Annotated in this window: 40 protein-coding genes and 1 tRNA gene (2 of these 41 only partly in view); 21 read left to right on the forward strand and 20 right to left on the reverse strand. The window is 65.9% G+C overall.

Going from position 1 to position 57,671, the window contains the following annotated elements; translation table 11 throughout:
- From FKZ61_RS04225 to FKZ61_RS04250, 6 genes are all read left to right on the forward strand, one after another.
- A protein-coding gene (locus tag FKZ61_RS04225; RefSeq protein ID WP_141608820.1) for a GH36-type glycosyl hydrolase domain-containing protein crosses the window boundary here: on the forward strand, window positions 1-5,869 show its 3' portion. 2,771 nt of this gene lie to the left of the window's left edge; the window shows 5,869 of its 8,640 coding nt (coding positions 2,772-8,640); its start codon lies beyond the left edge, outside the window; it ends in the stop codon at window positions 5,867-5,869.
- Between the two features lie 660 nt (window positions 5,870-6,529).
- Entirely contained in the window at window positions 6,530-6,973 is a 444-nt protein-coding gene (locus tag FKZ61_RS04230; RefSeq protein ID WP_141608821.1) for an Hsp20/alpha crystallin family protein, read from the forward strand.
- A gap of 87 nt (window positions 6,974-7,060) precedes the next feature.
- Window positions 7,061-7,474, forward strand: coding sequence for an Hsp20/alpha crystallin family protein (locus FKZ61_RS04235; protein ID WP_211358399.1), 414 nt, complete (start codon window positions 7,061-7,063; stop codon window positions 7,472-7,474).
- 121 nt (window positions 7,475-7,595) lie between these two features.
- On the forward strand, window positions 7,596-8,126 hold the full coding sequence (locus FKZ61_RS04240) for an Hsp20/alpha crystallin family protein (protein ID WP_141608822.1): 531 nt from the start codon (window positions 7,596-7,598) through the stop codon (window positions 8,124-8,126).
- A gap of 568 nt (window positions 8,127-8,694) precedes the next feature.
- Window positions 8,695-11,307 carry a penicillin-binding protein 1C gene (locus tag FKZ61_RS04245; protein ID WP_170199222.1) on the forward strand — a complete coding sequence of 871 codons (2,613 nt, stop codon included), beginning with the start codon at window positions 8,695-8,697 and terminating at the stop codon, window positions 11,305-11,307.
- 41 nt (window positions 11,308-11,348) lie between these two features.
- On the forward strand, window positions 11,349-17,333 hold the full coding sequence (locus tag FKZ61_RS04250) for an Ig-like domain-containing alpha-2-macroglobulin family protein (RefSeq protein ID WP_170199224.1): 5,985 nt from the start codon (window positions 11,349-11,351) through the stop codon (window positions 17,331-17,333).
- A gap of 168 nt (window positions 17,334-17,501) precedes the next feature.
- Here FKZ61_RS04250 and FKZ61_RS04255 read toward each other — a convergent pair whose 3' ends face one another.
- Complete coding sequence (locus FKZ61_RS04255; protein WP_141608825.1) at window positions 17,502-18,260, reverse strand: hypothetical protein; 759 nt, start codon at window positions 18,258-18,260, stop codon at window positions 17,502-17,504.
- 153 nt (window positions 18,261-18,413) lie between these two features.
- A tRNA-Gly gene (locus FKZ61_RS04260) sits at window positions 18,414-18,485 on the reverse strand.
- Window positions 18,486-18,697: 212 nt separating this feature from the next.
- On the opposite strand from FKZ61_RS04260, the gene FKZ61_RS04265 reads away from it, so the two are divergent.
- Complete coding sequence (locus FKZ61_RS04265; protein ID WP_141608826.1) at window positions 18,698-21,043, forward strand: VIT domain-containing protein; 2,346 nt, start codon at window positions 18,698-18,700, stop codon at window positions 21,041-21,043.
- 69 nt (window positions 21,044-21,112) lie between these two features.
- Here FKZ61_RS04265 and FKZ61_RS04270 read toward each other — a convergent pair whose 3' ends face one another.
- From FKZ61_RS04270 to FKZ61_RS04290, 5 genes are read right to left on the reverse strand one after another with little or no spacing between them, the layout of a single operon-like run.
- Complete coding sequence (locus FKZ61_RS04270) at window positions 21,113-23,401, reverse strand: glycoside hydrolase family 3 C-terminal domain-containing protein (protein ID WP_229964134.1); 2,289 nt, start codon at window positions 23,399-23,401, stop codon at window positions 21,113-21,115.
- A gap of 42 nt (window positions 23,402-23,443) precedes the next feature.
- Window positions 23,444-24,349, reverse strand: coding sequence for a phytanoyl-CoA dioxygenase family protein (locus tag FKZ61_RS04275; protein WP_141608827.1), 906 nt, complete (start codon window positions 24,347-24,349; stop codon window positions 23,444-23,446).
- A 25-nt stretch (window positions 24,350-24,374) separates the two neighbouring features.
- Window positions 24,375-25,202 (reverse strand): carbohydrate ABC transporter permease, encoded by an 828-nt coding sequence (locus FKZ61_RS04280; RefSeq protein ID WP_141608828.1) that lies wholly within the window; start codon window positions 25,200-25,202, stop codon window positions 24,375-24,377.
- A complete protein-coding gene (locus FKZ61_RS04285) occupies window positions 25,199-26,149 on the reverse strand; it encodes a carbohydrate ABC transporter permease (RefSeq protein ID WP_211358400.1) in 951 nt (316 codons plus the stop codon). The genes FKZ61_RS04280 and FKZ61_RS04285 overlap by 4 nt, the downstream gene beginning before the upstream one ends.
- Window positions 26,139-27,485 carry an ABC transporter substrate-binding protein gene (locus tag FKZ61_RS04290; RefSeq protein WP_211358401.1) on the reverse strand — a complete coding sequence of 449 codons (1,347 nt, stop codon included), beginning with the start codon at window positions 27,483-27,485 and terminating at the stop codon, window positions 26,139-26,141. Before FKZ61_RS04290 ends, FKZ61_RS04285 begins: the two co-directional genes overlap by 11 nt.
- A gap of 688 nt (window positions 27,486-28,173) precedes the next feature.
- Between FKZ61_RS04290 and FKZ61_RS04295 the strand changes: the two genes are divergently transcribed.
- From FKZ61_RS04295 to FKZ61_RS04305, 3 genes are all read left to right on the forward strand, one after another.
- Window positions 28,174-29,076: an NAD(P)-dependent oxidoreductase gene (locus FKZ61_RS04295; protein WP_141608830.1), complete on the forward strand. Its 903-nt coding sequence runs from the start codon at window positions 28,174-28,176 to the stop codon at window positions 29,074-29,076.
- A 65-nt stretch (window positions 29,077-29,141) separates the two neighbouring features.
- A complete protein-coding gene (locus tag FKZ61_RS04300) occupies window positions 29,142-29,969 on the forward strand; it encodes an alpha/beta fold hydrolase (protein ID WP_141608831.1) in 828 nt (275 codons plus the stop codon).
- A gap of 27 nt (window positions 29,970-29,996) precedes the next feature.
- Window positions 29,997-31,598 carry a phytoene desaturase family protein gene (locus FKZ61_RS04305; protein ID WP_141608832.1) on the forward strand — a complete coding sequence of 534 codons (1,602 nt, stop codon included), beginning with the start codon at window positions 29,997-29,999 and terminating at the stop codon, window positions 31,596-31,598.
- Here the strand turns inward: FKZ61_RS04305 and FKZ61_RS04310 are convergent.
- Window positions 31,593-32,588, reverse strand: a complete 996-nt coding sequence (locus FKZ61_RS04310; RefSeq protein ID WP_141608833.1) for an FAD-dependent oxidoreductase — start codon at window positions 32,586-32,588, stop codon at window positions 31,593-31,595. The genes FKZ61_RS04305 and FKZ61_RS04310 overlap by 6 nt on opposite strands.
- 132 nt (window positions 32,589-32,720) lie before the next feature.
- Here FKZ61_RS04310 and FKZ61_RS04315 point away from each other — a divergent pair, with 132 nt between their 5' ends.
- Window positions 32,721-33,212, forward strand: coding sequence for a VOC family protein (locus tag FKZ61_RS04315; protein WP_170199226.1), 492 nt, complete (start codon window positions 32,721-32,723; stop codon window positions 33,210-33,212).
- 256 nt (window positions 33,213-33,468) lie between these two features.
- Here FKZ61_RS04315 and FKZ61_RS04320 read toward each other — a convergent pair whose 3' ends face one another.
- From FKZ61_RS04320 to FKZ61_RS23865, 3 genes are read right to left on the reverse strand one after another with little or no spacing between them, the layout of a single operon-like run.
- Window positions 33,469-34,365: a GNAT family N-acetyltransferase gene (locus FKZ61_RS04320; protein ID WP_229964135.1), complete on the reverse strand. Its 897-nt coding sequence runs from the start codon at window positions 34,363-34,365 to the stop codon at window positions 33,469-33,471.
- Window positions 34,362-35,978, reverse strand: a complete 1,617-nt coding sequence (locus FKZ61_RS04325; RefSeq protein WP_141608836.1) for an SDR family NAD(P)-dependent oxidoreductase — start codon at window positions 35,976-35,978, stop codon at window positions 34,362-34,364. The genes FKZ61_RS04320 and FKZ61_RS04325 overlap by 4 nt, the downstream gene beginning before the upstream one ends.
- Window positions 35,979-36,033: 55 nt before the next feature.
- On the reverse strand, window positions 36,034-37,248 hold the full coding sequence (locus tag FKZ61_RS23865; protein WP_141608837.1) for a hypothetical protein: 1,215 nt from the start codon (window positions 37,246-37,248) through the stop codon (window positions 36,034-36,036).
- A 253-nt stretch (window positions 37,249-37,501) separates the two neighbouring features.
- Here FKZ61_RS23865 and FKZ61_RS04335 point away from each other — a divergent pair, with 253 nt between their 5' ends.
- Window positions 37,502-38,170, forward strand: a complete 669-nt coding sequence (locus FKZ61_RS04335; protein ID WP_170199228.1) for a PHP domain-containing protein — start codon at window positions 37,502-37,504, stop codon at window positions 38,168-38,170.
- A 113-nt stretch (window positions 38,171-38,283) separates the two neighbouring features.
- Here FKZ61_RS04335 and FKZ61_RS04340 read toward each other — a convergent pair whose 3' ends face one another.
- From FKZ61_RS04340 to FKZ61_RS04355, 4 genes are all read right to left on the reverse strand, one after another.
- The gene (locus FKZ61_RS04340; RefSeq protein WP_141608839.1) at window positions 38,284-39,483 is read right to left on the reverse strand and encodes a pyridoxal phosphate-dependent aminotransferase; all 1,200 of its coding nucleotides are present in this window, start codon (window positions 39,481-39,483) and stop codon (window positions 38,284-38,286) included.
- Window positions 39,484-39,564: 81 nt separating this feature from the next.
- The gene (gene dgoD, locus FKZ61_RS04345; RefSeq protein ID WP_141608840.1) at window positions 39,565-40,704 is read right to left on the reverse strand and encodes a galactonate dehydratase; all 1,140 of its coding nucleotides are present in this window, start codon (window positions 40,702-40,704) and stop codon (window positions 39,565-39,567) included.
- A 12-nt stretch (window positions 40,705-40,716) separates the two neighbouring features.
- Window positions 40,717-41,139 carry a HEPN domain-containing protein gene (locus tag FKZ61_RS04350; RefSeq protein ID WP_141608841.1) on the reverse strand — a complete coding sequence of 141 codons (423 nt, stop codon included), beginning with the start codon at window positions 41,137-41,139 and terminating at the stop codon, window positions 40,717-40,719.
- Complete coding sequence (locus FKZ61_RS04355; RefSeq protein ID WP_141608842.1) at window positions 41,123-41,473, reverse strand: nucleotidyltransferase domain-containing protein; 351 nt, start codon at window positions 41,471-41,473, stop codon at window positions 41,123-41,125. The genes FKZ61_RS04350 and FKZ61_RS04355 overlap by 17 nt, the downstream gene beginning before the upstream one ends.
- Before the next feature lie 301 nt (window positions 41,474-41,774).
- On the opposite strand from FKZ61_RS04355, the gene FKZ61_RS04360 reads away from it, so the two are divergent.
- The 3 genes from FKZ61_RS04360 (at window position 41,775) to FKZ61_RS04370 (ending at window position 44,927) form a co-directional block, all read left to right on the forward strand.
- The gene (locus FKZ61_RS04360) at window positions 41,775-43,154 is read left to right on the forward strand and encodes an MATE family efflux transporter (RefSeq protein WP_141608843.1); all 1,380 of its coding nucleotides are present in this window, start codon (window positions 41,775-41,777) and stop codon (window positions 43,152-43,154) included.
- A 6-nt stretch (window positions 43,155-43,160) separates the two neighbouring features.
- Window positions 43,161-44,012 (forward strand): metallophosphoesterase family protein, encoded by an 852-nt coding sequence (locus tag FKZ61_RS04365; protein WP_141608844.1) that lies wholly within the window; start codon window positions 43,161-43,163, stop codon window positions 44,010-44,012.
- A gap of 114 nt (window positions 44,013-44,126) precedes the next feature.
- Window positions 44,127-44,927 (forward strand): GNAT family N-acetyltransferase, encoded by an 801-nt coding sequence (locus FKZ61_RS04370; protein WP_170199231.1) that lies wholly within the window; start codon window positions 44,127-44,129, stop codon window positions 44,925-44,927.
- 27 nt (window positions 44,928-44,954) lie between these two features.
- On the opposite strand, the gene FKZ61_RS04375 is transcribed toward FKZ61_RS04370, so the two are convergent.
- Together FKZ61_RS04375 and FKZ61_RS04380 are read right to left on the reverse strand one after the other, a co-directional pair.
- Entirely contained in the window at window positions 44,955-45,632 is a 678-nt protein-coding gene (locus FKZ61_RS04375) for an RNA polymerase sigma factor (RefSeq protein ID WP_170199233.1), read from the reverse strand.
- A 253-nt stretch (window positions 45,633-45,885) separates the two neighbouring features.
- Window positions 45,886-46,530 (reverse strand): FHA domain-containing protein, encoded by a 645-nt coding sequence (locus FKZ61_RS04380; protein ID WP_141608847.1) that lies wholly within the window; start codon window positions 46,528-46,530, stop codon window positions 45,886-45,888.
- 261 nt (window positions 46,531-46,791) lie between these two features.
- Between FKZ61_RS04380 and FKZ61_RS04385 the strand changes: the two genes are divergently transcribed.
- From FKZ61_RS04385 to FKZ61_RS04400, 4 genes are all read left to right on the forward strand, one after another.
- Window positions 46,792-49,701, forward strand: coding sequence for a protein kinase domain-containing protein (locus FKZ61_RS04385; RefSeq protein ID WP_170199235.1), 2,910 nt, complete (start codon window positions 46,792-46,794; stop codon window positions 49,699-49,701).
- Window positions 49,689-51,719 carry a serine/threonine-protein kinase gene (locus FKZ61_RS04390; protein WP_229964136.1) on the forward strand — a complete coding sequence of 677 codons (2,031 nt, stop codon included), beginning with the start codon at window positions 49,689-49,691 and terminating at the stop codon, window positions 51,717-51,719. The genes FKZ61_RS04385 and FKZ61_RS04390 overlap by 13 nt, the downstream gene beginning before the upstream one ends.
- 155 nt (window positions 51,720-51,874) lie before the next feature.
- Window positions 51,875-52,717, forward strand: coding sequence for a hypothetical protein (locus FKZ61_RS04395; RefSeq protein WP_211358403.1), 843 nt, complete (start codon window positions 51,875-51,877; stop codon window positions 52,715-52,717).
- Window positions 52,718-52,999: 282 nt separating this feature from the next.
- Window positions 53,000-53,836, forward strand: coding sequence for a beta/alpha barrel domain-containing protein (locus FKZ61_RS04400; RefSeq protein WP_141608850.1), 837 nt, complete (start codon window positions 53,000-53,002; stop codon window positions 53,834-53,836).
- A 39-nt stretch (window positions 53,837-53,875) separates the two neighbouring features.
- Here the strand turns inward: FKZ61_RS04400 and FKZ61_RS04405 are convergent, their stop codons facing one another.
- Complete coding sequence (locus FKZ61_RS04405) at window positions 53,876-55,036, reverse strand: radical SAM protein (RefSeq protein ID WP_141608851.1); 1,161 nt, start codon at window positions 55,034-55,036, stop codon at window positions 53,876-53,878.
- A gap of 59 nt (window positions 55,037-55,095) precedes the next feature.
- Between FKZ61_RS04405 and dtd the strand changes: the two genes are divergently transcribed.
- Both dtd and FKZ61_RS04415 read left to right on the forward strand, forming a co-directional pair.
- A complete protein-coding gene (dtd, locus tag FKZ61_RS04410) occupies window positions 55,096-55,557 on the forward strand; it encodes a D-aminoacyl-tRNA deacylase (RefSeq protein WP_141608852.1) in 462 nt (153 codons plus the stop codon).
- A gap of 93 nt (window positions 55,558-55,650) precedes the next feature.
- Window positions 55,651-56,247 carry a hypothetical protein gene (locus FKZ61_RS04415; protein ID WP_141608853.1) on the forward strand — a complete coding sequence of 199 codons (597 nt, stop codon included), beginning with the start codon at window positions 55,651-55,653 and terminating at the stop codon, window positions 56,245-56,247.
- A gap of 35 nt (window positions 56,248-56,282) precedes the next feature.
- Here FKZ61_RS04415 and hisN read toward each other — a convergent pair whose 3' ends face one another.
- Both hisN and FKZ61_RS04425 read right to left on the reverse strand, forming a co-directional pair.
- On the reverse strand, window positions 56,283-57,089 hold the full coding sequence (hisN, locus tag FKZ61_RS04420; RefSeq protein ID WP_229964137.1) for a histidinol-phosphatase: 807 nt from the start codon (window positions 57,087-57,089) through the stop codon (window positions 56,283-56,285).
- Window positions 57,086-57,671 carry the final stretch of a tetratricopeptide repeat protein gene (locus tag FKZ61_RS04425; protein WP_141608854.1) on the reverse strand. The gene runs 611 nt beyond the window's last position, so 586 of the gene's 1,197 nt are visible here — the last part of the coding sequence; its start codon lies off the right edge, out of view — the gene reads right to left on this strand; it ends in the stop codon at window positions 57,086-57,088. The genes hisN and FKZ61_RS04425 overlap by 4 nt, the downstream gene beginning before the upstream one ends.

Genomic DNA, 57,671 nt, shown 5'->3' on the forward strand with positions numbered 1-57,671 from the left:
GGTCCAGCAACAGGAGAGCCTGGCCCCCCAGGAGCTCCAGGAATTGCGCAAGCTGGCCCGGCGCACCTGGCTCTACTTCGAGCAGTTCGTGGGGCCAGAGGATCACTGGCTGGCGCCGGATCATTTCCAGGAGTCGCCCCGGGGGCTGGTGGCCCACCGTACCTCGCCCACCAACATCGGCCTGGCGTTGCTCTCGACCCTGGCCGCCTACGACTTCGGCTACGTGGGCATCCTGGACCTGGTGGCCCGGCTGCAGAACACCTTCGCCACCCTGGACCGGCTGGAGCGCTACCGGGGGCATCTGCTCAACTGGTACGACACCCGCAGCCTGACCCCCCTGCCGCCCCGCTACGTCTCCACCGTGGACAGCGGCAACCTGGCCGGCTGTCTCATCGCGCTGCGGGAAGGCTGCCTGGAGGTGATGAACGCCCGGGTGATGGACTGGAAGCGCTGGCAGGGCCTGCTGGACACCCTCACCGTCATCCACGATGAGGTGGCCCGCCTGGCATCGGTGGCCCCCGCCCAGGTAGAGGCCATCCAGCAGTGGATGGACGAAGCCCGCGCCGAGGTCCACGGGGTGGAAGACGACCTGGACGGCCAGGTGGCGCTGGTGGCCCGCTTCACCCAGACCTACCGCACCGAGCTGGACCGCCGGGTCCTGGCCCTGTTGGAGGCGGACCTGGAGGAGGTGGACCCGGCGCTGCTGCACCGGCTGCGCACCTGGATCGACCGGCTCCACGCCCAGCTTTCCATCATGCAGCGGGAGCTGGACGCCCTGACGCCCTGGAGCCGCCTCCTGCCCCAGGCGCCGGATGCCCTGCGCCTGGCCGCGGGCGAACTGGGCTCCCGCTGGCAGGCCCTGCAGGAGGCCCTGCCCCTTTGCCCCCGCCTGAACCAGATCCCGGCCCTGTGCGATGAGGCAGCCGCTGCGCTGGAATCTCTGCGCAGCCACCTGGCCCCGGGAGAGGATGCCCCGGCCGATGCCGAGGCGATTCGGGCCTGGTGCCAGGAGCTGGACGAAGCCCTGGACACGGCCCGGCGCAACGCCCAGATGTTCCTGGAGCAGTATCGGGAGGTGGTGGACGCGGCCGAAGAGTGGCTGCGGCGGATGGACTTTGCCTTCCTCTATGATCCCCGGCGCCGGGTTTTCCGCATCGGCTTCAACGTGGATACCGGCCGGCCCGACGCCAACTACTACGACCTGCTGGCGTCCGAGGCTCGCATCGCCAGCCTGGTGGCCATCGCCAAGGGGGACGTGCCCCAGCGCCACTGGCTCCACCTGGCCCGCCCCTTCACCCGGATCGACGGGGGCGAGGTGCTCCTCTCCTGGAGCGGCACCATGTTCGAGTACCTGATGCCCATGCTGCTCATGGAGCACCCGGCCAACACCTTGCTGGGCCAGAGCTGCATACGGGTGGTGGACTATCAGATCGCCTACGGCCAGAAGAACAACATTCCCTGGGGCATCTCCGAATCTGGCTTCTACCAGTTCGACAACGCCATGAACTACCAGTACCGGGCCTTCGGCGTGCCCGGCCTGGGCTTCAAGCGGGGCCTGGGCGAGGACCTGGTGGTGGCGCCGTATGCCTCCCTGTTGGCCCTGCCCATTCGCCCCAAGGCGGTCGTCGAGAATCTGCAGCACCTCAACGAGCTGGGCATGCTGGGCACCTACGGCTACTACGAGGCCATCGACTTTACGCCGGCCCGCATGCCCCTGGGCCAGAAGCACGCCCTGGTGCGCTCCTTCATGGTCCACCACCAGGGGATGATCTTCCTCTCCCTGGCCAACTACCTGCGGGATCAGGCCACTGTGCGGCGCTTCCACCGGGACCTGCGCATCCAGAGCGTGGCCCTGCTGCTCCACGAGCAGATCCCCCACGAAGTGCCGGTGGAAGAGCTGGCCGAAGAGGAGGCCATGGCGGCCCTGGCCGTGGAGGCGCCCGTCACCATCGCGCCCTGGTCCGCCCCGCCGCGCCATCCCTTCCCCCTGGTTCACTACCTCTCCAACGGCCGCTTCGGCACCCTGATCACCGGGGCCGGCGGTGGCTTCAGTCGCTGGCAGGGTCGGGACCTGACCCGCTGGCGCGCGGATACCACCCGGGACCACTGGGGGGTGTGGGTCTACCTGCGGGACCAGGAGAGCGGCGAGCTGTGGTCGGTGGCGGCCCAGCCCGTGGCGACTGCTGGCGGCCACCTGGAAACCCACTTCTACCCCCACATGGCGGACATTCGCCACACCTACCAGGAGGTGGCCGCCAGCCTGGAGATTACCGTGCCGCCCGAACAGGATGTGGAAGTCCGCCGCATCCGCCTGACCAACCAGAGCGACCGACCCCGGCGTCTGCTCCTCTGCAGCTACGGGGAAGTGGTCCTGGCCGACCAGAACACAGATCGGCGGCACCCGGCCTTCAACAAGCTCTTTATCAGCAGCGAGTACCATCCAGACCTCAACGCGCTGCTCTTCCAGCGGCGGCCTCGCTCGGCGGACGAGCGGCCCATCTTCCTGGCCCATGCCCTGGTGTTGTCGCCGGGGCAGGAGGCCACCGGTTGGTATGAGACCGACCGGGCCAGCTTCCTGGGCCGGGATGGCTCCCCCCGGCGGCCTGCTGCCCTGACCCGGGGCGAGTTGGGGGCGCCCGGCAAGGTGGGCAACGTGCTGGACCCGGTGATGGCCATCGCCCAGGAGATCGAGCTGGGCCCCCACGACAGCGTGGAGGTGGCCTACATCACCGCGGCCGCCGAGAGCCGGCGGGCAGCGCTGGACCTGGTCTCCTATTACCACGCCTGGTCCCGGGTGCAGCGGGCCTTCGACCTCGCCCGGGGGCAGAGCGAGCAGGAGATGCGCTACCTGGAGCTGCAGGTGGGCGACCTGGAGCGCTTCCAGAAGCTGCTCTCCCTGCTCGTCTATCCCCATGCTGCCCTGCGGGCCGAGCCGGCCGTGCTGGCCGCCAACAGTCAGGGGCAGGCCCGGCTCTGGCCCTACACCATCTCCGGCGACTATCCCATCCTGCTGGTGAGGGTGCACGACGAATCGTCATTACCCCTGGTGCGGGAACTGCTGCGGGCCCACACCTACTGGCGCAACCGGGGCCTCCAGATCGACCTGGTGATCATGAACGAGAAGGAGGCCGGCTACATCCAGGACCTCCACGACCAGCTTCACCGCCTCCTGGCGCAGACGGACAACGACGCCTGGCTCAACCGCCGGGGTGGCATCTTCCTGGTCAACGCCCAGCAGATGCCCGAAGCCGACCGGGTGCTGCTGGCCAGCGCGGCCCGGGTGCTCCTGGACGCGTCCCGGGGCTCCCTGGAGGAACAGCTGGCCGAGATGCGCCTGCCCGGCCCGCCCCTGCCGGCCCTGGTGCCCACCCGTCGCCACGACGAACCGGCGGAGGAGACGCCGCCCCTGCCTCGACCGGGGGATCTGCAGTTCGACAATGGCTGGGGCGGTTTCAGCGCCGACGGCCGGGAGTATGTCATCTACCTGCCCTCGGGCCATTGGACGCCGGCGCCCTGGATCAACGTCATCGCCAACCCAGAGCTGGGCTTCCTGGTCTCCGAAGGGGGTGGCGGCTACTCCTGGGCCGAGAACAGCGGCGAGAACCGCCTCACCCCGTGGAGCAACGATCCGGTGCTGGACGAGCCCGGCGAGGCCCTCTACCTGCGGGACGAGGAGACGGCGGCCGTCTGGTCGCCCACGCCCCGACCTGCCGGCGACGACGCACCCTACCTCATCCGCCATGGCGCCGGCTACACCATTTTCTGCCATCACAGCCACGGCCTGAAACAGGAGCTTCGGCTCTTTGCCGCGCCGGATGCGCCGGTGAAGATCGCACAACTCCGCCTGGAGAACACCTGGCAGCGGGTTCGGCGCATCACCGCCACCTACTACGCCGAGTGGGTCTTGGGCGTTCACCGGGCCGATACCCAGCAGTATGTGATCCCAGAATACGACGCCGAGCGCCATGCCCTGCTGGCCCACAACCCCTACAACGCGGAATTCGGCCGGCGCATGGCCTTCCTGGCCGCCAGCAAGGAGCCCCACGGCCTCACCGGCGACCGGGCCGAGTTCCTGGGCCGCCTGGGGGACCTGGAGCGGCCGGCTGCCCTGAGCCGGATCGGCCTGGCCGGTACCCTGGAGGCAGGCCGGGATCCCTGCGCGGCCATCCAGCTGCACATGGACCTCCAGCCGGGTGAAGTGGAGGAGATCTACTTCATCCTGGGTCAGGGCCAGGACCGGGACGAAGCCCTGGCGTTGGTAGACCGTTTCCAGCAGCCAGACGCGGTGGCAGCTGCCTGGGAAAAGGCCACCGAATTCTGGGATCAGCTCCTGGGGACCGTCCAGGTCCAGACGCCCGACCCGGCCATGGATCTGCTCCTCAACCGCTGGCTCCTCTACCAGGACCTGGCCTGTCGCATCTGGGGCCGCTCGGCCTTCTACCAGTCCAGCGGGGCCTACGGCTTCCGGGATCAGCTCCAGGATGTCATGGCCGTGCTCCACGCCGCGCCCCACGTGGCCCGGGAACACATCCTGCGGGCAGCGCGCCACCAGTTCGAAGAAGGCGACGTGCTCCACTGGTGGCATCCACCGTCTGGCCGCGGGGTGCGCACCCGCATCGCCGACAACCTGCTCTGGCTGCCCTTCGTCACGGCCCACTACGTGCGGGTCACCGGCGACCGTTCCATCCTGGCGGAAAAGGTACCCTTCCGCCACGGTGAGCCGCTGGATGCCAACGAAGAGGAGCGCTACGACCACTATCCGCTGACCGAGGAAAGCTACACCCTCTACGAGCACTGCTGCCGGGCCATCGCCCGGGGCGCCACCAGTGGTCCCCATGGCCTGCCCCTCATCGGCGCGGGCGACTGGAACGACGGCTTCAACCGGGTGGGCATCCACGGCCGGGGCGAGAGCGTCTGGCTGGGCTGGTTCCTGTACGCCACCCTGATGCAGTTCGCCGAAATCGCCGAGCAGATGGGCGACGACGGTCGGGCCGGGGAGTTCCGCCAGAGGGCTATCCGACTCCAGCAGGCGCTGGAAGAGCACGCCTGGGACGGCGCCTGGTATCGCCGGGCCTACTACGACGACGGCTCGCCCCTGGGATCCCGGCAGAATCGGGAGTGCCAGATCGACGCCATCGCCCAGTCCTGGGCGGTCCTGTCGGAGGGGGGCGATCCCCAGCGGGCCCGCCAGGCCATGGAGGCAGTGGCGGAGCGGCTGGTGCGCGAAGAGGATCGGCTGATCCTTCTCTTCACCCCGCCCCTGGACAAGACGCCCCGGGATCCCGGTTACATCAAGGGGTATCCGCCCGGCGTGCGGGAGAACGGCGGCCAATACACCCATGCCGCCACCTGGACGGTGTGGGCCTACGTGGCCCAGGGGGATGGCGACCGGGCCGGCCGGTTGTATCGGCTGCTGAACCCTGTCTACCACAGCGACCGACCGGAGAAGGCCGCCCACTACCGGGTGGAGCCCTACGTGGTGGCCGCGGATGTCTACGGCGAACCGCCCCACACGGGCCGAGGCGGCTGGACCTGGTACACGGGCTCGGGCGGCTGGATGTACCGTCTGGGCCTGGAGGGCATCCTGGGGGTGCAACGGCGGGGCGACCTTCTGCGCATCGACCCGTGCATCCCCCGGGACTGGCCGGGCTTTCAGCTTCGCTATCGGGTGGGCCGTACCTGCTATCACATCCAGGTGGAGAATCCAGACGGCGTCAACCGGGGCGTGGCCTCCGTTCTGGTGGATGGGGAGCCTGCCGCCGACGGGGCCATCCCCCTGGTGGACGACGGCCAGGAGCACCATGTCCAGGTGCGGATGGGCACGCCGGGCCCCCACGGAGATGCGGAGCGGCGAATGACAGGAAACTGACAGATCGGCCCGTCGGCGATTTGATCCTGTCAACCTGACAGGAAATTGTAAGATCCTGGCGCGCCATCTGGACATGAACGGTGCTATACTGTCTGCAGCGAGAGACAATCCATCCAGACGCCCATCCCCTATCATCATTCGGGGGGCCATGGGACAGGCATGATGAGAGGAAACAGATGTTCGAAGCAGACAGCATGCGCCAGCAGGTTCAGAATAGCAAGGTTTCCGGTCGCTTGAGCTGGAAGTTGCGTGGATTGGCCCCGTTGGGCGTTGCCATCATGGTGTACAGTGTGTTGAGCGTGGTGTCGATTTTAATGATATTGCCCATGGGATAGTTGGGCGCTCGCTGTCAAAGCTATCTCAAAAAGCCATCTCAAGCGGGGCGGAATGGTCCGGACCATTCCGCCCCGCTTTGTGTTTCGAGGGATCCGTTGTCTGGGGTGACCCCACGGCAAGGAAGCCGGATTGGCGCAAACATTCCGATAATGTTGATCTAGCAACACGATAATGTCCCTCTTGCGCTTCCACTAACATTCGCGCCCTATGCTGTAGGCGAATACAACGGTGGAGCAGCAAAACGCTGACAAAAACCATCGGACACAACGCAAGGTTCCATATTCGGATTCTTGTGGGAAGCGCTTGTGAGAAGGAGGTAGCATCATGCTCACTCGACCGTTTTGGGGCTATACCTCGCCCTGGCAGGAGATGAACCGCCTGCAGCGGGAGATCAACCGGCTCTTCTCTGACCTCAGTCAGGGCATGGTCTCCACCGCGCCGGCCTACCCGGCCGTGAACGTGTGGACCAACCAGGAAGGGGTTGTGGTGACCGCCGAGCTGCCGGGCATCAACCCGGATGACCTGAATATTTCGGTTCTGGGCAACGTCCTCACCCTGAGCGGCAAGCGGGAACCCGAAGCCATCCAGGAGGGTGGCAAGGTTCACCGGCGGGAACGGGGCTACGGCCAGTTCACCCGCTCCATCCAGCTGCCTTTCGATGTGGATGCCAACAAGGTGGAAGCTACATACAAGAACGGCGTCCTCACCGTCACCCTGCCCCGGCTGGAGGAGGAGAAGCCCAAGAAGATTGCGGTGAAGGCCGCCTGACCCCAGGCATCCATGGCCCGGCCGGTCCAGCCGGCGGGCTGGATGACAACCAGGTGGGAACGTTTGAAATTCGACAGGAGGGTTACCATGGCCATGAACGCGGAGATGCAGGCCCAACAGGCCACCAAACAGGAAGCCACGGAAAGCGGCGTGGAACAGACTCGGGATCGTCGGGTCTTCGTGCCCCGGGTGGACATCTACGAGAGCGGCGATGATCTAATCGTGGTGGCGGATATGCCCGGGGTGGATGAGAACAACGTGGACATTACCCTGGAGCAGGATCGGCTGACCATCGTCGGCCGGGTCGATCCCGTGGCGCCCAACGGCTACACCCTGGCCTACGCCGAGTACGCCGAGGGCGACTACCGGCGCACGTTTACCCTGTCCAACGAGATCGACCGGGATCACATTGAGGCGACCATGAGCAACGGCGTGCTGCGCCTGCGCCTGCCCAAGGCCGCGCCGGCCAAGGCCCGCAAGATTGCGGTCAAGGCCGCCTGACGCAGCCATGGAGGGAATGATCCACAGATTCCACAGACTTTCTCTGGAACATCTGCGTTCATCTGTGTAATCTGTGGATCAAATCAAATCGGGGAAGATCGCATAAGGAGGTGATGTTTCTATGGCTCTGACCAATCTGATTCCCTGGCGCCGTCGGGCTGACCAGGCTCGGGGTGGTCAGGTCGTGGTAAAGCGGGAGGAACAGGAACCCATCTACGAGCTGCAGCGCTCCATCAACAGCCTGTTCGACGAGTTCTTCCGCCAGTTCGCCGACTTCGGCCTCTGGCCTGGGGAGCCGCTGACCGAGTCCTTCGGCCTCTTCAACCCGCGGGTGGATGTCAGCGAGACCGACAAGGAGATCCGGGTTTCGGCCGAGTTGCCGGGCATGGAGCCCGATGATATCGAGGTCACCGTCTCCGGCAATTTGCTGACCATCAGCGGCGAAAAGCGGGCCGAGCATGAGGAACAGGGCGAACAGTACTACCGCATGGAGCGCACCTATGGGTCCTTCCAGCGCACCATCCCGCTGCCCTACGAGGTGGATGCGGACAAGGTGAACGCCCGTTACAAGAACGGCGTGCTCACCATCACCCTGCCCAAGCCTGGTGAAGCGCAAGGGCGCCGCTGGCGGATCCCCATCAAGTTGGGCTGAGGCCCAGCCTTCCGCCACCTCGTTATCCATTTGTGTTCTCCATTTGTGTTGTTCATTTGCGGAGTCGGCATCTGCGGATGCCGACTCCGCGTCGCGATGGTTGCCTATAGGTGGAATAGGCATCCGGCCCTGAAAAAATGGCTCTACTGCACAAAGGTCAAATGAGGACGCTGACCCACACAGATGAACGCTGATTCAGGCCATTCTCTCCTGCGTTTCTTTGTGTCCTTGCGCCTTTGCGTTAAAAATGCTCTTTTGCAGGGGAGTCAAAAATGGAACACGGATGGCCCCGAATGGGTAGGCCCGGTCTCCTGATCGGACATCCGCACCCAGCGGGACGGGAACCCATGTCACGCAGGGATGCGTGACCTACGGATGGTGCGGATTTTTCATCCCCCGTGGCGCAATGAAAGCGAGTGAAAGACTCAGATAGATGGTGGATTCACCCGGCCGGGTGTTTTGTTTGCCCCGATCCCGGCGTCGCTGCCAGAATTTCCCCGGAACTTTTGTTGTGTGTCCCTCGTTGTGAAAACGTATGAGACACGTAGATTTTCTCCCGGGGATGAATATGAGGAAATGGCTTGGGCGCCGCTCTTTCTGGCTGCGTCTGAGCCTGGGCCTGGCCCTCGTCCTGGTGGCCAGCGGCTATGGCCTGTACACCTGGCTCCTGGCCGACCTGCCGCCGGTCAGCGCCGTGGAGCAGCGGCTGGTCCGCCCCACCACCCAGATCCTGGATCGCCACGGCCGCGTCCTCTACGAGGTCATCGACCCGGCCGCGGGCAAGCAGATCAGCCTGGACCTCTCCACCCTACCCAGGGCCTGCATCCAGGCCACCCTGGCCACAGAAGACAGCCGCTTTTACCTCCACCCCGGCGTTGACCCCCTGGCCATCCTGCGGGCTGTGTGGCAGAACCTGCGAGGTCGGGAGGTGATCAGCGGCGGCAGCACCCTGACCCAACAGCTGGCCCGGAACCTCTTGATGGAGCCCGCCGAACGCTACCAGCAGAGCCTCCGCCGCAAGATCCGGGAGGCGTGGCTGGCCTGGCAACTGGAACGCCGGTACACCAAGGATGAGCTGCTGGCCCTCTACCTCAACCAGACCTACTACGGCAACTTTGCCTTTGGCATCGAGGCCGCGGCCCAGATTTTCTTCGCCAAACCCGCCGCCCAACTCAGCCAGGCTGAGTGTGCCCTGCTGGCCGGCCTGGTCCAGTACCCATCCGGCTACAACCCCCTCCAGCATCCCGACGCGGCCAAGGAACGCCAGTTGACCGTCTTGCGCCTCATGTGGGAGGCGGGCTATCTGACCGATGACCAGGTTCAGGAGATCGCGGCCCAACCCCTCCGCTATCGATCCCGCCTCTTCGACATCCGGGCCCCCCACTTTGTCATGTACGTCCAGGACATCCTGGCGCAACGGCTGGGGCCGGACCGGCTGCGGGATGGTGGCCTGCGGGTCTATACCACCCTGGACCTGGACCTGCAGCGCCAGGCCGAAGCGTCCATCCGCTACCGGCTGGACCTGCTCAACTGCCGCATCCCCGGCCTCTGTGACGAGCGGACCGATCCCAACCGACGGGTGGACAACGCCGCCGCGGTGGTCCTGGATGGCCAGACGGGGCAGATCCTGGCCATGGTGGGCAGCCCGGACTACTTCGACCCCCGCATCCAGGGCAATGTCAACGCCGCGTTGAGCCTGCGCCAGCCGGGCAGCGCCATCAAACCCCTGACCTACGCGGCCGCGCTGGATCCCGCGTGGAGCGCGCGCCTGGGCCTGCAGCCCCTGACGCCCGCCTCCATCCTGGCGGATCTGCCCACCACCTTCTACGTGCGGGACGAACAGGGCGGCAATGTGCCCTACCAGCCCTTGAACTACGACCGCCAGTTCCACGGGCCGGTCAGCGTGCGCACCGCCCTGGCCAACAGTTACAATGTTCCCGCAGTCAAGGTGCTCCAGCGCATCGGCGTGCCCAGCCTGGAACAGATCGCCGCCCAGGCCGGCATCAGCACCTTCACCAACGAGTACGGCCTGGCGCTCACCCTGGGTGGCGGCGAGGTGAAACTGCTGGAGTTGACCGCTGCCTACGGCATTTTCCTGGACGGCCATCGCCGGGATCCCCAGGCCATCCTGGCCATCGAGGAAGTGGTGGACGGGGTCAGCCGTCCCCTGCCCGGCTTTCAGGCACCTGAAGCCACCCTGGGTCCCCAGGTCATCCAGCCCGACACCGCCTACCTCATCACCCACATCCTGGCCGACCCGGTGGCCCGTATCCCGGCCTTCGGCGAGGGCTCCGTCCTGGAGCTCCCTTTTCCCGCGGCCGTCAAGACCGGGACCACCACCGACTGGCGGGACAACTGGACCATCGGCTATTCCACCCGGCGCATCGTGGGCGTCTGGGTGGGCAACGCCGACAACACGCCCATGCTGGACATCAGCGGGGTGGACGGCGCCGGCCCCATCTGGCATGATCTGATGCTGGCGGCCCACCCGACGCCGCCCCAGGACTTCCCCCGGCCGGAGACGATTACCCAGGTGACCATCTGCGCGCCCAGCGGCCTCTTGCCCTCCCGGGACTGCCCCCGGACCCGCCAGGAGATCTTCATCCGGGGGACTGAGCCAACCCAGGTGGACAACCAGTTCCAGCGCATCTCCGTGGACCTGGCCACCGGCCTGCGGGCCGGGCCGGATACTCCACCGGAGCGGGTGGCCGAGCGGGTCTACTGGCTGTTGCCGCCCGAATACTGGGACTGGATGCAGCGCCAGGGCATTCCCATCCCGCCGCCGGCCACGGTGGCCCAGGATTCCGCCCCGGGCCGGGACCAGCTGGTGGACGCCTCCACCAACGCCTCTCCCCTGGTCTTGAGTGCGCCCACATCCCACACCGGGTACGCCATTCATCCCGGCGTACCCCGGGAACGGCAGCGCATCCAGGTGGCGGGCCACGTGGCGGATGGTCGACCCTGGGCGGAGCTACGTCTGATGATGGACGGCATTCCCGTGGCCGAGGCCCGGCAGGCAGCCCAGCTCAGCGCCTGGTGGCCCCTGGAGCCCGGCCCCCACCACTTCTGGCTCGAAGGGCGCATGGCTGAGGATGGGCCTGTTGTCCGTTCTGAACAGGCCCTGGTGGTGGTAGACGATTTGACCCATGCCCAGCCCCTGACGGTGAGCAGGCAGCCATGAACCCAATTCGGCAAATCAACCCAAACCCCGGAGGCATTCCCATGCAGAGAACCCGTCGATATCTTCCCTTGCTTCTGCTGCTTCTCTTCACCCTGGGCCTGACCGCATCCTGCACCGGGCGCCCATCTGCGTCGACCCAGGGCGCGGCCTTCACCCCCAAGACCGAGCTTCGGATGCTTCCGGCTGCGGCGCGCCAGGCCGCCCCCGCAGCCTTGCCGCCGGTCCTGATGGAAAGCACACCGCCGGACGGCGCCTCCTGGCATGGCGGACCGGTCGTCCTGACCTTCGACCAGCCCATGGACCCCGAAAGCGCGGCCAGCGTTTCTGTGGAGCCCGCCCTGGGGGGGGATGTGGCGGTGGAAGAGAACCGCATCATCTTCACCCCCGGGGAAGATCCCATCCCGGGCCAGCGCTACACCCTGCGGGTGGACGTGGATGCCCGCTCCGCAGCCGGTACCCCTCTGACCGCGCCGGTGGAGCTCTCCCTGATGGCCGCCCTGCCCCTGCAGGTGACCGCCACCCAGCCTTCGGACGGCGCGGTGGATGTCTCCACCGACGGCCAAATCGTGGTGATCTTCAACCGGCCGGTGGTCCCCCTCACGGGTCTGGAGGAGCAGGCCAATCTGCCCCAGCCTTTGACCCTGGAACCAGCTGTGGAAGGGACCGGCACCTGGCTGAACACCAGCGTCTACGCCTTCACCCCGGCCCGGGGACTGGCCGGCGCCACCCAGTACCGGGCCACGGTGGCGGATGTGAGCGCGGTGGGCGGTGAAACCCTGGAAGCGCCCTACGTCTTCACCTTCACCACCGCCGCCCCCACGGTGGTCCAGGCGACGCCGGCCGGTGAGCTGGTTCGCCCCGACAGCGCCATCCAGGTTGTCTTCAGCCAGGCCATGGATCCTGCCAGCACCGAGGCCGCCTTCGCGGTCCATCCGCTGGATGACCCCACGCCCCTGGCTGGTGAACTGGCCTGGAACAGCGCCCACACCACCCTGACCTTCACCCCCACCGCGCCCCTGGACTTCGGCGTCACCTACGTCATCACGGTGGATGAGACTGCGCAGCCGGCCAGCCGCCAGGGGAGCCTGCGTGGCGCCTTCCGCCAGGAGTTCACCGTGGTGCCCCTCCCCGCCGTCGCGTTGACCGATCCCGTCGACGGCGAGGAGAAGGTCTCCCCCGACCGCAGCGTCTTCATCCGCTTCAACGCGCCGGTGAGCCCCACCCTGGTGCTGCAGAATGTGACGGTCACCCCGGTGCTGAGCACCACCCGGGTCTACAGCTACTATGCCGAATACAACAACGAGCTGACCCTGAGTTGGTTCAAGGAGCCCAACACCACCTACACCGTCACCGTGGGCGCGGCCATTGCCGACGAGTACGGCAATACCCTGGGCCAGGACTATGTCTTCAGCTTCACCACCGGCGACTACCCGCCCTTTGTGCGCCTGAGCCTGGACCGCTTCACCCACTTCAGCGCCTATACCCAGACCCAGGCCAGCCTGCTCTACCGCAACGTGGACGACATCCAGGTGGACCTCTACCGGCTGCCCGAAACCGAGCTCTTCAAGTTGACGGGCAGCAACCAGTGGCAGGTGTGGGACAGCTACCAGGTGCCCAACCCGGAGGCCAACCGGGTCTGGAGCCGCCACTACCAACCGGTTGAAGAACGCAACGTGACTATTCGCCAGGTCATCACCCTGACCGATGAAGCCGGCAATGTCCTGCCGCCGGGCGCGTACCTGCTGGAAGCCCGCATGCCCCGGGGGCAGTCGCCCCAGGAAGCCGCGCCCGGTCAATACCAGGCGGTGGTGCTCCTCAGCAACCACAACCTGGTGGTCAAAAAGAGTCTGGACGGCGCCAGCCTGGCCTGGCTGACCGACCTTCAGACCGGCCAGGCCGTTCCCGACACCGAGATCCGCTTCTACGCCGACGGTGAACTCCTGGGCCAGGCCGTCACCGACGAGGGAGGCGTCGCCACCGCCCAGCTCTCCTTCCCGCCGGACCGGAACTGGGTTCCCCTGCTGGCTGTGGCCGGGACGCCAGGCGAGGCCGACTACGCGGTGGTCTCCAGCGAATGGAGCAGCGGCATTGCCATCTGGGACTTCAACCTGCCCGGCGGCTATAGCCTGGAGCGCTACCAATCTTACTTCTACACCGACCGGCCCATCTACCGGCCCGGCCAGACCGTCTACTGGAAGGGCATCGTGCGGGAGCTGGTGGACGACCAGTACCGCCTGCCGCCGACGGACCTGCCCATCATCGTGACCATCCGGGATGACCGGGGCAACGCGGTGTTCACCCAGGAGTACACGCCGGACTCGGTGGGTACCCTCACCGGGGAGCTGGCCCTGGCGCCGGAAGCCACCACCGGCTACTACTACCTGGAAGCCCGCATGCAGGTCACGCCAGAGCAGTTCGTCTACGGCGCCACCAGCTTCCAGGTGGCTGCGTACGAGAAGCCAGAGTTCCAGATTTCCGTCACACCCGACCAGCCGGCGTATGTCCAGGGCGACACCGTGCGGATCACCGTCCAGGCCGACTACTTCAGCGGAGGCGCCCTGGCCAATGCGCCGGTTACCTGGCGGCTGCTCAGCGAACCGTACCACTTCTATTGGGAGCAGGCGCCCCGGGGTCGTGCCTACAGCTTCATGCCCTTTGACCCGGCGCAGGAGCGCTATGACCCCTACCAGGCCTTCTTCTACCTGGGCCTGATCCAGGAGGGGGAGGGGCACACCGACGGCAACGGCACCTTCGTCATCGAACTGCCGGCGGATATTGCCCAGGTGGCCCAGAGCCAAAACTGGACCTTCGACGTCACCGTCCAGAGCCCCACCAACCAGTGGGTCAGCGGCCGCACCACCGTGCCCGTTCACAAGGGCGAGTTCTACGTGGGCCTCAGCCCCCAGGAGTATGTGGTCACCGTGGGGCAGGACAGCACCGTGGATCTGGTCACCGTCACGCCCCAGGGGGAGCCCTACCCCGGCGCCACGCTGGAAGTGGTGGCCTATGAATTCGTCTGGAACAGCGTCTACGAACAGGCCGCCGATGGCTCGTACCGCTGGACCACCAGCGTAGAGCGCACGCTGGTCTTCACCGAGACCGTCACCACCGACCGGCGGGGAAGTGCCGCCATCACCTGGACCCCACCTCGGGGCGGCCAGTACCAGGTGGTGGCCACCGGCCAGGACGACCGGGGCAACCCGGTGAGCAGCAGCGTCTTCATCTGGGTCAGCAGCGAGGAATTTGTGGCCTGGCCCCGGGAGAACAATGACCGCATGGAGCTGGTGGCCGACCGGACCCTGTACGCGCCCGGCGACACGGCCCAGATCCTGGTGCCCAGCCCCTTCCAGGGGCCGGTCCAGGCTTTGGTGACCATCGAGCGGGGCGGCGTGCTGGAATCCCAGGTCATCACCCTGAACGGCAACAGCGAGACCCTGGAAATTCCCATCACGGCGGACTATATCCCCAACGTCTACGTGGGGGTGATCCTGGTGAAAGGGGTGGACGAGACCAACCCCACCCCGGCCATGCGGGTGGGCTATGTCCAACTGGCCGTGGACACCAGCCAGAAGGAGCTGGGCATCCAGATCACGCCCTCCGCGACCACGGTCCGCCCCGGCGACACCGTCACCTACACCCTCACCGTGACCGACAGCACAGGCCAGCCGGTGGCCGGCGTCGATCTCAGCGCCGCGGTGGTGGACAAGGCGGTGCTGAGCCTGGCCCAGGGGGACATCCGCTCCCTGTTGGACGTCTTCTACACCCAGCGGCCTCTGGCGGTCTCCACGGGCGCGTTGCTGGTCATCAACCGGGATCGGCTCAGCCAGCAGCTTTCGGAAGGCGCCAAGGGTGGCGGTGGTGGCGGCCCGGGGGGCCTGGAAATCCGCCAGGACTTCCCCGACATCGCCTACTGGCAGGCCCACCTGATCACCGATGAGAACGGCCAGGTGCAGTTCGCGGTGACCCTGCCCGACAACCTCACCACCTGGCGCCTGGCGGTAAAGGCCATCACCGCCGACACCCGGGTGGGCGACGCGGTCTACGACGTGGTGGCCACCAAGGAACTCCAGGTCCGCCCCATCCTGCCCCGCTTCTTCACCGCCGGTGACCGGGTCCAGATCGGCGCGGTGGTGCTGAACGCCACCGACCAGGCCCTGGCCGAGGGACACTTCAGCGTGGCAGTCAGCGGCGGCGTCCTGGGGACGGCGGAGACCACCCGGTCGCTGACGTTGGATGCCAACGGCCAGGCCCGCTTCGACTTCCCGCTGGAGGTGCCCTCCACCGCGGAACAGGTGGTGATCACCTTCACCGCCCAGGCCGGTTCTCTGGCCGATGGCGTGCGCGTGGCCCTGCCTGTGGTCCGCTATGAAACGCCGGAAACCGTGGCGACGGCCGGCGAAGTACCCGCCGAGTCCGGCAGCGTGCTGGAAGCCATCCGCCTGCCCGCCGGGGCCACGGACAACGGCCAGCTGGTGGTGAACGTGGAGCCCAGCCTGGCGGCCGGGCTGGTGGATGGGCTGAGCTATCTGCGCCACTTCCCGTACGAATGCAACGAGCAGACGGTGAGCCGCTTCCTGCCCAACCTGTTCACCGTGCGGGCCCTGCGGACCCTGGGCATCGAGAACGAGGCGCTCTCCAACAACCTCTCCTACCAGGTGGGGATCGCCGTTCAGCGGCTGACCAGCCGCCAGAATCCCGACGGCGGCTGGGGCTTCTGGCCGGGGGAGGCCAGTTCTCCCTTCATCACCACCTACGTGTTGTGGGGGCTCTCCAGCGCCCAGGAGATGGGCTACACCGTGCCGGCCTCGGTGCTGCAGAACGGGGTGAACTATCTGGAGAGCACCTTCCTGGCCCCGAAGGATGTCCAGGAGAACTGGCGTCTGAATGAGATGGCCTTCACCCACTTCGTGCTGTCGGAGATGGGGCAGGGCGATCCGGGGCGGGTGGCCACCCTCTACGACGTGCGGGAACGGCTGGGCCACTACGGCAAGGCGTTCCTGGCCATGGCCCTGGACAACCTGGATGAAGATGGCGGCCTGAATGTGCGCACCCAGACACTGCTGGACGATCTGGTGGGCGCGGCCCGTATCACGGCCACGGGTGCCTCCTGGCACGAGGAGACGGTGGATTGGTGGACGCTGAACAGCGATGTGCGCACCACGGCCATTGTGCTGGGCGCGCTGGCCCGCCTGGATCCGGGGCATCCGCTGTTGCCCCAGGTAGTCCGCTGGCTCATGGAACAGCGGAAGAACGGGCGTTGGGCCACCACCCAGGAAAACGCCTGGTCCATCATCGGCCTCACCGACTGGCTGGCGGCCAGCGGTGAGCTCCAGGCGGACTACAGCTGGTCGGTGCTACTCAACGGCCGGGAACTGGGCAGCGGCGCCGTCGGGCCTGAGAACCTGACCGACAAGGTGCGGCTCCAGGTGGCGGTGGCGGATCTGTTGCGCAGCGAGGCCAATGCCCTCCAGTTCAACCGGACCGGAGATACAGGACGGCTCTACTACACCACCTACCTGACCTACTACCAGGACGCCCTGGCGGTGGAAGCCCGGGATCGGGGCATCGTGGTGGATCGGCGCTTCGACCTGCCTGGCCCGTCCCCCCGGCTGGGGGTGAGCAGCGCCGCGGTGGGGGATGTCATCAGCGTGACCGTGACCATCGTGGCGCCCACCGACCTGCATCAGTTGCTGGTGGAAGTGCCCATCCCCGCCGGCACGGAGCCCATCGACACCAGCCTGGCTACCACCAGTCTGGCCAACCAGGGACCGGAATTCGGACCGGTGGAAGATGTGGGGGTGCCCCAGCCTGCCTGGCGCTACTGGCTGCCCAGCAACGTGGACATTCGCGACGACAAGGTAGCCCTCTTTGCCAGTTACGTGCAGGCTGGCACCTACCAGTACACCTTCCAGGTGCGGGCCAGCATCCCCGGCGAGTTCCGGGTGCTGCCGGCCTACGCGGAGCAGATGTACTTTAACGAAGTGTGGGGACGCAGCAGCGGGGCGCTTTTTACGGTGACAGAGTAGCGGGAGAGGGTTGTGTAAAGGTGGTTACGTGGTGGGTAGTGGGTGGCTCCACTGGGAGCCACCCACCACCCACTACTACAGTCTGGCGTAAATACCACGGCAGAAATTCCGGGTGCCCTCTGGGCGCGCTTCCTTTGGTGGAACCGATCGGCGAATTTCTGCCGGGATTTACGACGTGCCGGCATGGCGGAACGCCAGCAAATCTTGGGAGAGGTCACGTCCGATCTTCCACGCCACCCCTTTCTCCCGGGCCAGTGCGGCTGTATCTTCGGCCACCCACTCTTCGCCGATGACCACCCCCAGCGCGTTGACGCCGGCCCGGCGCAGTGTCTCCGCCCGCTGGGCCGCCCGCAACACGTCCAGGCGATCGACCCGAACGGAAACTTCCACCACAGCGTAGGTGTCGTCCTTCCACCAGATCAGGTCGGCCAGCATGGGGTCGGCCTCTTCGGGAAGATCGACGAGATCGGGAAGCCGTGCCGTCAACGCCTGGAGGCGACGATAGATATGGTCCCGTTGGAGGCGGCCTCCTTCCCCTTCGCCCAGCAGCCGGGAAGCGCGTAATTCCACGCTCCGTTCGTACTGTTCGCCCCGGCGTCGCCCCTCCTCACCGGCCTGCCAGCGCATGATGGTCTGGAGTTCTTCCTGCATCCGCAGTTGGGATTCGACGAGCTGCTCGCTGAGCCGCTCCAGGCGGGCCAGTCGCTCCTCGACCCCCTCCAGCCGCGCTTCGGCCCGGCGCTGCATCTCTGCCAACTCGGCCACGATCGCTGCCAGTCGGTCCAGCTTCTCACCCAGACCATCGACACGGCCTGGCAGTTCCCGGAGCGGTTCCAATTCCAGGGCGGCCAGGAGTTGCCGACGCGCCTCGGGGTCACGGCGGATCAGGTCGATGATCGAGCGGAGTTGTTCTGAACTGAGGGCCATCCTTCATGCCTCCAGTGAGGTGCGCTTCTGTATCGAGGCGAGTTGCCGCCTCTTCTAGGCTCTCACTTGCCACCTGTATTTTACCATGTCCGCAGGCGAAGTGGGAGGAGGAAAAAGACAAAAAAATGCGCAACCGAAGTTGCGCATTCCCTGAGCGGGCGAACGGACTCGAACCGTCGACATTCAGCTTGGGAAGCTGACGTTCTACCACTGAACTACGCCCGCAAATCCTTTCAACCCCAAGTATACAAACACACCTCTCCCTTGTCAAATTGAATCGGGGGCCTATTGGGACGCCCGGGATTTTGCCGGAACAATCCTTCCGCCCCGCCCGTCCCAAGAATACGACCACGTTGGCACGTGCCGTGGCCTGGCTGTTTGACGGTCAGAAGAAGCCTCGCCAGAGGATTTCATCCCTAGAAGAAGGTGGTGTTTCCATGAACGCTCGACCTGTCTCGGCGCCTGCCCGGCGCCTGCCCTCAGCCACCCGGGGCCGCTACCCAGGTGTGCACAGGCCCTGGCATCCATGGCTCGTGCTGTGGATGGCTCTCCTCCTGTTGCTGATATGGCCCTTGCCGGCCCACGCCCAGGACGTCATCCTGCCGCCTCCCTTCCCACCGCCGCCTGCGCCGCCCCCGCCGGTGCCCATGATCCCCACCGTGGGCGTGGACCGCTATCAGGTGGACGTGCAGATCGACGGCCGCATTGCTTCCGTCCATCTCTCCCAGGTCTTTCGCAACCAGGGGAACCAGCCTGTGGAAGGGACCTACCTCTTCCCATTGCCACCTGACGCCGCGGTGGGCGGCTTCCAGATGCGGGTGGACGGCCAGGTGATCGAAGGGGAACTGTTGCCCGCGGACCAGGCACGGCGCATCTACCAGGATGTGGTCCGGCGCTATCAAGATCCGGCCCTGCTCCAATACCTGGGACGGGGTCTCTTCCAGGCCAACCTGTTTCCCATCCCGCCGGGCGAGAGCCGCACCGTCGAACTGCGCTATACCCAGCTCATCGGGCAGCAAAATGGCCTGGCCTACTTCCGTTTTCCCCTGGCCACACCCCAACATCGGGATGGACGCCTGGGCGCTTTGGAGATTCGCGTGGATCTGGTCAACCAGCCCGGCCTGCGCATCCTCTACAGCCCCAGCCACCCCATCGACGTAAGCCGGCCCGCCGATGACCAGGCCAGGGTCACCTTCAGCCAGCAGGACGTTCGGCCGGAAAGCGACTTCGAGCTCTACTTCAGCACAGCCGAGGACGCCGTGGGGCTGAACCTTCTCAGCTACAGGCCGGCCGGCGAAGATGGCTACTTCGTCTTGCTCGCCGCGCCGGCCATCCAGGCGGCCGCGCCCGAGCTGGTCCGGCGGGATCTGGTGCTGGTGCTGGATGTCTCCGGCTCCATGGAGGGCGGCAAGCTGGAGCAGGCCAGGGCCGCCGCCCACTTCATCGTGGATCATCTCAACCCGGGCGACCGCTTCAACCTCATCAGCTTCAGCACCGGCGTGCGCCTCTGGCAGCCGGGCCTCCAGCCCGTCGCTGACGAAACCCGCCAGGGCGCCCACGCCTGGATCGATGGGCTCCAGGCCGGCGGTTCCACCGACATCAACCGGGCCCTGCTGGAGGCCCTGGCCCAAATTCAGCCCGAACCCGAAGCCGAAGGACGCCCGGCCTACATCCTCTTCCTGACCGATGGCCTGCCCACCCAGGGGGAGACCGACGCCTGGCGCATCGTGGACAACGCCATCCGGCATGCCCCGGCCCACCGCAGCGTGCGCCTCTTCACCTTCGGCGTGGGCTACGACGTGAACACCGACCTGCTGGACACGGTGAGCAGCCGGCTCCAGGGCCGCAGCAGCTACGTCCGCCCGGATCAGCGCATCGATGAAGCCGTCAGCCAGTTCTACGCCGGCATCAGTGCGCCGGTCCTGGCCGATCTGGCCCTGGATTTTGGGGAGGGAGTGGCCACCTACGACCTCTTCCCCTATCCCCTGCCCGACCTCTTTGCCGGTGAGCAGCTGGTGGTGGCCGGCCGTTACCAGCAGAGCGGCACCATCACCGTGACGCTGCAGGGGCAGGTCAACGGTGTCACCCAGATCTACCCCTTCCCGGATCAGACGCTGGTCTCCGCCGGGGGGGAACCCTTTGTGGCTCGCCTTTGGGCCACCCGCAAGATCGGCGCCCTGCTGGAGGCCATCCGCCGCAACGGTGCCAGCCAGGAGGCCATCGATGCGATCGTGACCCTCAGCCTGCGGTATGGCATCGTCACGCCGTACACCAGCTACCTGGTTCAGGAACCCTCTTCCGTGGCGGCGGCTCCCCGGCCTCTCGTGCCAGGCGGCCAGGGGGGCGCAGGCCCAGTGCCGCTCCCGGCCGATGCCATGCCCAGGGCCTATGGCCCGGTTGCCCAGGCGTCGGTGGCCGCCGAGGCCGAGGCAGTGGCCGCCCTGCCGGCTGCGGGCGAAGCGGCCGTGGTGGCCAGCCAGGCCCGCAGCCAGATCGCCGAGGCCACCGTGGTGCCGGAGCACGAGGCGGTGCGCTTTGTCAACGGCAAGACCTTCGGCCGCCAGGGCCAGGTACCCGGGCCGGATGGAGAAGGGTTGATCCTCTGGGTGGATACGGCCTACGAGGAATCCATGGCCGTGGAGACGGTGATCTTTGGCAGCCCTCGCTACTTCCAGCTGGCGGAAGATCCGGACATGGCCCAGTGGCTGGCCATCTCGCCGGAGCTGGTCGTGGTGGTGGATGCCGGCCACGCCATCCGGATCACCACCCGCATCGAGCAGTGATGGCGCTTTTGGGGTGTGCTGCGCCCCATTGCAGCGCAGCACACCCCAAGATGAAGGGCTTTCCTCCCCTCACCCTGCCCCGGCGTTCGCCTCCTGCACGCGCCTCAACAGGTCGACCACGATCTCTTCAGCCGGCGCCGGCAGCATGGCCTCCTGGAACCCCAGGATGCTGACCAGGGGCATGTCCAGGATGAAGGCGGTCATGTCCATGCCGATGGAGGCCGTGTCTTCGCCGCCCAAAGCCGCCCCGAGCTGCGCCACCATCTGCTGATACATGGGCTCGAACAGGGGGCGCCCAATGGGGTCGGCCAGCCATTCCTGCACCGTGGATTCCATGTCCAGGCGGCTGGGGAGTGGCCGGGTAGCCTCCAACGTCACCGTCACCTGGGCCCGGATGTCGGCCGAGGATGCGCCGATGAGGAGGTCGTACTGTCCCCCCTCGGCCACCCAGCGGCCATAGGCCGGGTCGAAGTAGGCAAAGGCCCGCTCGTCCAGGTGGATGGTGACCGTCCGGGTTTCACCGGGCGCCAGTTCCACCTTGGCAAAGCCCTTCAGCTCCTTGGGCGGGCGGGCCAACCGGGCCTGATGGGGCCGAACATAGACCTGGACCACTTCGGCGCCGGCTCGCTGGCCCGTGTTGGTGATCTCCACCAACACATCCACACCATCCACCTCTCGGAACGTGGGGCTCGATGGGCGGGCATGGCTGTACTCGAAGGTGGTGTAACTGAGCCCGTGGCCGAAGGGGAACAGGACGGGTATCTGGCGGGCGTCGTAGTAGCGGTAGCCCACGTACAGGCCTTCGCCGTAGCGCACTTCGCCATTTTCCCCTGGAAAGTGGAGGAAGGCTGGCGTATCTTCCAGGCGCATGGGGAAGGTCTCTGCCAGTCTGCCGGACGGGTTGACCACGCCGTAGAGCACGTCGGCGATGGCGCCGCCGCCTGCCTGCCCCATGAGCCAGGCCTGCACCACCGCGGCCACCCCGTCGATCCACGCCTGCATGTCGATAGCCGACCCACTGTTCAGCACCACCACCGTCCGGGGCTGGACGGCGCTGACCGCCTGGATCAGGGCCACCTGCTGGCGGGTCAGGTCCAGGTCAGTCCGGTCGTAGCCTTCGGATTCCTTGGACGCCGGGAGGGCGGCGAAGATCAGGGCCACGTCGGCCTCTGCCGCGGCGGCCACGGCTTCGTCGATGAGCTCCTGCTGGAAGCTGTCGTCGGCCGGGTAGCCTTCCCGATAGGTCAGGTCGCCCTCGCCGGCCAGCCGGGCCAGCTCGTCCAGGGGAATATCCACCCGGGTCGGGTTGATGTGGGAACTGCCCCCGCCCTGGAAGTGGGGTTCCCTGGCCGCGCGGCCGATCACTGCCAGGCATTGTCCCTTCTGCAGAGGCAGGATCCCATCGTTTTTGAGCAACACCATGCCGGCGGCAGCCACCCGCCGCGCCAGGGCGTGGTGAGCGTCCACGTCAAAGGTCTCGGTTTCCTTAGGTGTGGCGGCAGCCCGCTCCACCGCGGCCAGAATGCGGCGGACTGCCTCGTCTAATACCGCTTCATCCAGGGCGCCGCTGCGGACGGCGTCCACTACCGCCTGGGTACGATGGGGTTTGGGGCCGGGCATCTCCAGGTCCAGTCCGGCCTCCAGCGCCCGCACCCGGTCATGGACCGCGCCCCAGTCGGACACCACCACGCCGTCGAATCCCCACTCCCCTTTCAAGATCTGGGTCAGCAGCCGGGCATTCTCGGAGCAGTAGATGCCGTTCACCTTGTTGTAAGCGCACATGACCGTCCAGGGTCGGGCCTCTTTCACGGCCCGCTCGAAGGCGGGCAGGTAGATCTCACGGAGGGTGCGTTCATCCACCACCGCGTTGATGCGCAGGCGCTCATGCTCCTGGTTGTTGACAGCGTAATGCTTCAGGGAAGTGCCCACACCCTGGCTCTGGATGCCCTGGATCAGGCTGCTGGCCAGGACACCGGCCAGGTAGGGATCCTCGGAGAAATACTCAAAGTTGCGGCCACCCAGCGGAGATCGCTTGATGTTGACGCCGGGCCCCAGCAACACATCCACACCCAGGGCCCGGGCCTCGGCGGCCAGGGCTTCGCCCATAGTGTAGAGCAGCTGAGGATCCCAGGTGGCGGCCAGTGCCGCGGCGGTGGGAAAGCAGGTGGCCGGCAGGCTGGGCGCGGCCAGCGCGTGGACGTCCGGCACCCGGCGGACGCCATGGGGGCCGTCGGAGAGGAGCATGGCCGGGATGCCCAGCCGCTCCACGGCCGTGGTAGTCCAGGCGCTGGCCCCGGTGCAGAGGGCTGCCTTCTCTTCCAGGGTCATCTGCGCCACGAGGCTGGAGAGGTCGTCCATGACAGGTTCCTTTCTGGCCTGTTCTATCCGGATAGATACGCCTCAGCGACCGTCCTTGCTGCAGCCGCCCTCTCCGCTGGGGCGGACGTGGGGCCGGGCCCGATCCTCGATGCCCTTCCAGGCGTATGGATCCTGGCCCGCGATCATCACGATGTCCCGATAATCCGCAATGGCCATGTGTTCCCCTTCTTGGGGTGGACGCCAGGGCAGGAGGGACTCCGCGCTCATGTAGTGGTTGACCAGCACCCGGCGATAGCCAGACGGCGCCCGGTTGGGCAGGGAGCGGTGGAGGAGATAGCCGTTGAAGAAAAGGATGGAGCCGGCTTCGACTTCCACCGGTACCGCGTCTTCGTCGGTGTAGGGAAAGTTGTAGGCCTCGCCTGTGCAGTCGAAGCGGCGGTCGTTGTGTTCGTGCTGGGGCCAGATGATGCCGTGACGGTGGGAGCCGGGGATGACCCACAGGCAGCCGTTCTCCACGGTGGCATCGTCCAGCGCGATCCAGGCGCCGGTCAGGGAGCGGTCCCGGGTGGGGATGAAGTATTCGTCCTGATGCCAGGCCTGGCCGGGCTTGCCCGAGGCCTTGATGAAGAGCATGGACTGCATGCACTTCACGTTGGGGCCGATCACCTGGGTCAACACCTGGGCGATGGCCGGGTGCCCCAGGTAGCGGTGCATCACCGGCGAGATCTTGTGGGGAAAGTGGATGCACAGGTAGCGGCGCAGGACGTCGTCGTCGCTTTCCTCGGGCCCGGCAGGCGTGACGCCCCGGATCTCGCCCAGTTCTCCCCGGCAGACCCGGGTGGTCTCCTGGCGGAGCTCCTCCACTTCGCCCGGCGTCAGCCCGCCGGGCAGGATGACATAACCTTCCTGGTGATAGGCGGCCACCACCTCCGGCGAGAGGGGCAGGGAGGTGGCCACGTTCAAACCTGAGGCTGTGAGGATGGACATGGTGCTTTCCTTTTGTCGGTGTGGTTCATCCCTTGAGGGCGCCGGCCAGCAGCCCCCGCATGAAGAGGCGGCCCAGGAGCAGATAGACCAGGACGGTGGGCAGCGCGGCGATGAGGGCGGCGGCCATCTGCACGTTCCACTCCACGCTCCAGCTGCCGGCGATGTTCTGGACTGCCACGTTGATGGGCGCCAGCCGGGGCGTGCTCAGGACCACCAGGCCGATCAGGTAGTCGTTCCAGATGGTGGTGAACTGCCACAGCAACACCACCGCAAAGGCGGGCATGGAGATGGGCAGCAGGATCCACCGGTAAATGCCGAAGAAGCCACAGCCGTCGATCTTGGCCGCGTCCACCAGCTCGTTGGGCACCCCGGCGTAGTAGCTGCGGAAGAGCAGGGCTGTGATGGGAATGCCAAAGATGCAGTGGACCAGGATCAGGCCGATGACCGTCCCATAGAGCTTCAACGCCTGCAGGGTGAGCACCAGGGGGATCAGAATGCCCTGGTAGGGCAGGAACATGCCCACCAGAAAGAGGATGAACAGGGTGTCCGCCCCCCGGAAGCGCCACTTGGCAAAGATGTAGCCGTTGATGGAGCCGATGAAGGCGGAGATGAGCGCAGCGGGGACGGTGATGATGACGCTGTTCTTGAAATTGGGCGAGACCAGCCGCCATGCCTCCAGGAAGCCATCCAGATAGATGCCCCGGGGCAGCTCCCACATGCGGGTGATGTTTACGTCCGCGTAGGGCTTGAGGCTGGTGATGAGCATGACGTAGAAGGGCATCAGGTAGAAGGCCGCGAAGGCGGTCAACACCAGGTAGATGGCCCCGCGGCTCCACAGCCGTTGCAGACTCATCGTTCCACCTCCCCCCGCATGCTCATCAGGTAGGGCACAATCAGGAAGGCCGACAGGAAGATCATGAACGAGCCGATGGCCGCGCCCAGGGAATAGCGATACGCGCCAAAGGTGGACTGGAACATGTAGAAGGCCAGGGTGTCCGTGGCGAAGGCCGGGCCGCTACCGCTCATGGCCGAGACCAGGTCGAAGACCCGAATGGAGTTCATCCCGGTGAGGACGATGGCGGTGAAGGTGACCGGCATGAGCAGAGGGATGATCACATGGCGGTAGGTGGCGAAGGTGCCCGCCCCGTCGATGGCGGCCGCCTCCCGCAGCTCATTGGGGATCCCCCGCAGGCCGGCCAGGTAGAGGGCCATCACATAGCCGGTGAACTGCCAGGCCGCGGCGATGCTCACCGCCCACATGCCGTACTGGGGATGGCTGTTCCAGGTGGGCTGGAAGTTTTCCAGGCCGATCTTGGCGAAGAGCAGGTTGATGCCCGTGCTGGGCTGCATGAGCCAGCGCCAGGCCACGCCGGTGACGATACCCGAGACTGCAAAGGGAAAGATGATGATGGTCCGGTAGATGGCTTCCCCTTTGATCTTTTGGTCCAGCAGGGCGGCGATGATGAAGCCGAAGACGATGCACTGGGTCATGAAGCCCGCCGCGTAGTAGACCAGGTTCCGCAGGTCGATGTGGAAGCGGCGGTCCGAGAAGAGCCGTTCCCAGTTGGCCAGGCCCACGAAGGTGAAGTCCGGCACCTGGCTGTTCCACTTCACGGTGGACATGTAGAAGGTCCAGCCGATGAAGCCGTAGATGAACAGGGCCACCGCGATGATGGATGGCGTCAGCACCAGCACCGCGATGAACATGTCGCTCCGTAGCCAGGAGCGGCGTCTCTTCTGGGTGATGGGGGAGGCGGCCACGCCGCGCTCCCCCGTTGCTGGAATGCTCTTATGCGCCAAAGCCTGCATCCTCCGCTGCCTGGATCAGCTGGGCCTGGGCGGCGGCCACATCCCGGGTGGTGGCCAGCACGTTGAGGGCGATGGCGTAGTCCAGCACGAAGCTCTGCTTGGCGGCTGCGCCATGCTGGATGCTGGGCACCAGGATGTTGGTCTTGAAATCTTCCATGGCCTCCAGCTGATATTCGTCGTAGACGCTCAGGTCGGCATCGGTGCGGGCGGGGATGGAGCCCTTGGGCGGGTTGAAGGCGTCCTGACCTTCCCGGGAGCCACAGACCCGCAGCCAGTTGATGGCGTTTTCCCGATGGGGTGCGTTCTTGGGCAGGCCGAAGGAATCGGACAGGACGATGAACTTGCCCTGGGTGCCCGGGGAGGGGGCCCAGTGGTAGGTGGTGAAGCCCTTGGACTTGAGCACGCCGTGGGTCCAGTCGCCCATGATCATCATGGCGGGGCCATCGTCGGCCACGTAGCGGTCGTTGATGTCGCCCCAGCTGGTGCTCAGGTAATCCGGATTCGCGTAGTCGTAGGCCCGGTTGAGGATCTCCAGGGCCTGGGTTACCTGCTCGCTCTCCCAGCTGGTGGAGCCGTTGAAGAGGCCCCGGTAGGTCTCCGGATCCATCACCGCCACCAGCACCGTCTCGAAGACGTGGCCGCTGAAGTTGGGCTCGTTCTCGGCCACGGCCAGCGCGGGAATGCCGGCCGCCTTCAACATTTCGGCCACTTCGAAGAACTCGTCCCAGGTGGTGGGGGGCTCGGCGCCCACAGCCTCCAGCTTGTCCGTGCGATACCAGAGGACGTTGGAGCGGTGGATGTTGACCGGCACCGACCAGGGATGGCCGTCGTAGGAGGCGATCTCGATCAGATCCTGGGGGAAGACGTCATAGAGCCCTTCTTCTTCGTAGAGGAAGTCCAGCGGCTCCATGCGCCCCGGGATGACGTGGCTGTCGATCAGCTCCCGGCCCAGGTGCACCTGGAAGGAGTCCGGCGGTTGACCGCCCTGCATGCGGGTTTCCAGCAGGGCCTTCATGTTGCCGCCCTGCCCGGCGCCGCCGGCCAGGGCCGCGTTGATGATTTCCACGTCGGGGTACTTTTCGCTGTAGATGGCGTACAGCGCGTTCAGGGCCTCCACCTCACCGCCCGAGGTCCACCAGGAGAAGATCTCCAGCTGGTTCTCGCCGCTGGCGCCCTGGGCCGGGGCTTCCTGCGCGGGGGCCTGGGCGCCGCCGGTGGCTCCGGGGGCGGCGGGTGCAGCACAGGCTGCCATCAGCGCCGCGCTGGTGGCGCCAAAGCCCAGGTACTTCATGAACTGCCGTCGATTGACGACGCGCTTGGATTGCATGGTCAAACCTCCTGAAGCTGTTTGATTGGGTAGACAACGAATAGGTGGACGGATGCCCGCAAGCGTCTCGGTGGCAGGAACAGGCCGACTGGCCCTGGGATCTTTGGCGAAGATTGGGGCAGACAGCGCCGAAAGGCGACGCTCGCAGGCTGGATTGCAACCCTATTGATAGCACATTTTGCCCGCCGAGGCAAACGATTTAATTTGATTTTCTCGGACTTGTCTCCAATGGGTGGCAGGTACGGCTCCCAGCTGCCCGGTTTCGGCAGATCCGTGAAGATGGAGGGAGACCGCCGAAGCGCAGCTGCGAGCTGCGCCTACGAGGGGGAGACCATTGGTTGCGGCTCCCAGCCGCCCGATGGTGCCACATCCCGACAGACGAAAGAATGACGACAGTCCCCGTAGGGGCGGGCCCCCGTGCCCGCCCGCCGGCGCCCATCACGAAAGGGCGCCGGTTTGCCGTAGGTGCGGCTCCCAGCCGCCCGGATGCCGTCCCGTATAGAAATGGGACCTACGGCCTTGATGACGCGCGGGGACTGGCACCGGCGATTGCCAACCGCCGCTATGGCCCTTCCCTCCCTTGGGACATATCCAATTTCTGGCTGCCGGTTCGCCAATCCTGGGTTCCGGGGGTATAATCAGGCAATCCTACAGATGGAAGCCGCTTTTGTTCCTGGGGGAGGATCTCATGTCCCAGCCATTGCCAACCGTTGCCATTCTCAGCCCGGGCGATATGGGCCACGCGGTGGGCCGGGTTCTGCGGGAGCACGGCCTGCCGGTGATCACCTGCCTGCAGGGCCGCAGCCCTCGCACCCGCAACCTGGCCGCCCAGGCAGGCATTGCCCCGGTGGATAGCTACGAGGAGCTGGTCCAGCAGGCGGATCTGCTGCTCTCCATCCTGGTGCCGGCCCAGGCCCTGACCGCCGCCCGCCAGGTGGCGGAGGCGCTCCAGCGGACCGGCGCCGATTTGCTCTACGTGGACTGCAACGCCATCTCGCCCGAAACGGTGCGCCGGTTGGGCCAGGAGGTGGAGCAGGCCGGTGCCCGCTTCGTGGACGCCTCCATCATCGGGCCGCCGCCCCGGGAGCCAGGCGCCACCCGCTTCTACGCGTCGGGCCCCCACGCAGACGAATTCGCCGTTCTTCAGAATTTTGGGCTGGACGTGCGGGTCATCGGGGAGACGGTGGGCCACGCGTCGGCCCTCAAGATGTGCTATGCCGCGCTGACCAAGGGGCTGACCGCCCTGAGCACCGAGCTGCTGGTGGCGGCCCAGGCCCTGGGTGTCTGGCCCGCCCTGCGCCAGGAGTTCGAAGCCAGCCAGCCGGCCATGCTCCAACGGATGAACCGCAGCCTGCCGGGTATGCCGGCCAAGGCCTACCGCTGGGTGGGCGAGATGGAGGAAATCGCAGCCACCTTTGAGCAGGTGGGCCTGACCCCGCGCATGCTGCTGGGCGCGGCCGACATGTATCGCTTGGTGGAACAGACGCCCCTGGCCCGGCTCACGCCTGAAGATCCCCAGCCCACCCTGGAGGAGATGCTCCAGATCTTGAGTGAGCACCTGTCGCAGGTTGTCGGCTCCACGTCGGGGTAGCCCGGCCGGGTACCAACCTGTTCTCTTCAACCATTCGCCATTTTACAGACACAGGAGTCATGCCCATGTCCCAATGGTCAGACGGCTACGTGACCGTCAACGGCATCCAGATCCACTATCACCGCACCGGCGGCGAGAAACCGCCCGTGGTCCTGGCCCACGGCATCACCGACAACGGCCTCTGCTGGTCCAGGCTGGCCCGGGCCCTGGAGGAGGACTATGACCTCATCCTGGTGGACGCCCGGGGCCATGGCCTGTCGGACAAGCCCGAGCAAGGCTATTCCCGGGAAGATCACGCCGCGGACCTGGCCGGGCTGATCCAGGCCCTGGAGCTGGACAGGCCGGCCATCATCGGCCACTCCATGGGCGCGGCTTCTGCGGCCGTCTGCGCGGCCCGCTACCCGGACGTGGTGGGCTGCCTGGTACTGGAGGATCCGCCGTGGCGCATGCCGGACGCGCCCGCCGACCAGGATCCCCAGGAGCGGGCCGCCCAGTGGCGTGAGGAGATCCTCAAGCGCCAGCAGCTCAGCAAGGAGGAGATCATCGCCCAGGGACAGACCCAAAACCCTACCTGGTCGGAAGAGGAATTCGATGCCTGGGCCGAGGCCAAACTGCAGGTCAGCCCCAACGTGCTGGAATTTGTGGGGCAGGACGGGCTGCCCTGGGTGGAGACGGTGAAGGCCATCCGCTGCCCCACCCTGCTGGTGATCGCGGACCCCGAGCGGGGGGCCATCGTCACGCCGGAACTGGCCCGCCAGGCTGCTGAACTGAACCCGGCCGTGGAGGTGGCCCACATCCTGGGGGCCGGCCACAACATCCGCCGGGAGCAGTTCGACTCCTTCCTCCTGGCCGTGCGCGACTTCCTGGCCCAGCACGTGGGCAGCCAGGGCTAGCCGGACAGGACAGAGGCGGAGTTGACCATGTCGACAGCCTATCATCAGCCGGAACGGGCGGCTGAAACCCTGGGGCGCCTGGGGTTGCCGGCCCCCGTCCGAGAGCTGGCCGCCCGGCGCTGGGACGTGATCGTGGTGGGCGCGGGCCACAACGGCCTGACCTGCGCCGCCTACCTGGCCCGGGCCGGCCAACAGGTGCTGGTCCTGGAGGCCCGGGAGCGGGTAGGCGGCGCGTGTACCCTGGAAGAGCCCTGGCCAGGCTACCGGGTCTCCCCCTGTGCCTATCTGGCCGGCCTGTTACATCCCCGGGTGATCCAGGAGCTCGACTTCCCGGCCCACGGCTACCGCTGGTTCCCAGCCACAGCCGGCCTCTTCGTGCCCTTTGAGGACGGCGAGAGCGTCCAACTTTGGGACGATGACCAGCGCTGTGAAGCCGAAATCCGCCGCCTGTCGCCCCAGGATGTGGAAGGCTGGCGGGCCATGGGGGATCTCCTGCGCCGCACCCGGGACGCGCTGCGGCCCGATGGGCCGGGGGACCTCTGGCTGGGTCGCCCGCCCAGCCGGGAGCAGATCGAGGCGCGCCTGGGGGGCGATGAAGAAGCCCGCCAGCTCCTTTTCGCATGGTCCATGGTGGAGTTTGTGGAGCACTACCTCCGCGACGAACGCCTGCAGACCGCCCTCCTGGGCCAGGGGGTCATCGGCACCAATGCCAGCCCCTACGATCCCGGCACCGCGTCCGTGCGTTTCCACCACGCTTCTGGACGCCTGGGAGGGCTGCCGGGCACCTGGGGGTACGTGGAGGGCGGCATGGGCATGGTCTCATTCATCCTCTGCGACATCGCCCGGGAGAGCGGCGCCGTGATCGCCACCGGCACCCCGGTGGCCCGCATCGTGCCCGGCGAAGGCGTGGAGCTGGCTGGCGGCGAACGCATCGCCGCTCCGGTGGTGGTCTCCAATGCCGACCCCCGCACCACCCTGCGCCTCCTGGGCCCCCATGTGGATGATGTCTGGCGTCAACAGGTGGAAGCCCTGCCCATGGAGGGGTGCACCGTCAAGGTCAACGTGGCCCTGGCGGAGCTGCCCAACTTCGTCGCGCGGCCGGGCACCTGGGAGCCCCACCACCGCGGCCAGATCAACACCCCCCTCACCAAGGAAGAATGGCGCACCTATCCCCAACTGGCCCGCCAGGGGGAGCTGCCACCCCGCCTGTGGACCGAGCTCTACTTCCAGACCGCCCACGATCCCAGCGTGGCGCCACCGGGCAAACATGTCATGAGCGTCTTTGCCCAGTATGTCCCCTACCGGTTTGCCCAGGGGGACTGGGAGAGCCGCCGGGAGGAGGTGGGCCAGCTGGCCCTGGCCTCCATCGCCCGCTTCTGCACCAACCTGCCCCAGGCCGTGGAAGCCATGGAGGTGTTGGGCCCGCCGGACATCGAACGACGGGTGGGCCTGACCGGTGGGCACATCTTCCAGGGCGAGATCCTGCCCCCGTACATGTGGGACCGCCGGCTGGACTACCGGACGCCCATGGACGGGTTTTTCCTCTGTGGCGCCTGTACCCACCCCGGCGGCAGCGTCATCGCCATCAATGGTCGCAACGCCGCCCTGGAAATCTTGGGCCAGCTATAGCGCCTCCACCAACGCCACCACCTCGGCGGCACAGCCCCAGGCCAGGCTGATGCCACAGCCTCCGTGGCCGTAGTTGTGTACCACGGGGCGCCCCTGCCGCCACTCCAGCTCCAGACGAACCCCATGCCGTCGATGGGGGCGGATCCCCGCAGCCGCCCCCAAGATATCCTCCCGCCGCAAGGCCGGCGCCGGCAACCCGCCTGCCCCGGCGGCCAGCCAGGACTGGTGGGCCTGCCAGATGGCCTCAATCTCGTCCGGCGTCGGCTCAGTCTCCTCCACGCCGGGCTCGTAGGATCCGCCCAGGATCAACACGTCGTCCCGGGCCATCCAGTAGATGGAGCGGCCGTTCCAGGGCACCGTCAGTTTGTATGGCACAGGCTGGGGCCGCAGGTGGAGCAACTGCCCCCGGATGGGCACCAGGTCCGGGTCCGGGCAGAGCTCCCGGCTGCCCAGGCCGGTGCAGTTGACCACCAGGTCGGCGTCCAGGGCGAGCAGCTCATCCAGGTGGGTGAAGCTGCCGTGGCGCAGGGCATGCCCCGCTGCCCGGCAGTCGGCCACCAGCTGGGGCATCAGCCGGGCCATGTTGATGAGAAGGGAGTCGAACTCCCAATGCCAGGCCAACCCTCCCGGCAGGTGGGGTTCGTGGTGGAGCCTGGAAAAGGGGACGATCTCGGCCGCCAGGGGCGGTTCTGGCTGCTCGGCGTAGAAGATATGGCAACGTTCCGGGCGGATGCCGTACTCAGGCTGGCCGGCCAGGCTCCGATATGCCTCCCAGGAGTGCCGCGCCCAGTGGAGGACCCGCTGTCGATATGCCGTAGAGACAAATGACGGATCCGCCGCCAGGTCGGGCCACCAGATGGCCGCGGCCCGGTCAGAAGTGGTGTGGGGTGGATGTTCTCGAGCGTACACGGTGACCCTGTGGCCGGCCTCGCCCAGGCGCAGGGCGCTGGTCAGGCCGATGATACCGGCGCCGATGACGGCAATATCCATTGTTCCTCCTATCCCATGGCAAACAGACGTTCGTCTGAAAGTTTCAGCCCGGTTAAGACAAATGCCCCTATTGCACTGGCACAGGGCATATTATGCTGGAGGCGAAGATTTTTCATGCTGGATCCTACATACATGGCCGACATCCTGACTCAAAGAACGTCTGGAGTATTTATGAAGCTAGAGCGACTTGTCCCTGTGCTGGACGTAAAAGATGTGGAAGCGTCCATCCGCTTTTACTGTGAGACGTTGGGTTTTAGGGTGCACGACACAGTCAAGTGGGCGGGGCGCACGGAATGGGCCCTTTTGGGAACCGACAAGGTTCAGATCATGTTGTGCGCGTCCAACAGCACCGGAGACAATCCCCCGTCGACTTCCGGACAGACAGTTTTTTTCCTCTACCTGGATGACATTGAGGGGTTGCGGCGCGCCCTGGCCCAGAAGGGGCAGGCCCTCCCTCGCATTCAGGAATTGCGCAACGGCACCGCTGAATTCCTTCTGCAAGATCCCGATGGCTACATCCTTTGGTGCAGCCGGACACCCACCGCCCAGCACCAGGGTTTTGACCTGGCCGGCTCCCAGGCTGAGACGTGGAGCGCCAACCAGCGGACCCGTCATATGTCATGATGCTCCTGGTGAACGCGGCTGCAAAAAGCCGTTGTCACCGTAGCGACGCGGGGTGAGAGCCACTGGGTGCAGTGGATTTCCAGAGAGAACCTGGCCATCTCAGTGTTCATCTGTGAAATCTGTGGTTGCTGCGAAGGATGACGCCGATGCTCCCCGATTTCTCCATATGCCGGCCACCGGGGAGATGCTTCCCCCGTTCCCCCCTTCTCCCGGTGGCCCATCGGTTTCGGCTGCCATCCATCGACATCCGGTTTCACTACTCTAATCCCATCACGGCCTTTGTGTAGGCCAGACGAAAGCCAAATCGCTCCACGTTGCGCTGGGAGGCCGTCCCAGGCACAGTCTGGACCGTGGCCAGCTGGCAGCCCTGGGCCGCCGCGTAATGCAGCCGGGCGTGGAGCAGCGCTCCCTGCGCTCCCTGTCGTTGCAGGGCGGGATAGACGCTGGTGGAAAAGCAGCGCCCGAGGGTCCCCTCCATCACCAGCGCACCGCCACCGGCCAACTGCCCGTGCACCCAGGCCAGGAAGCAGACGGTGCCCGGCGTGTGGGGCGTGGGCAGAGCAATCTCCCGATCCATGGCGGCGTCCGCCGTGGTCGCTCCTGGTTCGGCGTCTGGGCCCTGTCCCCGGGCGGCGGCAAAGGCCCCTGCAACCGTTTGAACCCAGCGGGCCACCATAGCCCCATCGGCCACGTCCACCGGCTGCACGGTCACGTGGGGGGCGGGTGTCGGCAGCCCTGTCAGGTCCTCCAATGGGCGAACCCACACATTTTTGAACGCCAGCAGACCGTATCCCCGGTCCCGCAGATGCTGGGACAGGGATGGATGGGCCAGGGGGCAGAGCTCCACCTGGGGGCTGACACCCCGTTGGGCGAAGAAATCTTCGGCCTGGGCCAGGTCGCTGGCCATCACCACCCGCTGCATCCCCAGGCCATAGACCCGGTTCATGGGGGAGCGCCTGCCGGTGAAGACGGCGCAGCCATCGCCGACAGCCAGGCTGGCGCTGCCGCTCTCGGGTAGAAGCCTGGCCTTGGTTTCGGTATAGCGCAGCACCGTCTGGACTTCTGCACCCTCCAGCCGGCGGGCCAGGGTATGATCGGCAAAGAGCATGGTCAGGACTGTTCCTTTCTGGGGACGTCGGTTGGGGCGATTCAACGGGTGCTATCCTGGCGCACCAGTTGCTCGAAGAGGGTCCGGCGCATGACCTGGGCGGCCAGGCCCGGGGCCAGCCGACCCACGAGGGCGAAGAGTCGGTTGGATCGGCCGGGGATCAGGCGGCGCCGGCGGCGCTGCACAGCCCGGTAGATGGCGTCGGCCACCTCTTCCGGCGGCATACGTCGGTGTTCCCGGCGATTGTCCGGGCTGTAGCGACGGGCATGGGCGGTCCGCGTCGGTCCGGGAAAGACCGTCAGCGTATGGCCGTGGCTTTGGGCCAGGGCCATGGACAGGCCGCGCATGTAGGCTGCCAGCCCATCCTTGGTGGCGGCATAGACGGCGGCCCCAGGATAGCCCACAAAATGGGACAGGGATGAAAGGGCCACCACGCTGCAGCCGTGGGTCAGCCGCCCTCTACGCAGGAGGCCCGCAGTGAGGAGCAGTGGCGCAGCCAGGTTGACGGCGAGCACCTGTTCCTGGGCAGTCAGATCCGATGTCACAAAAGGGCCCACCGCGTTGATGCCGGCGTTGTGGATGAGGGCATCGATGGGCGGCCGTCCGGCCAGGGTCTCCAGCAGTTGTTCCACATCGCGGGGGTCGGCCAGATCGGCCAGGGCAAAGCGGGCGTCTACGCCGGCATTGATCAGCTCGGCCTGGGCGTACATGGCCCGCTCCCGGTCCACGTCGATGCCCGTCACCCGGTAGCCGGCCCTGCCGAAGCGGTGGGCCAGGGCACGGCCGATGCCGTCGGCCGCGCCGGTGATGACACAGTGGCGCACCTGCTCTTTCAGAGGTTGCTCTTTCGGAGGCTGGGGGGCCGGAAGGACGATTTGCTGGCGGCGTCGATGCATCCGCCCCAGGAGGCCATCCGCCAGCTCGGGCAGGTGATGGCCGGCCCAGAAGGCCAGCCGGTTGCCAGGGCCGATGACCGCCTGGGGGACTCTGCCCTCCATCTGGCGGATGACGGCCTGGGCGACGGCTTCGGGCGTGGGGAAACGGGGCCAGGGCAGCGACTGGAGGTCGGCGCCGCTCTTGGCGTGCATGCCGGTGCGGATGGCGCCGGGGTGAATGATCTGGGCCTGCACGTTGGGATGACAGGCGGCCAGCTCGATCTGGAGGTTGCGCACGAAGCCGGCCAGGGCGGCTTTGGTGGCGGCGTAGACGGCGTAGTGGGGGGCAGGCAAGGCGGCCACCACCGAGCCGATGAAGGTGAAGAGGCCATCGGCGGCCTGGACCCAGGGGAAGAGGCCGTGGGTCAGGTGGATGGGGGCCAGGAGGTTGACCGCCAGCACTTCGCGGATGGAATTGGGCGGCTGTTCGGCGATGGAGCCCACCCATCCCACGGCGGCGTTATGGATGATCTGATCCAGCGCCTGGATGTTGTTTTCGTGTAGCCATGCGTAGAGGCGCGCATATTGGCCGCTGTCGGCCAGATCTACCTGGCAGTAAGTGTCCGGCTGAAACAGGGGGCCGGATAGCTCTGCCAGGGGGCGGCGGCCCACCAAGACCAGGCGGGCGCCCTGGGCATGGTAGTGCCGGGCCAGGGCCAGCCCCAGTCCGTCGGTGGCGCCGGTGATCAGAACCGTGGGCGGTGGCGTGGTGGTTGAGCTCATCCAGAAGGGCAGCGCTTTGCTGCAGGGACAGGCCCCCGTGCCTGCCCGATGGGGATCAACGCAGGTATTGGGAATAGGGCCATACTTTCCATTTCTCCACTTCTTCACCGTTCAGATACACCCGGGTGCTGGTCCAGTTCTGGACGTAGTCCCACAGGCGCCAGAAACGACGCATCTCGCTTTTGGTGAAGACAACGCGATAGACCAGGCGTCGGTTTTCGTCCAAAATCTGGGTAAAGCCGGGCAGCCGCTGGCTCTGACTCAACACGTGGTGGAAATACTCCGAACGGCTGTGGCCAAACTCCAGGATCAGCTGCCAGCGATCACCGGACCGCTGCGCTTTTTCTTCCTGGTTTTCAGGTGGCACTGGATTGGCTTTTGCCTCCTCCGCCGGCGCAATTTCCACATCGACCAGCCCGAATTGCTCCCGCAGGAGGGGCTCCAGCACCGGCTGGAGATCCGGCTGGGGCAGGGCCAGGCGCAGGGCCCGATGGACCGAGCGCCAGGGCCGGGGCGCCAGCGCATCCGCCGACAGCTGACTCAAGGCGTACTGGAGGGGATCCTGGCCCAGGGTGCTGGCCAGGGAATTCAGCCGAAACGTGAGCAGCTCCGGGGCCAGGTGGGCGTTGGGCAGCTCCCAGATGGCTGCCACCGCGGCCAGGGCCTCCACCCCCAGGCCCTCCCCCATCAGCGCCTGATGACCCAGGGCCAGTCCCCACAGGGAGCCGGGGAGGGTTCCCTGAGCCAGCCACCGGGCCAGGCCGGCGCCATCCTGACGCAGCCAGAAGCTGAGGAGCAGTACCCGGGCCAGCTCCTCGTGGCCGGTCCAGGCCGGGCTGGCAGCCAGGTGGAGCAGGGCCTGGTGCGCCTCCTGCTGGAAAGGCTCCCCCTCGAACAGGCGGACTTCCAGGTGCGCCAGGTAGAGTCGCCGGAATGCAGCCGGTGCGGGCGCCGTGGGGTCGGCCAGCCAGCGGAGGAAAAGTTCCCGCTGACGTGGGGTGAGTCCGCCGTAGCCCACCTGGGCCGGCGGCTCTGGCACAGTCTCCCCGGGCGGGACCGCTTCCACAGCCAGGTTGAGATCCACCAGCGCGTAGTCCTCTTCCGCGGGGGGGGCATCCACGGTGCTACCCGCGCCCCGAGCCCGGACGGGCCAGGTGCCCTGGGCGAGGGCGGCACGCCACACCTGGCCCGCCGGCTGATCCCGCCCGGCTACCCGAATCAGTCTGGGAAGCTCCTTCAGTCGCTCCTTTTTCTGCTTGGTGGAAAGCAAGGGATTATCCATATCTGACCAGGATTTGTCGAAACGGGAGTGGTCTACCCACCCCGCCGCGGATTCAGCCTTCGTCCCCGGGAATGATACAATCTTCGCCGGATCTGACCAAGCCGGCCTTGAAAGGTGGGCGCGTTCCGGACGTCCCGGGTATGTCGGGGCAAGGTGTTGTGGTGGTTTGCAGCCGCCGATACGCCTGGGGCCGCCCATGCACCAAGGCACGAATCAAGGCATGAAAGAGGGGAGCGAGTTCATGTGGAAAGTTGACCTGCACGCCCATACCATCTACAGCAAAGATTGCCTCACCCGGCCGGAAGCCCTGATTGCCCGGGCCCGGGCCGTGGGGCTGGATAAGATCGCGGTCACCGAGCACAACAACCTGGCCGGCGCGCTGGCTGCCAGGGCCCTCGCCCCCGATCTGGTCATCGTCGGCGAGGAGATCAAGACGACCCACGGCGAGGTGATCGCCTACTTCGTGCAGGAGGAGGTGCCGGCCGGCCTTTCACCCGCGGAAACCCTGGCCCGGCTCCGGGAGCAGGGCGCGGTCATCAGCATCCCCCATCCCCTGGACTCGGTGCGGGGCTCGGCCATGGGGCTGGACAACGTGCTGGCCATCATTGACCAGGTGGATGCCCTGGAGGTGCTGAATGCCCGCTGTGTCCGGCCGGCGGATAACGACGCGGCCGCTCGCCTGGCCGCGGAGCACGGCAAGCTGGTGACCGCAGGCAGCGACGCCCACACCCTCTTCGAGGTCGGACGCTGCCACCTGGAGATGCCGCCTTTCGAAGACAATGCCGCCAGCTTTCTGGCTGCCCTGGCCCAGGCCCGGCCCGCGGGGCGGGTCAGTCCCTTCTGGCCCCATCTGGCCAGCACCTACGCCAAGTGGCGCAAGCGGATCTTCCCGGTCACCCTGCCCGGTTAGCGAGTAAGGCGAATGGCGCGGGGCGAGCATCCTCAGAGGCGGCGCTGTTTTGCCCGGGTTGGCATCTGAGGATGCCGACTCCGCGTCGAAATCGTGAATTGTTGAATTGCGCCCTACTCGCTGCTCTCGAAATATTCCTTCAGCCGCTGGAGCCCTTCCCGGATATCGTCCACGTCGATGCCCGAGTAGGCCAGGCGGATGTAGGCGTGCTTCTCGCCAGGGAGGGGGCGACCAAAGTGCTTGCGGGTGCAGAAGGAGACATTGGTCCGCACCAGGGCTTCATCCATCAGCTGGTTGACGTCGCTCATCCCCTTGCGCTCCAGGATCTTGGTCACATTCGGGAAGAGGTAGAAGGTGCTTTCCGGCGCCTGGATGGAGATGCCGTCGATGGCGTTGAGGCCGGCCACCGCCGCGTCCCGCCGTTCCCGCAGGATCTGGAGGATCTGGTCGGGGCCGCTGGTGTCGCCGGGGATGGCCTCCACCATGGCCCGCTGGATGAAATGGGTGGTGCAGGACTCGGCGTTGGTGTTCAGCTTGTTGATGACGTCGATCACCTCCTTGGGGCCGATGGCCGCGCCCAGCCGCCAGCCGGTCATGGCGAAGCGTTTGGAGCAGGTGTAGAGGATGACGGTGCGCTCTTGCATGCCGGGCAGGTTGACGATGGAAAGGGGCTCGCCGCTGTAGCGCATCTCGTAGTAGGCGTCGTCGCTCAGCACCCAGAGGTCATGTTTCAGGGCCAGCTCGGCCAGCTCCTCCATCTCCTGCCGGGTGGACTGCGCGCCGGTGGGGTTCTGGTAGTTGTTGTAGATCAAGGCCTTGGTGCGGGGGGTGATGGACCGCCGGATGGCGTCTATGTCCAGCTCGAAGCCGCCATCCTTCTCCACGTAGCCGTAGGGAACGGCCACGCCGCCCTGGTATTCGATCTGGGATTCGTAGATGGGGTAGCCCGGGTTGGGGTAGAGGACTTCGTCGCCCGGATCCATCACCGCGGCGATGAATTTGCCGATGACCGGCTTGCCCCCGGGCTGCACCGAGACGTTCTCCGCGCTGTAGGTGACGCCCCGCTTGCGGCCCACGTCGTCGGCGATGACGGCCCGCAACTCTGGGATGCCAGCAGCAGGGCAGTAGCCGGTGTAGCCGTCCCGGATGGCCTTGTATGCGGCTTCCACGATGTTGGCCGGGGTGGGGATGTTGATGTCCCCCAGGTGGAAGGGATAGACCTTGTGGCCTTTGGCAGCCCAGGCCGCGGCCGCACCGGAGACGGCGAAGGCAGTCTCGGTGCCCAGTTTTTCCAGTTGTCTGGCTAAGCGCATGGTTCTTCCTCTTGTTGTGGTTGAGGGTTCTTTTTGTCTTCTGGTTTTTTCACTGTGGCGCTGGACGACTCTTCAGAAGAATCATTGATCTACCACGGAGCCGTCCACGTGGAGGCGGGTTTTGACCTCGCGTGGCCGGTAGGGGTACTTCTCAGCGGCATCCTCGGCCAGCTCGATGCCGATGCCCGGTACGTCGGGCACAATGAGAAAGCCGTTCTCCAGCTTCAGCGCGCTCTTGACGATTTCGCTTTTGGGCGGCTCGTTCTCGCCGATGGGGTATTCCTGCAGGGCGAAGTTGGGGATGCAGGCGGCCAGTTGGACACAGGCGGCCGTGCTGACCGGGCTCAGGGGGTTGTGGGGGACCACGCCCACGTGGTGGGCTTCGGCCAGGGCAGCGATTTTCTTACAGTGGGTCAGTCCGCCGGCCATGCAGACATCCGGCCGCACATACTGGACTGCCCCCCGCTTGAGCAGGGCCTCGAACTCGTAGATGGTGTGGAGCCGTTCGCCGGTGGCAATGGGAATGTGGATCTTCTCGGCCACCAGGGCCATGGCATCGAAGCTGTCGGGCAGGATGGGATCCTCGTAGAAAAAGGGTTGGTAGGGCTCGATGCCCCGGGCCAGGACGATGGCCTCGGCGGGCGTCAGGCGCCGGTGGATCTCGATGCAGAGGTCCACATCCTTGCCCACCGCCTCCCGGTAGCGCCCCACAGTCTCGATGGCGTCCTGCATCTTATCCACGTGGGTCTTGAAATAGGGAACATCGCGGGATTCGTCCAGGAAGGGGGTGAGGTGGCCAACCGCGGTGAAGCCCAGGGCCTTGGCCTGTTTACAGCCTTCGATGAGTTTCTCCTTGGTATCGCCGAAGACGTGGTAGTAGACCCGCACCTTGTCCCGGGTTTTGCCGCCTAGGAGCTGGTAGCAGGGGACGCCGAAATACTTGCCGGCGATGTCCCAGAGGGCAATGTCGATGGCGCTCAGCGCGCCCATGATGGCCGCGCCCCGGAAATGGCTCCACCGGTAGAGGTACTGCCAGTGGTGTTCGATGCGCAGGGGATCCTGGCCGATGAGGTAGCGCTTGAAGGTTTCCACCGCGGCGGCGGACGCTTCCAGATAGCCCCATGCGCCGGACTCGCCCAGGCCGGTGATGCCTTCGTCGGTGTGCACCTGGACGAAGAGGTAGCGATCCACAAAGATGGTTTCGATCTGGGTGATCTTCATCTCCCGGTTCCTCTAGGTGGGGTTTCTTGGATGTTGGGTACTTGGAGGAGACTCTATGCTCTGGTCAATGAGAGTTAGCATGTGGCGTGCTACTGCTAGCGCTTCCTGGGCATCTTGAACGTCGGGTAGCCCCTCGGATAATACTCCTGGTAGTGCATCAGGATAACGGGTAGGAATATAAAAACGATCAAGCAGTTGTACCTCTAGAGCTATCTCAGCGAGAGGGTTGGGATCAAGTAAGCCTAGCAAATCTGTCAGACGGTGGGTGCGCGGCGGCTTTTGTCCCTGGAAGATCAAAAGTCCCTTAACCGCTTTCTCCGCACATTGCTGACAATGAAAACAAACTTGATTGTATATGCCCTCCACCATTGCCAGCTCTGCCATTCGCAGGTCTTGACGGGCGAAGAGAAACCAGCGTTCACTCTCCTCGTTCATATAGAACCTTCCCTTTTCCTACAATTTCATCGCGCACGAAGGCCCGATGTCGGAGCAGTTCTGCGAACTCGGCTGGAGTATAGACGAGGATGTCCACGCCGACCTGCGGACGTAGCAGCTCGAAGACCTCTCGGATGCGGTCTAAAAATTTTCGTTCGGTCTCTGTAACAATGACCAGATCAATATCGGACCATTCTTCAACTTTCTCACTGGTAAGTGAACCAAATAAAAGGATGCGTTGAGGTGCATAGTGCTCACGGAGCAGCTTCACATATCGAGACAATTCAGATTCCAATAGGGCGCGGCGCTGGGCTACGTTTCGGTGCTTAGACACTTCGCATCTCCTGATGGTCCTGGTACATTACCATCGGATTTCCTATCTTCCAGCCCGCAAATCGGCCTGCGGAAAACGAATGAGCACAATATCGCCGGCCTTCATGATCATGTTTTCATTGCCTTTGCCTCCAAGAGCTGACCAGTAGACCGAAGTCCATCAAGTTTATTCTACCATCGCCGTTTTCCCGCGTCGAATCATTGACAGATGGCGGCTTTTACAGTACGGTTTTCTCTGTACGTTACTTCGATATTCGAACCAAACCGGCGCTCCCATGGGAGCCCCAGGAAAGGAAGCAATCATGAAAGGTGGGCGTCAGGCAGCCCTGGTCCACGGCCCGGTGGGCAAAACCTTGATCGATCTGACCATCCCCATGATCTTCGGTATCGTGGGCATGGTGGCCTTCAACCTGGTGGATACCTTCTTTGTGGGGCAGTTGGGCACCCGGGAACTGGCCGCCATGAGCTTCACCTTCCCCGTGGTGATGGTCATCTCCAGCGTCGCCTTCGGCATCGGCATCGGCGGCAGCGCCGTCATCTCCAGGGCCATCGGCGAAGGCAACCAGGATCGGGTCCGCCGCCTCACCACCGACCTGCTGGCCCTGGCCCTGACGGTGGTGATCCTGTTTGTGCTCCTGGGCCTGTTGACCATCGAGCCTGTCTTCCGCCTGTTGGGCGCCACTCCGGATCTGATTCCCCTCATCCGGGAATACATGACCATCTGGTACCTGGCCATGGTCTTCCTGGTGGTGCCCATGGTGGGCAACAACGCCATCCGGGCCACGGGGGACACCCGTACGCCCAGCTTCGTCATGCTGGTGGCCGTGCTGGTCAACGTGGTGCTGGACCCGTTGCTCATCTTCGGCATCGGCCCCTTCCCCCGGCTGGAGCTGGCCGGGGCCGCGCTGGCCACGGTGATCTCCCGGGCGGTGACCTTTGCCGTGGCCGTCTGGGTCCTTTACTTCCGGGATCGCATGGTGACCTTCGTCTGGCCAGGGGTGCGGCCGATCCTGGCCTCCTGGCGGCGGATCCTCTACATCGGCCTGCCCGCGGCCGCCACCAACATGATCGTGCCGGTCAGCGTGGGGGTGGTGACCCGCCTGATCGCCACCTACGGCGCGCCCGCCGTGGCCGCCTTTGGGGTGGCCTCTCGCATCGACATGTTCGCCCTCACGGTGCTGATGGCCCTCTCCACTGTCCTGGGGCCATTCATCGGCCAGAACTGGGGCGCCGGCCGTCACGACCGGGTGCAGGCCGCCATCCGCTACAGCGAACAGTTTTCCCTGGCCTGGGGCCTGCTCATGTTCCTGCTCCTGGGGATCCTGGCCCGCCCCCTGGCGGAGCTCTTCAACCGGGATCCCGCGGTGGTGGAGACGGTGGTGCTGTACCTGCGGGTGCTGCCTATCAGCTATGGCTTTCAGGGCATCCTGCGCATGTGTAACTTCTCCCTCAACGTCCTGGAGAAGCCCCTGTACGCCACCGCGTTGACCGTCCTGCAGATGTTCGTGCTCTACGTGCCCCTGGCCTACCTGGGCTCGGCCCTCTGGGGCTTGATCGGCATATTCGCTGCAGCCGTGGCGGCCCATGTCATCGCTGGGGGCGCAGCCCACTTCGTGTTGCGTCAGGTGTTGGCTGCGGGTGCCCGGGCTCGCCTGGCCCAGGCCAAGGCCGGGGTGGCGTAGCCAGCTATGCGCATCGCGATCCTGGCAGACATTCACGGCAATCTTCCCGCCCTGGCCGCGGTCCACGCCGACCTGCAGCGCCAGGCGCCGGACGCGGTCTACCTGGCCGGCGACCAGATCAACCGCTGCCCGTGGAACAACGAGGTGATGGATCTGATGCGGGATGAGGGCTGGCCGGCCATCGCCGGCAACCATGAGTGGGTGGTGGCCCGGTTGGGCACGCCTGAGAATCGCCCGCCCTTCACCAACCGGGCCCGCTTTCCGGACCTGTGGTGGACCCGGGAACATCTGACCGCGGCGCATCTGGCCACCATACGCACTCTGCCGGCCAGCCGGTTGCTGGCTTTCCCTGGCACCACGCCCATTCGCCTCATCCATGGCCTGCCGGACAATCCCTTCGTGGGCATCCTGCCCGAGACTCCCGAGCCAGAGGTGGCCGCCGCGCTGGCGGGGGTGGCCGAACCGGTGGTGGTCTGCGGCCACACCCATCGGCCCATGGCCCGGCGTTGTGGCCGCTGGTACGTGGTTAATGGCGGGTCCGTGGGCATGCCCTACAACGGCGATCCCCGAGCCCAGTACCTCCTGTTGGACTGGACGCAGGGCCAGTGGCATCCCACCTTCCGCCAGGTAGCCTATCCCCTGTCGGCTGTCACCGAAGGCTTCGCCCGCTATCGCCTGGAAGAGGCCTGGGGCGCCCTGGCTCGCCTGTATCTGCGCACCATCCTGACCGGCCAGCCCTGGGCCAGCGACTTCGGCCAGTGGATGAAGGAGCAGCCCGAGCAGCTCCAGCAGGACCTGGACCGGGCTGTGGCCCTCTACCTGGCGCGCCACGGCCCGGATCGTTGGGCGTTTGGCTGAAAAGCGCGAAATTTGCCGCAGGGGCGGGCCTCCGTGCCCGCCCAGCGCCGCCCCGTCCCGGCGGGTGAAGGGGCGGAGAACCCCGAAGGACAGAGAAACGCAGAGGAGATGAGGATGATTCGACCGTTAACAGAGCAGGACCGGAAGCACGTCGTGGCCCTGCTCTCCCAGGACCGGGCCTTGAACCTGTACATCCTGGGCAACCTGGAGACCCTGGGCCTGAAGCGCGATTTTTGTCAGTTCTGGGGAGATTTTGAGGACAGTTCCGGGGTCCTGCGGGCGGTATTGAATCGTTATATGAACGGATGGACCCTCTATGGCCGACCGGATGCGGATTGGGCCGGCCTGGCCCAGGTGGTGGATCAGCATCCAGTGCCCGCCGCCCGCCTGCAGGACAATCCCGGCGGCATTCCCTCTTTCCTCCCCTACCTGCAGCGATATCGGGCCAGTCAGGAGAAGGTGGAAGAACTTATGACCCTGGCCCCGGAGCACTTCCGGCCTGTGGCGCCGCCGCCAGGGGCCACGGTGCGGCGGGCCACCCTGGCCGATCTGGATGCCCTCATCCACTTGTACCGGGATGCGGGCTCCATGCAACGGTCACCTGCCGCCGTGGAGCGTCCCCTGCGGGATACCCGGGTCTGGGTGGCGGAAGTCGCAGGCCAGATCGGGGCCGCTGCCCTCACCAATGCCGAAGTGGCGGATCTGGCCATGATCGGCGGCGTCTACACCGTACCCGCCCTGCGGGGGCGAGGCCTGAGCCAGGCCGTGTGCAGCGCCTTATGTCAAGAGCTGCTGCGGGAGGGCAAAGGGCCCGTGCTCTACTGGGACACACCGGCGGCAGGTGCCGTCTATCGAAAATTGGGCTTTCAGGCGGTGGGGCGCTGGCGCTCTGTCTGGCTGGCGCCGGCAGACTGAGCTGCCTCCCGCGCCCATGGTTCACGCCTATTGGAGCATGGCGTCGGGCACCAGCCCCGCCTCGATGAGGAGATCGCGGAGGGTCGCCCGGGCCCGGCTTAGCCGGGACTTGACCGTGCCCAGGGGGAGGTTGAGGATCTGGGCTGCTTCGTTGTAGTCGCAGCCGTGGACATCCACCAGGAGGACGACGTTTCGGTGCCAGGGGGGGAGGCTGTCGATGGCGGCCAGCAGCCGCTCCATGCTTTCCTTCTGGGTGACCAGCGTCTCCGGGTCGGTGCCTTCCTCCGGCGGGTTGAGGCTCAGCTCTCCCTTGCTCTGCTCCTGGAGTTCATCCAGGCTCAGGGCTCTGCGGCGTTTCTGGCTGCGTAGGTGGTCGTAACAGGTGTTGGTCACGATGCGCAGTAGCCACGAGCGGAAGTTGCCATCCTGGAAGCGGGGAAGGGCCCGATAGACCTTGATCAGGGCATCCTGAACCGCGTCGGCGGCCGCCTCTTCGGTACGCAGGATGTGGTGGGCCACCCGTTCGGCCGCGCTGCGGTAGTGTTCGATCAGGTGATTGAAGGCCAGATCGTCGCCGGCCCGGGCCGCCTGAAGCACGTCGGCCAGCTCCAGCGTGGTGCTGCCGGCGCTCCAGCCTTCGCCAAAGCGCACACTCTCGCTGCCATAAGGATAGTCTGTCGTCGGGGATATTGGAGAATAATTCATAGCTCTCTGCCTTTCTCGATGCAAGCTTCGCCCATGGCATAAGCGAGGCATCCAGGTTTCCTGTCTGCACCCCGATCATAACGGTTTTCGGTTAAAAACATCTGAGGATTTCCGGACTTTTTTCGGACCGTTTTCTTACGCTTCCGGTGTGCAGGCAGCGGGAAGGGCAGGCGTGGGGAGGCGGTAGAGGTCGACGGAAAAGGGCAGGAGAGAAGGCGAAGGAGGGAAAACGAAGGGCCAGAGAGCGGGGCGCTCAGTCGACGACCAGCTGGTAGCCGTAACCGCGCACGGTGATGATAAAACGGGGCTCCTCGGCGTGTTCCGGCTCGATGCGGCTGCGCACCCGGCTCACCATGCGGTCCACATTGGCATCATAGACATCGCCGTTGGCCTCCGGCCAGACGGCCTGGGCGATCTCATCCTTGCTGACCACCCGGCCACGGCTCTGATAGAGGAACCAGAGCAGGTCAAACTGCTTCACACTCAGGGGGGGATCCAGCAACTTCCCATCCACGTAGACCTGGCGGGTGGCCGGATCGACCCGCAGCGCTGGCTCCTTCACTGCAATCAGGGCGGGCGCCGTCACCGTGGCGGAGGGATCGTAGAAACGGAAGCGGGTGGAGGCAAACTGGATCTCACACCCGTCCTCCAGCCAGGCTGTGGCCCCGGGCGCCAGACGTTTGCCGTTCACCAGTACGCCGTTCTTGCTGTTCAAGTCGTGGACCTGGTAGGCGTTGTCGATGCGGCGGATCTCCGCATGTTGGCGGGAGGCAAACTGGTCTTCCAGCACCAGATCCGAACTGGCCGAACGGCCCACGGTGGTGATTTCTGCCGACAGCTCATACTCCATGCCGGCCTGTGGTCCGCTCAGGCAGACAAGTTTCCCAAACTGGCTCACCCTGGAATCCTTTGATGTGCTTCAAGCGCTATGCTAGAATAGCCCTATGGGATCCAACCGGGTCCCCAGGGAGTGTCCCATGCCAAATCTACCAGGTCAAATATACCAGCATCGCCCGAAACTGGCAAGATGTAGGCGGACCTGGCTCAAGTGTTCTATGCCAGCGTGATGGGGAGCCCCCCGCCCGGCCAGGAGATCCCACTGGCCGGGCCTGCCACCGCCTGCTGCCAGCCTTTTTTATTGACTCTGAACGGCGTATTTATGGACTTCACATCAAACGAGTTAGGCTCTTCAGACCCTGACGCAGAGCGGGATAGCGGAGCAGGGCGAACAGATGCAGAGCGCAAGCCGGCACCCGGCCCATCCAGCACGTTTCTGCCAGGCGCCAACCTGACCGGCCAGCAGATCGGTCACTACCTGGTGGAGGAGCGGCTGGGCGGCGGTGTCATGTCCACCGTGTACCGGGCCCGGGATCAGATCCTGGAGCGCACCGTGGCCCTGAAGGTGCTGATGCCCGGCGCCGACGAGGTGGCCCGGGAACGCTTCCGCCGGGAAGCCCGCACCGTCAGCTTCCTGGAGCACCCCCACATCGTGCGCACCTACCAGGTGGGGCAGACCGGCGCAGACGGCCTCATTTACATCGCCATGCAGCTGGTGGAAGGCTTCAGCCTCTCCACCCTGCTGGAACGCCACGGCAAACTCTGCGTGGTGGATGCCTGTAACCTGCTGGAGCCCATCGCCCGGGCCCTGGCCTATGCCCATCGCCACGGGGTGATCCACCGGGATGTCAAGCCGGGCAACATCCTGCTCCACCGGGTGCCGCCGGGAACACCCCACAGCGTCCAGCTGACTATCCTGGACACGCCTGTCATCCCCCTGCTGACCGATTTCGGCATCGCTCGGGCGCTGGATGCGCCGGAGCTGACCAGCGTAGGGCGCACCATCGGCACGCCGGCCTTCATGTCGCCGGAGCAATGTGCCGGGCGCTCCGACATCGACGGCCGGGCCGACATCTACTCTCTGGGGGCTGTGCTCTATCGCTGCCTGGTGGGGCGTATCCCCTTCACCGGCTCCACCACCCAGATCCTCCATGCCCACGTCTACGAGCCCCTCCTCATCCCGGACCAGGTCTCCAGGACCCTGCCCCTGGTGGTGGCCGAGACCCTGCGCCGCTCCATGATGAAGGACCCGGCCGAACGCTATCCCAACGCCGAGCTAATGGCCGACGACCTGGCCCTGGGCGCCGGGCGGCAAGTGGAGCCCAGCCCGGCTTCCCTGGAGCTCGACCCGGATGAGATGACCCAGACCCTGGAAGTGGCCCCGGTGACCCAACCCGTCGACTCCGGCGGGACGGTGCTGGTGCCGGCACGCTCCCCCGGCGGCCCTCCCAGCGGCGTTCGGCCGCGCCCACCCGTGGGGGAACCCATCCCATCCCCATCACCACGGCCCGTTCCCCGCTCTCGGCGGGCGGTTCTCACCCGTCGCCTGGGGATGGGGGTCCTCAGCACCGCGGTGGTGCTGTTATTGGTCTTCCTCAGCATCAGCCTGTTCAACAGCGTCTTCAACTCCCTGGGCGAGGATGGGCTGGCCCAGTCGCCCACGGCGACCCGGCCCCTCGGTTCCCAGGCCGGACCAGGTACGCCCCAGGCTCCTCCCGCGGGGGCGGTTTCCCTTTCTCCCACCCCGTCGGCCCAGACGCCCCCCACCGTCGGCGCCGCTTCCTCGCCCACAGATCCTCCGGCGACGGTGGCGGCGGGCAGCCCCATCACGGCCACGGCGGTTGCCACCCCGCCGCCCGACGTCACGCCCACGCCCATCCCCACGCCGGCGGCCTCCCTCGCCTCGGCCTGGGATGATGCCCAGGCCTTCTACGCCGAGCAGGACTGGGCCGAGGCTCTCTCCTGGCTCACCATCGTGCGCCGGATCGACCCGAGCTTCCAGCAAGAGCAGGTGACCGCCATGATGGTGGACAGCTACCTGGGGCTGGCGGCCCAGGCCAATGGCGAAGGGCAGCCAGAGGTGGCCCTGGATTACCTGGATGAAGCCCTGGCCCTCCAGGAGGACGACATATTGCTCTTGCGCCTGCGGACGGCGACCGCCCAATTTCTGGAGGCACAGGCCACCCCACCGCCGTCGGTTGAAGAAATGGAGCTGATCCGCCGGAGTCTCCAGCAGGCCCACGCGGCCTATGGGGACAAATTGGCCGAATCCCAGAAGCCTTGCGCGGCCATTGAGCAGGTAACGGCGGCCAATCGTATCCTTCCGGACCCGAAATTGTCAGAAAAGCTGGCCGATTATCAGGCACAATGTGATACGGTGAAGGCGATTGCCGCGGTCAGCCAGTTGGGTGGGCATCTCATCTACTCGGCCTACCAGAACGAGCGGTATCGCATCTTCCGCATGCCGGTGGCCTACGATGCGCCGTCCACCCTGCTGGTGGAAAACGGCACCCAGCCCAGCCTGCGGCCGGATGGACGGGTGATTGCCTTCTACAGCCTGCGGGCGGACTATCAGGGGCTGAGTGGATTCGACCTGAACGCCGGTCTGGATCCCAATGACCGCTCCGTGCGCTACACCGATTTCGTGGAGGATTCCCGGGACAGTCCCCCGAGCTGGAGCCCGGATGGCAGCCGGCTGGTCTACGCCAGCATGAGCTTTGGCGACGGACGCTCTCGCATCTATGTGGTGCCGGCGGACGGCAGCCGCAGGGCCACCACGCTGGCCCTGGGCAAAGACCCGGCCTGGCACCCGTCGGACGACTGGATCGTCTACAACGGCACGGACGAGACGGGCAACAACCCGGGCCTCTGGCTCATGCACAGTGACGGCACCGGCCGTACCCGGCTCACCGACAACGGCAACGATCAGCGGCCCACCTGGTCGCCCGATGGCCGCTACGTGGTCTTCATGAGCAACGGCCGGGACGGCAACTGGGAAGTCTATCGGGTGGACCTGTTGGATGGGAGCATCCTTCGCCTGACCAGCCACCCGGCCCAGGATGGCCTGCCGACGGTCAGCCCGGACAGTAAGTACGTGGCCTTCTTGAGTGACCGGGACGGTTACTGGCGCATTTACTATGTGCCCATCAATGGTGGGCCAGTTCGTCCTCTGTCCCGTATGGCGGGCGAGCTGCCCAAGTGGTTGGAGTATGCGATTCAGTGGGTGAACTAGTGTCCGGCCGATCTGCAGATGACCCCGGCCCCACCGAAGGGGCCGGCCTGATGGATCTGTCCGGCCAGCAAATCGGACGTTATTTGATTCGGCAGCGCCTGGGGCAAGGCGGCGTCGCCACCGTCTACCAGGCCTACGATCAGGTGTTGGGCCGCTCGGTCGCGCTGAAAATCCTGCTGCCCCACGCGGACGACAAGGCCCAGAGCCGCTTCCGGCGGGAAGCGTTGATGGCCGGCACCCTGCGCCATCCCCACATCGTCCGCATCCTGCAGGTGGGGAACGCTTCCCAGGGCAGCGTGGCCTACATCGCCATGGAGCTGGTGGAGGGAGAGAGCCTCTCCTCCCTCCTGGCACGCCATGGCCGCCTCCTGCCCGAAGAAAGCTGCAACCTGCTGGAGCCCATCGCCCGGGCCCTGGCCTACGCCCACCGGGCCGGCATCGTCCACCGGGACGTGAAACCCAGCAACATCCTCCTGCGCATAGCCAGCCCCGGCACACCCAACAGCGTGCAACTGGAATCCTTGGACCATCCCGTGGTGCCCCTCCTGACCGACTTTGGCGTGGCCCGGGCCCTGGATGCGCCGGAATTGACCAGCACAGGCCGCACGGTGGGCACGCCCGCCTTCATGGCCCCGGAACAGTGCTCCGGCCGCCGGGACGTGGATGGCCGGGCCGACATCTACTCCCTGGGGACTGTGCTCTACCGCTGTGTCACCGGCCGCCTGCCCTTCACCGGCTCCACCACCCAGATTCTCCACGCCCATGTCTACGAGCCGTTGACCATTGACGCGGCGGTCTATCAGCACCTCCCGCCCCTCCTGGTGGAGATTTTGCGCAAGAGCCTGGCCAAACGGCCGGAGGATCGCTACCCCGATGCGGACGCCATGGCCGACGCGCTGATGCAGGTGGCCGGCCGCCGGCCCCGCCCCGTCGGCCCCGCAGCAGACGGTGCCACGGCCACCGCCACCCTGACCCTCTCCGGGTTGACGCCGGCAGTCTCCCAACCCGCCGCCCAGGAGATGGCCGTCCTGATTCCAGCCCCAGGGGACCAGACGCCCCCTTCGGTTACTTCGACCCCGCCGCCGCGGCCTCCCCAGCCCCGGGCCGGGCGTCTGGCGACATTTTCCTGGCCCCGGCTGGCGCTGGCGGGGATCCTCTTCCTGTTGGCTGTCCTGGCGGGCCTGACCCTGGCCAGCGGCCCCAATGGCTCGCCCCTGGCCCGGCTCACCGGCCGGGTGGATGCTTCGTCTACACCAGCTGTGGCCGTTATCCCCCGGGAGTTGCCCTTGCCACCCCCTTCCGCGACACCCACCCCTGCCGCCGGTTCGGCGAAGCCCTTTGGGCCTCCGGCCCAGGGTGGGGTCGGCAGTGGCCCCCGGGCCACCCTGGTGACATCTCCCCTTGCCACATCCGTCTCCACCGCCACCCCCCGGCCTGTGCCCACGGACACGCCCACCGTCGCGCCGACTTGGACCCCCGCGGCCACGCCCACGGCCGACAGGCCGGAGGGCCCGCCGCCCCAGCCCCAGGCCGCCCCGTCCGAGGGGTTGGTGGGCACCTGCGCCACGGTCATCGATCCATTCTTCCTGCACGTGGTTAGCGCCCTGGATGAATCCATCCGGCCCCAGTTTCTCTGCCCCAATGGGCCGGCGCTTGCAACAAATGGTGAGATCTGGCGATTCGAATACGGGTTTATGTTGCATTTGGACGAAACCCCCCTGATCTATGTATACTACGATCTCACACAGGAGTGGGAGCAGGTGGTCAACACCTGGCGCGAGGGGGACCCTGTGGTCACCGGCGTGGTAGAGCCGCCCGCCTCCAACCTGTATCAGCCCGAGCGGGGCTTCGGCCGCGTTTGGGAAGAGCATCAGCGTCAGGTCTCATTGGGATTCGCCACGACTGCGGCGCCGACACCCTTTGCCGCCATCATGCAGTCATTCCCCGGCGGCATCCTGATCGGCAATCGGGATGATGGCGCGGTCTACCTGTTTTTGCGTTCCAAGTTGCGCCTTTGAGCCCGACGCCCCTGTGTTTTCGCCAGGCGCCGCGGCCGCAGCCGGCGGGTCAGTGGGCGCCCGGAGTTTCGGCCGCGGCCGTTGACGCCGGCAACTTGTCAATCCCGGCAGTTATTTAACCATCCACTCATTCCATTTCCACCAAGGAGGAAACGATGAACAGAATCGTCCCGCGGAGCATGAAAAAGCCCCGGCTGATGGCGGTGAGCGTGCTGGTGCTGGCCGCCGTGGCCCTGGCTGGCTGTGCCGGCATGCCTTTCGACATCACCCAGATCCCATTCGTGCAGCAGTTCCTGCCGCCCACGCCCACCTTCACGCCGACGCCCGTCCCCACCCCCACGCCGACACCGGAGCCGACCCCGACCCCGCGGCCCGGCGAGACGCCGCTGCCACCCACGCCCACGCCCATCCCCACGCCCCAGGTGACCATCCCCGAGGGCTTCACCATCCTGCGGGATACGGAGCGGGGCTACTCCCTGGCCGTGCCGCGTGGCTGGTCTCAGCTGGACCTGCGCAGCCAGCAGTTCCAGAACATGGCCAACACCTTCGGCATGGGCGGCCAGATCGCCCAGTTGAACCAGTTCCTGGACTCGCCGGAAGGCCAGGCGGTGGGCATCGTCGCAGTGACGGACCTGACCGCTGTCATGTTCGGTGGGCTGCCCACGGTGCTCAACGTCTCGGTGATCGACGCGCCCGGCGCCACCCCCGATTCGTTGCTGGACTTCCTCCAGGCCAACCTGGAAGCCAACCAGAGCATGCTGGGTGACGTGGACATCCAGGAGTTGAACACGGCCGTGGTGAACAACCTGCCTGCCGTGCGGGGCTCGGTGGTCGCAGACCTGAGCCAGTACGGCATGAACGCCCGGGTCTTTGCCAAGGTGGTGGCCCTGATCGCCAATGACAAGGTCTACATCCTGACCCTGGCCACCCAGGAATCCAACCGGGGCGCCAAGGAGCCAGTCTTTGACGCCATCATCGGGACCTTCCGCCCCGAGTAGGACCGTACAATTTCATTTCGGGACACCGGTGGGGCCCTGGCCCTGGGCCTGGCGCCCTACCGGCTGCCCCTTCCCGTGCCTGTATACGTCGTGTGGCAGAAGCTCCGCAAGGACTTTGCCACACGACGTATCTTGTCTCGGGCATCTTGTCTCGGGCATCTTGTCTCGGGCATCTTGTCTCGGGCATCTTGTCTCGGGGCATTCTGGCTTGGGCGGGTTTCTGCGCAAGGGCTGGCCTGGCCGCCGGGGACATGCCCGCCGACAAACCATAAGGGGATCGGAATGATTGAGCTGGCACCCAACCATAAAATGGGCCTGCCCGTGGCCAACCCCATCCTGTTGGCCGGCGGCATCATCGGCTGCGGCGAAGCCGTTCCACCGGGGTTGGAGCTCAGCCGTCTGGGGGCGGTGGTGGTGGGGCCGGTCATGGCCACCGGTAGCCCCGGCGCGCCGCTTCCCCGCCTGGCCCATACCCAGGGCGGTTGCGTCCTGGAGGCGGGCAGCCAAAATCGGGGCGTGGGCGCGGTCTTGCGGCGCTTTGCCTCCCTGTGGCCATCCCTGGGAGTGCCGGTGGTGTTGCAACTGGCGGACCGGGAGCCCCGGCTGTTGGCCCGGACTGTGGCCCGGGTGGAATCGGTCCCAGGTCTGGCCGGGCTGGAGCTGGTTTTGCCGGGGGATGGGGACCTGGCGCAAGCCCGCTCCCTGGTTCGCCGGGCCACCCGAGAGACAGAGCTGCCGCTCTGGGTCAAGCTTCCCCTGCCCCAGGCAGAAGCATGGGCAGAGGCGGCTGTCGAGGCGGGCGCCGCCGGCCTGGTGGTGGGGCAGCCGCCGACCGGCGCGCTCATGCGCCCATGGCGCGGAGAGCCGGTGCCCGTGCGGGGCAGCCTCTACGGGCCACTGGCCTTTGGCCTGATGTTGGAGAAGCTATTGGCGGTGGCGGAGCTGGCGCTACCGTGCGCGCTGATTGCCTGCGGCGGCATTCACACCTGGGAGCAGGTGCAGCAGGCCCTGGCTGCAGGTGCCCAGGCCGTCCAGATCGACGTCGCCACCTGGGTGGAGCCGGCCCTGCCCGGCCAATTGGCGCAGACATGGGCCGGCTCCAAACCGATGGGTGAGTGATGAGGTATTGTCTCTCGTTGGGTGGGTCGTGCCTGGGTGTTACCCCTCCGGGCCAAAGAGCGCCATCTGTTGGGCGGGTTGCCGGCCGTCCAGCAGCACAAAGGGCGCTGCCTTTTGCACATCCCGCACGCCCAGGGCCCGCAGGTGGGAGAGCTGGGTGATGCGGCCCCGGCGGCGAGCGGCCAGGATGGCGTCGGCAGCCTTGGGGCCGATGCCGGGCACCCGCAGCAGCTCCTCCCGGCCGGCCCGGTTGAGCTCCACCGGCGCATGGCGCAGGTGAACCTGGGCCCAGGCCAGCTTGGGATCCTGCTCCAGGGGCAGGTTGGCGTCGGCTGTGAAGGGCAGATCTTCCAGGGACCAGCCATAGTCCCGCAGCAGGAAGCTGGCCTGATAGAGGCGGAGCTCCCGGCGGGGCGCCGTGGCCGGCAGGGACTCGAAGGGCGTCTGGATCACCGGGTGGAAGGCGGAGTAGTAGGTGCGCTGGAGGCCCAACTGGCGATAGAGCCGCTCGCTGGTGTGGAGCAGCTCCAGGTCCGTATCTCCCACGGCGCCGACCACGAACTGGGTTACCACACTGGCCCGCAGGCCTTCCCGGGCCCGAAGCTGGCTGATCCACTGGAGGCGTTGCATCAGCTCGGACCAGAAGTCCTTCTTGGGAGCCAGCGCCGCCAGGCGCTGTTCCGTGGCGCCCTCCAGGTTGATGGAGACCCGGTTGGCCAGTTGCATGGCCCGGCGGATCTGGTCATACTCGGCGCCGGGCATGATTTTGAGGTGGATGTAGCCCCGGTAGCCATGGCGACGCCGGATGATCTCCGCTGTGTCCAGGAGGCGATCCTGGGTGGTCACGCCGCCTTTGATGATGCCCGAGGAGAGAAAAAGGCCATCCACCAGGCGAGCCCGTTCCATCTGAATGAAGGTTGCGGCCATTTCGTCTGGCGTGAAGGTGAGGCGCCGGGTTCGATTTCGGCCGGCGCGGAACGGACAGTAGTAGCAATTTCGTTCACAGGCCGTGGTGAGCATGGCCTTGAGCACCGGTTTTTTGCCCGTGGGAGTGGTGACGTGGGAGATGCACGGCAAGGGCTGAGGCCGCCTGCTGCCGACGGTCTCTTCCACTGGCTGGCTGCCGGCCGGCTCGAAGCGGGTGGCATCCCCCAACAGGGAAAGCTTTTGATAGGCATCCGGTGCGCTCTTGAAGTTCATGTCTTTTAGTATACGAACAAATGTTCGGTTTGTCAAGGAGAATGAGTTAGGTTAGAAGTATGCGTGCACTGATTCAACGAGTCAGCCAGGCCAGCGTGACGGTGGACGGGCAGGTGGTCAGCGCCATTGGGCGGGGCTTTCTGGTGCTCCTGGGGGTGACCCACAGCGACGGCCCGGAGGAGGCCGCCTACCTGGCCCGCAAGATCGCCGGCCTGCGGCTTTTCGAGGACGAGGCCGGGAAGATGAACCTGGGCCTGTTGGATGTGGGCGGCGCGGTGCTGGCCGTCAGCCAGTTCACCCTCTACGCGGATGCGCGGAAGGGACGGCGCCCCAGCTTCACCCGTGCGGCCCGTCCGGAAGAGGCCGAACCCCTGTACCAGGCCTTTTGTGCACGGCTGGCCGAGGAGGGGATACCGGTCCAGCAGGGGGTCTTCCAGGCCACCATGCAGGTGGCCCTGGTCAACGATGGCCCGGTCACCCTGTGGCTGGACACGGAAGAGTTGATGCCCAGGGCCGGGTAGGGGACGCGTACTGCGCCGCAAGGCGTAGTACACCACAAACGTTCCATCATGTACCCAGGTCAAGAATTACCCAGGTTAAGAAAGGTGGATTGGATGACTAAAGACAGCTATCTACTGGCAGAGGAACCGGCTGTAGATCTGGCCGTGGCTGAGGCCATGGCTGCCGAGCTAGAGGAGTATCTGATCAAAGACGATCTCTACCGAACGGTTATCGCCAAAACGCCCAAAGGGGAAGTCCGGGTCCGCATGACTGGCGGGGATCTCCTCTCCCGGCTGCTGCGTCTGCAAGGGGAGCGGGATCAGCTGACCCCCGAGGAGCAGGCCCGCCTGGATGCCCTCCAGCAGCAGGTGGACTCGGTGATCTACAGCCTGCGTCACCGGTTTCACGAGCGGCTGCAGCGGGAAATGAAGGCCCGCCTGGACAGCCTGCGCTGGTTCCTGGATGAGTGTCGGGAGGATCGGGCCCGTTGCCGGGCGGAATTTCCGTTCGAGATGCGCAACCGCCAGCGCATCGAGGAGATTCTCAAACAGTTGGGGGATCAGGTACCCCAGGAGCTGGCGGACGAGTTGCGGGCTGTGGACCAGCGCATTCGCCAGTATGCCCAGCCCAGCGATTTCATCTGGGATGAGCGCCTGAAGCCCATCTTTACGCCCCACCCGTACTGGTACCTGTACATGCGGCCGGCCTAAAGGCAGGTAGAGACGCACGGCCGTGCGTCTCTACCTTACGGATTCAGCCAGCGGATGACCTCGTCGTGGATGGTGCCGCCGGTGGCCACGATGCCGTCCCCCTGCAGGGGGTCGTTGCCGTGCCAGTCGGTGATCCGGCCGCCGGCGCCCTCGATGATGGGGATGAGGGCCATCAGGTCCCACGGGTTGAGCACCGGGTCGGTCATGATGTCGGCGCCGCCGATGGCCACCAGGTAGTAGCCGTGGCAGTCGCCCCAGTTGTGGTAGCGCTTCACCCGCTTGCTGAGGGCTTCGAAGGCCGGCCCATTCTGGTAGTTGAAGACATTCCAGTGGCTGGTGTTCAGGAGCACCGCGTCTTCGATGCGGTCGCAGGGCCGCACATGAACCGGGCGGCCGTTGAGGAGCGTCTGCCGCCCATCGCCCACCAGGAAATCGTCCAGGATGGGGTGGTGGATGACGCCCAGGCGCGGGCTGCCCTCCACCACCAGCGCGATCAGGGTGCCGAAGAGGTAGCTGCCGCTGATGAAGCTCTTGGTTCCGTCGATGGGGTCCAGCACCCACTGGTAGGGGGCGTCGGGCTGATAATGGCCGAATTCTTCTCCCAGGATGCCGTGCTCCGGGAACCGTTCCATGATCATCTCCCGCATCACCGCTTCGGCCTGGGTGTCGGCGATGGTGACCGGAGACAGATCTTCTTTCAGCTCAACCTGGAGATCGGCCCGGAAGTATTGGCGGATGATCTGGGCGCTGGCCATGGCCAGGCGCCGGGCGAAGGCGACATACTCGTCCAGCTCCAGGCTGGTGGCTGGATGGCCGGGCCGGGATACCGACGGGCTGGTCACGGCTGGGCCTCCGGGCTCAGGGTGGGGGTGGTCTGGTGCAGGGGCGCCAGCGCTTCCCGCTGTTCGGGGGTGTACAGTTCTTTGCTCATGAACCAGAGCCGGTATGGGAACTGGCGACCCTCACCCTGGGCTTTCAGCCGATTCAGGGCCACCTCCATGTTGGTGCGTGCCGACTCCAGATTGTTGCGAATTGCCCAGCCCACGCCGGCCAACCACAGGAGTATCCAGTGCGGATCCCGCTTCTCCCGGAGGATGCTCAGTATGCTGGATAGCCCGAGGTCTTCCGGATCGCCCAGATAATATTGGGAGAGGGTGAATTCCAGGAGGGCACGTTCCTGGTTCTGGCTCAAATCCTGGCGGACGGCCTGTTTCCACTCTTCTTGGGCTTCCCGTGGGCGGCCCATCAGCCGGTAGGTCAAGCCCCGCCAGAAGTGGGAGCGGATGGCGGCTGGATCCCGGTTGATGAAGGACAGGGCCTTTTCATAGTGGCCCTGCAGGACGAGCCGGGTGTACACTATGAAGGGGTTCAGGGGCGTGGAACTGAGTCGGTTTGCCTCCTCGTAGTAGGCGATTCCCTGCTCC

It is taken from the genome of Litorilinea aerophila, from assembly GCF_006569185.2.
Classification (GTDB): Bacteria; Chloroflexota; Anaerolineae; order Caldilineales; family Caldilineaceae; genus Litorilinea; species Litorilinea aerophila.

Coding starts and splice junctions, on each gene's coding strand:
- FKZ61_RS04350 (WP_141608841.1), bottom strand. CDS start 41,139: ATGAACGAGGAGAGTGAACGCTGGTTTCTCTTCGCCCGTCAAGACCTG.
- FKZ61_RS04335 (WP_170199228.1), top strand. CDS start 37,502: ATGTGGAAAGTTGACCTGCACGCCCATACCATCTACAGCAAAGATTGC.
- FKZ61_RS04250 (WP_170199224.1), top strand. CDS start 11,349: ATGCAGAGAACCCGTCGATATCTTCCCTTGCTTCTGCTGCTTCTCTTC.
- FKZ61_RS04295 (WP_141608830.1), top strand. CDS start 28,174: ATGTCCCAGCCATTGCCAACCGTTGCCATTCTCAGCCCGGGCGATATG.
- FKZ61_RS04375 (WP_170199233.1), bottom strand. CDS start 45,632: ATGAATTATTCTCCAATATCCCCGACGACAGACTATCCTTATGGCAGC.
- FKZ61_RS04305 (WP_141608832.1), top strand. CDS start 29,997: ATGTCGACAGCCTATCATCAGCCGGAACGGGCGGCTGAAACCCTGGGG.
- FKZ61_RS04365 (WP_141608844.1), top strand. CDS start 43,161: ATGCGCATCGCGATCCTGGCAGACATTCACGGCAATCTTCCCGCCCTG.
- dgoD (WP_141608840.1), bottom strand. CDS start 40,704: ATGAAGATCACCCAGATCGAAACCATCTTTGTGGATCGCTACCTCTTC.
- FKZ61_RS04400 (WP_141608850.1), top strand. CDS start 53,000: ATGATTGAGCTGGCACCCAACCATAAAATGGGCCTGCCCGTGGCCAAC.
- FKZ61_RS04280 (WP_141608828.1), bottom strand. CDS start 25,202: ATGAGTCTGCAACGGCTGTGGAGCCGCGGGGCCATCTACCTGGTGTTG.
- FKZ61_RS04290 (WP_211358401.1), bottom strand. CDS start 27,485: ATGCAATCCAAGCGCGTCGTCAATCGACGGCAGTTCATGAAGTACCTG.
- FKZ61_RS04415 (WP_141608853.1), top strand. CDS start 55,651: ATGACTAAAGACAGCTATCTACTGGCAGAGGAACCGGCTGTAGATCTG.
- dtd (WP_141608852.1), top strand. CDS start 55,096: ATGCGTGCACTGATTCAACGAGTCAGCCAGGCCAGCGTGACGGTGGAC.
- FKZ61_RS04360 (WP_141608843.1), top strand. CDS start 41,775: ATGAAAGGTGGGCGTCAGGCAGCCCTGGTCCACGGCCCGGTGGGCAAA.
- FKZ61_RS04270 (WP_229964134.1), bottom strand. CDS start 23,401: ATGGACGACCTCTCCAGCCTCGTGGCGCAGATGACCCTGGAAGAGAAG.
- FKZ61_RS04315 (WP_170199226.1), top strand. CDS start 32,721: ATGGCCGACATCCTGACTCAAAGAACGTCTGGAGTATTTATGAAGCTA.
- FKZ61_RS04235 (WP_211358399.1), top strand. CDS start 7,061: ATGGCCATGAACGCGGAGATGCAGGCCCAACAGGCCACCAAACAGGAA.
- FKZ61_RS04385 (WP_170199235.1), top strand. CDS start 46,792: ATGGACTTCACATCAAACGAGTTAGGCTCTTCAGACCCTGACGCAGAG.
- FKZ61_RS04395 (WP_211358403.1), top strand. CDS start 51,875: ATGAACAGAATCGTCCCGCGGAGCATGAAAAAGCCCCGGCTGATGGCG.
- FKZ61_RS04300 (WP_141608831.1), top strand. CDS start 29,142: ATGTCCCAATGGTCAGACGGCTACGTGACCGTCAACGGCATCCAGATC.
- FKZ61_RS04240 (WP_141608822.1), top strand. CDS start 7,596: ATGGCTCTGACCAATCTGATTCCCTGGCGCCGTCGGGCTGACCAGGCT.
- FKZ61_RS04265 (WP_141608826.1), top strand. CDS start 18,698: ATGAACGCTCGACCTGTCTCGGCGCCTGCCCGGCGCCTGCCCTCAGCC.
- FKZ61_RS04230 (WP_141608821.1), top strand. CDS start 6,530: ATGCTCACTCGACCGTTTTGGGGCTATACCTCGCCCTGGCAGGAGATG.
- FKZ61_RS04245 (WP_170199222.1), top strand. CDS start 8,695: ATGAGGAAATGGCTTGGGCGCCGCTCTTTCTGGCTGCGTCTGAGCCTG.
- FKZ61_RS04340 (WP_141608839.1), bottom strand. CDS start 39,483: ATGCGCTTAGCCAGACAACTGGAAAAACTGGGCACCGAGACTGCCTTC.
- FKZ61_RS04405 (WP_141608851.1), bottom strand. CDS start 55,036: ATGAACTTCAAGAGCGCACCGGATGCCTATCAAAAGCTTTCCCTGTTG.
- FKZ61_RS04310 (WP_141608833.1), bottom strand. CDS start 32,588: ATGGATATTGCCGTCATCGGCGCCGGTATCATCGGCCTGACCAGCGCC.
- FKZ61_RS04255 (WP_141608825.1), bottom strand. CDS start 18,260: ATGGCCCTCAGTTCAGAACAACTCCGCTCGATCATCGACCTGATCCGC.
- FKZ61_RS04275 (WP_141608827.1), bottom strand. CDS start 24,349: ATGTCCATCCTCACAGCCTCAGGTTTGAACGTGGCCACCTCCCTGCCC.
- FKZ61_RS04370 (WP_170199231.1), top strand. CDS start 44,127: ATGATTCGACCGTTAACAGAGCAGGACCGGAAGCACGTCGTGGCCCTG.
- FKZ61_RS04325 (WP_141608836.1), bottom strand. CDS start 35,978: ATGAGCTCAACCACCACGCCACCGCCCACGGTTCTGATCACCGGCGCC.